Origin of the sequence: Alkalicoccobacillus plakortidis (genome assembly GCF_023703085.1) — a bacterium.
Classification (GTDB): Bacteria; Bacillota; Bacilli; order Bacillales; family Bacillaceae_D; genus Alkalicoccobacillus; species Alkalicoccobacillus plakortidis.
The window spans coordinates 1-55,634 of the sequence record NZ_JAMQJY010000005.1 but is presented as its reverse complement, the minus strand read 5'-3'; the positions used below and the strand labels follow the sequence as shown (position 1 = coordinate 55,634).

Genomic DNA, 55,634 nt, shown 5'->3' with positions numbered 1-55,634 from the left:
TTATCTTATTGCCCTTGGCTCTTTACAAACCTAGAAAGAAGGTCAGTAATGAATGATCGCAGATGAACTAAGTAGCATACCGCTTTTTTTAAGGATCTTGATTGCACTCATTCTGATTTGCCAGGGCTCATGGATGTTTTGGGATGCACGGAAGAGGGGACACAATGCTTGGTTATGGGGCTTCTTAGGCCTTATTCAATTTCCGACGTATCTCATTATTTATCTTATATTTGCAAGGAAAATATTTAAAAGAAAGGTCTCAGGATCAAATTCCTGAGACCTTTTTTTATTTTTTCTAGAGTGAACGATCAGGCGAACGTAATCGTATTAAGGGTAAATAAATTATTTGGAGGAGAAAAATGAATGAACTGTTTAATGCAATCCCATGGTCAGTGATTGCGCCAATTCTTATCTTGCAATGTATTCTTATGATTATCGCATTAGTTTCTTGTATTAGAGAAGAAAAAACGAACGGACCAAAATGGGTATGGATTCTTATTATTCTCTTTATCAACTTAATAGGACCCGTGCTTTATTTTGTTGTTGGAAGGAGAAATGATTAATGGAATTACTCCTGGCAAACGATTTAGTGAAAAGATTTGGACAGACGAATGCAGTCAAAGGAATTAATTTTCATATTGAAGAAGGCAGGTGCGTGTCATTACTTGGACCAAATGGCGCAGGAAAAACAACGACATTAAAAATGCTATCCGGATTGTTGGAACCGACTTCAGGCAGTATTGAGTTTAAAGGGGAGAAAGCAAAGGATTTAAGGGAGTTTATTGGGTATTTACCTCAATATCCTGCTTTCTATCATTGGATGAGTGGAGAGGAGTTTCTTGTTTTTTCAGGGCAATTAGCAAAGCTGGACGCAAGCAAGCAGAAAAAAGAAGTGATGAATTACTTGAACGAGTGGGCCTAACGGATGCGAAGAAAAGAAAAATAGGTGGTTATTCTGGCGGAATGAAGCAGCGCCTTGGATTGGCACAAGCACTAATCCATCGTCCGAAACTACTTATTTTAGATGAGCCTGTTTCAGCACTCGATCCACTTGGGAGACGGGAAGTGCTGGACATGATGAGAGAGATTAAAGAGGAAACAACCATTCTCTTCTCAACTCATGTCCTTCACGATGCAGAAGAAATAAGTGACGACATTCTTATCATGCATGCCGGGGAAATTGCGATATCAGGTAGCATGGGAAGTGTAATGGATGCGTATCGACAACCTATATTACAAATCGAATTTGAATCACAGGCTACCGAATGGCTAAAGAGCATAGCAAGTTATAGCTTTGTAACCGAAGTAAACATACAAGGTAATAAAGCCAGCATCGTATTAAACGATATGGTAAATGGAAAGCAAACAGTATTAAAAGAGATAGTGGATAGAAACCTTCCGATTCGTGCGTTCAAAATGTCTCAAACAACATTAGAAGATTTATTTATGAAAGTGGTGAAGGCATGAGACAATGGGCAGTACTTTATCGAAAAGAAATGACGGAAATGGCGCGAAATTATAAAATGTTTTGGGTTCCAATTGTCTTTATCTTACTAGGTGTCATGCAGCCGGTTAGTTCGTATTATATGCCAGAGCTGTTGGATACCTTTGGTGGACTACCAGAAGGGACAATCCTTGAAATGCCTACTCCAAATGGGGCAGAAGTATTAATGCAGGTTCTATCTAACTATGGGATGCTTGGTGTCTTAATTCTTGTGTTGAGTGCAATGGGTGTCGTTTCCGCAGAAAGACAAAGTGGAGTCGCAGCTATGGTTATGATTAAACCAGTTCCATATTCCTCGTATATAGTATCAAAATGGGTTGGCTTACTTACAATGACACTCATTTCGTTGTTTATCGGATATGCAGCTTCTTGGTATTATACGAATTTACTCATTGAGACAGTTGCTTTTGAGCGCATTCTTCAAAGTGTAGTGATCTACAGCATCTGGTTAGTTTTTGTTGTGACAGTGACGCTCTTTTTTAGCACGATCATGAAAGGAAATGGCAGTGTCGCTTTTGTTACAATCTTTGTGGTCTTTGCCCTGTCGACGGTTACATCCATTCTAGGAAAGTATATGAAATGGAGCCCGGCTACGATGACTGAGCACACAGGACAGGTCTTGTCGTCAGGAGAATTAGATTCTAGTTTCTTGCTTGCTTTTATGACAACGATTGCGATGATCATTGTCGTTCTGATTGCATCCATACAAATCTTTAAGCAAAAAGAGCTATCGTAATCTTTAATCAATGTTTTAAAGACCTTCATCCTTATGGATCGAGGTCTTTTTCTACATTCCAAACTATTTTTCAATAAAAATATACCTATTATCATCATTAATTTATTGATAAACGATAAATCTGGTGATATTATCTAATAGATACTAAACAAATGAGGTGCTTTTTATGAAACGAGAGACGCTCTTTTTGAAAGTGGCTGTTTTTCTCATTGGTAGTCCGGTGCTGGCGCTTTGTCTTTTTTGGGTGCCAGGTATTGTGGGTGATCGATCGATACTCGATCCGGAGATTAGTCTATGGAGATATCCGGTTATGATTGGTCTGTATGTAACGGCCATTGCATTTTTTATGGCGTTGTTTCAGTCGTTAAAGCTTCTAAGCTTTATTGATAAGAGTGAGGCATTTTCGGAGTTATCAGTGAGAGCATTAAAAATCATTATGACGTGTGCCATCATCATAAGTGCTTTTTATGTGGCTGTGCTGCCGCTGCTATATGTCATGGCAGATTCAAGTGATGCGCCAGGTATCATTGTGATTGGCTTAGTGATTTTATTTGCATCAACAATCATCGCGGTATTTGCTGCTGTGCTTAAGAAGCTTTTAAAAAATGCCATTGAGATAAAATCAGAAAATGACTTAACGGTCTGAGGTGAACAACATGGCGATTATTATTCATATTGATGTAATGCTTGCGAAACGAAAAATGAGTGTAACGGAGCTTTCAGAGAAGGTTGGTATTACAATGGCTAATCTGTCGGTTTTGAAAAATGGCAAGGCAAAAGCAATTAGGTTCTCAACACTTGAATCGATTTGTAACGCGTTAGAATGCCAGCCTGGAGATATTTTAGAATACAAAAGGAATGAAGATTAAGGGGGACGGTTCATGAACGCAATTCTACAGAAAGTAGAGAGTCGCATGTTAGGTGGGATTCTGCAGCTTGTTCGATTTGGCTTTGAGCAGGCGATGTCGTGTTTGTTTCCGGTTGTTATTTTTGCCTCGTTGGCTCTTACGCAGGTGATCCCACTGCCGTTCCTGCCGAGATATGATTGGTTGCTTATCATCTGTATAGGCATGCAATGGTGGATGGTGCGGGTTGGTCTTGAAACTCGTGATGAATTAAAGGTTATCACCTTGTTTCACTTGATTGGTCTAGCTCTTGAAATATTCAAAGTTCATATGGGTTCGTGGGCCTATCCTGAGCAAGGTTTCTTTAAGATTCTTGGTGTGCCTTTGTACAGCGGATTTATGTACGCGAGTGTGGCGAGTTATCTATGTCAGGCGTGGAGAAGACTTGATATACATTTAATCAAATGGCCACCATTTCTACTGGTTGTGCCTGTTGCTGCGGCGATTTATCTTAACTTTTTCACGCATCACTTTTGGATTGATATTCGTTGGTGGTTATCCGCACTTGTCATCATCGTCTTCTGGAAATCGTGGGTGTCTTATAAGATTGGTGACACGCGCTACCGGATGCCGATCGCATTTTCGTTTATCCTGATTGGGTTTTTTATATGGGTTGCTGAGAACATCGCCACGTTTTTTGGGGCATGGCAGTATCCGAACCAAACGGATATGTGGAGTCTGGTGCATCTAGGTAAGGTGAGTTCATGGTTATTATTAGTCATTGTGAGCTTTTTAATCGTCGCCACTTTAAAACGGGTGAAAGACAAAGCAGTCTCAGTAGAAGCTTCCGATTAGGGAGCTTTTTGTGTTACTTACTGGAATGATTTCCACTGCATGTGAAGAACAATTCCATCAAATACTACTTGTATGAGAGGAGCTGTTAGAAGGTGGAGATTATTACAACACTCGCAGATAAGAGACGTGAGAAGCGCTGGAATTTTGAGCGGAAGCTTCTTCAGGAAATTTCGTTAAAGGATATTGAAAAACAGTTTCACGAAACGTTTGCACCTGTTATTCCAAAAGAACACGCAACAAGACCTTTTTTGGTGGATCCGAGTTTAGATATTGGCATCGATGCTTATTTGCTTGGAGCAAATTATAGCCGTTTCTTCCAATACGGGGAGAGTGAGCAGCAAGCAAAGTCACGAGCTGAGGATGAACTAACGGATCTATCCTTTGATATGTTTAATTTATTGACTTGCTGGGTGCTTCAGGGGGAGCGATATGGCGATGCATTAGGCATTGCAAGCGACGTCTATGTCGATACGTTATGGCAGCGTGGTTTTCAAGCTGGAACAAAGCGCTACCGGTTAAAATTACATTAATTCATTGAACTCATGCTCATATTCTGATCCTTGTCCCAATATACATCTATGGAACGGGAGAAGGAGGATGTGACATGCGTTTAAAATGGATGAAAGTAATTCTTGGATCGCTCTGTGCAGCGGCCCTCTTTTATATCATACAAGATCAGCTTCAAAGTGATCGTTCCATTGGTTGCATATGCCATTATCACAGCGTGTAATTGTCATTGATGCAGGACATGGGGGCATGGATGGAGGAGCAGTTTCTGCTACAGGCCTTCTAGAAAAAGAAGCAACACTAGCTATTTCTAAAAAAGTACGCGATTACTTACAGGAGGCAGGAGCCATTGTTCTGTTAACAAGGGAAGAGGACGCTGACTTAGCCGAAGAGGGGACAAAACGAATCCGTACTCGGAAAACGGAAGACCTAAAGCGCAGAGTAGAGATCGTAAACGAATCAGATGCTGATTTGTTTATTAGTATCCATATGAACGCCATCCCATCACCCAAGTGGCGAGGAGCGCAGACCTTTTATCATCTGACTAACCCTCAGAATCAAGTCGTCGCAAAACTGATACAGGACGAATTGGTTCGAAACCTAGAGAATACCAACCGGATCGCCAAACCAATTCAGCATGTCTATTTACTAAAAGAAGCTGATATTCCAGGAGCACTTGTAGAGGCTGGTTTTTTGTCAAATCCAGAGGAAGCTGAACTTCTTGGAACAGAGGAGTACCAAGAAAGTGTAGCAGCGTCTATTTACCAAGGTATTCTACGATATTACTCAGGTGAGGAAGCCCCTAAATAGCAAAGCCAAATTGGTTTAAGCCTGTTTGGCTTCTATGCTATACTTAGTTTAGAAGCAGACAGGTACTGAGGAGAGGGGATCAATCATGTTAACAGAAGCAGCAGTTGTGGAAGCGCTCACCCGCGTGAAAGATCGCGATTTAAATAAAAGCATTACTGAAACAGGTGGAGTTCGTGAAATTAATATAACGGACAATAATGTTAGTGTGAAGATTGCCTTGGCACGAACGGGTACATCTGATCAAATGGAGATCCAACAAGAAGTGGTCAACATCCTTAAAGGAGAAGGCGCTGCATCTGTTGGTTTACGTTTTACAGAACTAACGGAGGATGAGATTAAAGCTCATGGCGGATTTGGCGAAGAACCTTTTGATGGTCCGGCCATTCTTTCCCCAAATAGTAAAACAACCTTTATCTCTGTAGCCAGTGGAAAAGGTGGAGTAGGAAAATCAACAGTGTCTGTCAACTTAGCGGTGGCACTAACCCGTCTAGGAAAAAAAGTCGGGATTATAGATGCGGACATTTATGGCTTTAGTGTACCGGATATGATGGGCATTGAAGAAAGACCTGTTGTACATAATGAACGAATTTACCCAGTTGAACGCTTTGGCGTGAAAGTGATTTCTATGGGCTTCTTTGTCGAGGACAATGCCCCGGTTATCTGGCGTGGCCCGATGCTTGGTAAAATGATTAATCAGTTTTTCTCCGAAGTCGAATGGGGCGAATTAGACTATCTCATCATGGACTTACCACCAGGTACAGGAGATGTGGCACTTGATCTTCATACAATGATTCCACAATCTAAGGAAATCCTTGTCACAACACCACACGCAACAGCCGCATTTGTTGCAGCACGTGCAGGTACAATGGCGATCAAAACCAACCACCAGATTTTTGGTGTCATTGAAAACATGGCTTACTTTGAAAGTAAAACCACAGGTGAGCGCGAATACGTTTTTGGACAAGGTGGGGGAATGAGACTAGCGGAAGAATTAAAAACAGAGGTGCTAGGACATATTCCTTTAGGGCAGCCTGTCATTGATGAAGATGATTTTGCGCCATCAATCTATGGCCCGGAGCACCCAATTGGCATTATTTATACAGAAGTTGCAAAAAAGGTATTGGACAAGCCACTACGCTAATTCAAAAAGCAGCAAAATCGATGGCGATTTTGCTGCTTTGTTTTTATCCTTCTGAATCTTTGTTGTTGTCGTCTTCTTTTTTTGATTGATTGGATTCTTCTGAGACCTTTTTTAACATTTCATTTAGCTTTTCTTGAAAATAAGGACTTTCAAAGTTCTCCTTTAAAACCGTATCCAGTTGCTCGCGGTATTCCTTCGTTTTCATCATTTCTATAGCGGCCTTTTCCATCTCCGGATCCTTTAACACATCCATTAGCATGCCTTGATATTCAGGGTCCTTCATCAACGTCTTAAGCATCTTCTCGTTTTCTTGCTGCATACTCTCGGCAAACGTTTTGGCGAACTCGGGATCCTTTAAGATCTCCTGCCAGTAGGATTTTCCTTTATCGGATGTAAGTGTATCTTCAATCGTTTTCTTCACCATTTCTTGATCCATGACAAACTCTTCACGCATGTCTTCCTCAGTCATTAACTCATGAATCGCTTGTTTGCCTTCGTCTGTCTTTAACATATCCACCATCATTTTTTTGGTGCCATCGTAGCTTGTATTAGAATTGTCGCTGTCATTAGACGCACAACCAGAAAAAAACAGGATGATACCAAGTCCAAGCGCAATGCAGCCTTTGTTCATTACACATACCTCCCTTCAGGATCTGCTATGCTTAATTTGAGATGAAATCGAAAAGAATATGCATCACATGCACATTAGATGTGGAAACATGTCGAACTCGTTGGTACAATTAGGATAGTTAGCTACATATACAATGGGGGATATCGTGTGAATAGCCGTAAAGTGGTTTTTTTATTTTGGAGTACCTTGCTTGTTGGAAGTATTACTGGGGGAATTGTAGGAAGCATTCTAAACTCTGATCGTTTGCTAGGTGGAGGATTTGCTAACTTTTTCTGGGGAGCCGTTTGGGCCATTGGAATTAGTGCAGCCTTTAGCTTAATTTCACAAATGGGATTTTTCGCGTACCTAACCCTACATCGTTTTGGACTTGGCATTTTTAAATCGGTTCGTTTATGGAACCGGATTCAAATGGTTGTTATTGCTTTTGTTGTGTTTGATTTATTTTATCTGCGTTATGCAGCTTTTGCTGAAGCTGGCGAGAGTATCTGGTCGTATATGGTCACTCCAGTGCTTTTATTAATATATGGACTAGTCATTGCAGCCATCAAAGCAAAAGACACCAATCGACAAGCGTTTATACAAGCACTGTTTTTTATTGTTGTTGTGACAACGATTGAATGGGTGCCGGCGCTAACAGCTAACGATCCAAAATGGCTTTGGATCTACTTCACGCCTTTATTAGCAGCAAATACCTGGCAGTTGTTAATCTTGCACCGATTAACAGGTAGCGGGAAGCAAGAGGCGAAAAAATAGTAAGTATACGTCCTGGCGTGTGGGACTGTATCGAATAAAAAAAGAAAAAGTCGTATGGGACATTTAGGTGGCCCATACGACTTTTTTATTATTTGACCTCACTACTTTCAGGTTCTGCTCCCGTCATAAGACTCTCAATAGACGAGAACGTAAATCCATTGTCACGTAAACCTTTGATAATGTCAGGTAATGCCTTGTCTGTTTGTTTAACTGTATCGGAAGCATGAAAAAGAATAACATCACCTGCAGTCGTTTGCTCTAAAACATTTTTGATAATCTGATCGGTACCAGGGTTCTGATAGTCTTTGGAATCAACACTCCAATGGATGATACTTAGGCCTTGTTTTTCGGCGATACCAAGGACCTCTTGATTAAAAGCTCCATTAGGTGGGCGCAGAAGCACTGGTTTTTCTTCAGCGAATTCAGTGAGAACCTGTTGCCCTCGTTGGATATCCTGGCTCACTTTGGTTTGGTCCCAAGTATCATAGCTCTTATACTGATAGCCGTGGTTACCAATTGTGTAGCCGCGATCGTGAATGCTAGTAGCTAATTCAGGATACCTTTCTGCCCATGACGCGGAGAGAAAGAAGGTAGCTTCTTCTACATCTGCATTTTCAAGAATATCAAGTATGGGGGTTAAGCGTTCTTCACCCAGCTAACATTAAACGTTAAAGCAACATGTTTTTCATCTGTTTCTGAACGATAAAAAGCCTGTGGACCACTATCGGTTGTAAAAACATTAACAGAGTTTCTCTCTAAATAGAGCCAAGCGAGCTGCAAAAAAGGCAGCGACCATAATAATGGATAATGCTTTCCAGTTACGTGCATTAATAACCCAGATTCCCTTCACCACCCTCGCCCCTTCTTGTTGTTTCTACTCAACTTATGCAGAGCAGGACAAGATATGAATAAAAAGAGCAAAAATAGAAAAGACTTAATGCTATTGTGTGAAGATATGTTGATGGGTGAGGTGCTGACTATGTTTGGAGTTATGTTGCATGCAAAAGAAGCTCAAGAAATCGAATATTTATTAAAGAGAGAAATGGAAGAAATCCTACTTGATCTATCAGATCCTCGTATAGATGATATCGTAAAGCGTGTGATGCGTGAGAAATACCATGTTATTTATGGTTTATACAAGCGCTTTGTTTCTCCAAAAGACCGCATTAAATATGCATTAGCCATAGCAGAACGAAAATAAATGTCGTTTTTCGCATTTTTTTATAAATAAATGATTGACGTCTTTTGACGGGACGTGTTATATTCTTTAATACCGCCACAGAGACAGATTGTTGGCAAAAACATTTTTTGAAAAAGTTGTTGACTTTCAAAGTGAGTTGCGGTAAAGTATTAAAGGTCGCCACAAGCGATCACGAGTTCTTTGAAAACTGAACAAAAGCCAAGCGTACGAAGAGATACATGATATCTCATTAGTAACAAAAAAGTCGCAGGTAACACTGCGCAATTGGAAAGTTGATGGAGACATCAACGCCAGCAGTTGAGCAATCAACTCACCACTTTTATGGAGAGTTTGATCCTGGCTCAGGACGAACGCTTGGCGGCGTGCCTAATACATGCAAGTCGAGCGGACGTTTTTGAAGCTTGCTTCAAAAACGTTAGCGGCGGACGGGTGAGTAACACGTGGGCAACCTGCCTTATCGACTGGGATAACTCCGGGAAACCGGGGCTAATACCGGATAACATCTAGCACCTCCTGGTGCAAGATTAAAAGAGGGCCTTCGGGCTCTCACGGTGAGATGGGCCCGCGGCGCATTAGCTAGTTGGAGAGGTAATGGCTCCCCAAGGCGACGATGCGTAGCCGACCTGAGAGGGTGATCGGCCACACTGGGACTGAGACACGGCCCAGACTCCTACGGGAGGCAGCAGTAGGGAATCTTCCGCAATGGACGAAAGTCTGACGGAGCAACGCCGCGTGAGTGATGAAGGGTTTCGGCTCGTAAAGCTCTGTTATGAGGGAAGAACACGTACCGTTCGAATAGGGCGGTACCTTGACGGTACCTCATCAGAAAGCCACGGCTAACTACGTGCCAGCAGCCGCGGTAATACGTAGGTGGCAAGCGTTGTCCGGAATTATTGGGCGTAAAGCGCGCGCAGGCGGCCTTTTAAGTCTGATGTGAAATCTTGCGGCTCAACCGCAAGCGGTCATTGGAAACTGGGAGGCTTGAGTACAGAAGAGGAGAGTGGAATTCCACGTGTAGCGGTGAAATGCGTAGATATGTGGAGGAACACCAGTGGCGAAGGCGACTCTCTGGTCTGTAACTGACGCTGAGGCGCGAAAGCGTGGGGAGCAAACAGGATTAGATACCCTGGTAGTCCACGCCGTAAACGATGAGTGCTAGGTGTTAGGGGTTTCGATGCCCGTAGTGCCGAAGTTAACACATTAAGCACTCCGCCTGGGGAGTACGGCCGCAAGGCTGAAACTCAAAGGAATTGACGGGGGCCCGCACAAGCAGTGGAGCATGTGGTTTAATTCGAAGCAACGCGAAGAACCTTACCAGGTCTTGACATCCTTTGACCACTCTGGAGACAGAGCTTCCCCTTCGGGGGCAAAGTGACAGGTGGTGCATGGTTGTCGTCAGCTCGTGTCGTGAGATGTTGGGTTAAGTCCCGCAACGAGCGCAACCCTTGACCTTAGTTGCCAGCATTTAGTTGGGCACTCTAAGGTGACTGCCGGTGACAAACCGGAGGAAGGTGGGGATGACGTCAAATCATCATGCCCCTTATGACCTGGGCTACACACGTGCTACAATGGATGGTACAAAGGGTTGCGAAGCCGCGAGGTGAAGCCAATCCCATAAAGCCATTCTCAGTTCGGATTGTAGGCTGCAACTCGCCTGCATGAAGCTGGAATTGCTAGTAATCGCGGATCAGCATGCCGCGGTGAATACGTTCCCGGGCCTTGTACACACCGCCCGTCACACCACGAGAGTTTGTAACACCCGAAGTCGGTGAGGTAACCTTTTGGAGCCAGCCGCCGAAGGTGGGACAGATGATTGGGGTGAAGTCGTAACAAGGTAGCCGTATCGGAAGGTGCGGCTGGATCACCTCCTTTCTAGGGAGTAATACTTCTAGTCGATCACACAGGTTCGCCTGATGTGAATACGCTTTGGCTTTTGTTCGGTTTTGAATGAACTTCGTTCATTCTTTATAGACCGTTAGGAATGCAAGGATCCACGCTAAGTTCGCCACGTCCTGTGGCAACGCCTGGTACCCACATCCTGTCGGTATGGTTCTTTGAAAACTAAATCGTGCAATGCAAAACACACACACAACGCAATCATCTCTATAGATGTGAGCGAGTCTTTATATACACCATACTTGATGAATGGCATCGTCAGATGACCTGAAATCAAATTGGTTAAGTTAGAAAGGGCGCACGGTGAATGCCTTGGCACTAGGAGCCGAAGAAGGACGCGACGAACGGCGAAACGCCTCGGGGAGCTGTAAGTGAGCTTTGATCCGAGGATATCCGAATGGGGGAACCCACCATTTTTAATCGAATGGTACCCGTATCTGAATACATAGGATACGAGGAGGCAGACCCGGGGAACTGAAACATCTAAGTACCCGGAGGAAGAGAAAGAAAAATCGATTTCCTGAGTAGCGGCGAGCGAAACGGAAAGAGCCCAAACCTGAAGGCTTGCCTTCAGGGGTTGTAGGACATTCCATTGGAGTCATAAAGAAACGGAGTAGGTGAAGCATCTGGAAAGATGCGTCAAAGAGGGTAACAACCCCGTAGCCGAAACTTCGTTTCCTCCGGAGTGTATCCTGAGTACGGCGGGACACGTGAAACCCCGTCGGAATCCGGGAGGACCATCTCCCAAGGCTAAATACTACCTAGTGACCGATAGTGAACCAGTACCGTGAGGGAAAGGTGAAAAGCACCCCGGAAGGGGAGTGAAAGAGATCCTGAAACCGTGTGCCTACAACTAGTCAGAGCCCATTAACGGGTGATGGCGTGCCTTTTGTAGAATGAACCGGCGAGTTACGATGTCGTGCAAGGTTAAGCTGATGAGGCGGAGCCGTAGCGAAAGCGAGTCTGAATAGGGCGATTTGAGTACGCCGTCGTAGACCCGAAACCGAGTGATCTACCCATGTCCAGGGTGAAGTTCAGGTAACACTGAATGGAGGCCCGAACCCACGCATGTTGAAAAATGCGGGGATGAGGTGTGGGTAGGGGTGAAATGCCAATCGAACTCGGAAATAGCTGGTTCTCCCCGAAATAGCTTTAGGGCTAGCCTCGAGGGAAGAGTCTTGGAGGTAGAGCACTGATTGGACGAGGGGTCCCCACAGGATTACCGAATTCAGTCAAACTCCGAATGCCAAGTACTTATCCTCGGGAGTCAGACTGCGAGTGCTAAGATCCGTAGTCAAGAGGGAAACAGCCCAGACCATCAGCTAAGGTCCCAAAGTATACGTTAAGTGGCAAAGGATGTGGAGTTGCCCAGACAACCAGGATGTTGGCTTAGAAGCAGCCACCATTTAAAGAGTGCGTAATAGCTCACTGGTCGAGTGACTCTGCGCCGAAAATGTAACGGGGCTAAACGTATCACCGAAGCTATGGATGAACACCTTAGGTGTTCGTGGTAGGGGAGCGTTCCAAGGACAGCGAAGCTAGATCGTGAGGACTAGTGGAGTGCTTGGAAGTGAGAATGCCGGTATGAGTAGCGAAAAGAGGGGTGAGAATCCCCTCCGTCGAAAGCCCAAGGTTTCCTGAGGAAGGCTCGTCCGCTCAGGGTCAGTCGGGACCTAAGCCGAGGCTGAAAAGCGTAGGCGATGGACAACAGGTTGATATTCCTGTACCACCTCTCCACCGTTTGAGTAATGGGGGGACGCAGAAAGGTAGGGTGAGCGCGCTGATGGATATGCGCGTCTAAGCTGTTAGGCTGGAAAGTAGGCAAATCCGCTTTCCGTTCGGCTGAGCAGTGATAGCGAGGGAAATTTAGTACCGAAGTCCCTGATCCTCCGCTGCCTAGAAAAGCCTCTAGCGAGGTGGAAGGTGCCCGTACCGCAAACCGACACAGGTAGGCGAGAAGAGAATTCTAAGACGCGCGGGAGAACTCTCGTTAAGGAACTCGGCAAAATGACCCCGTAACTTCGGGAGAAGGGGTGCTCTATTAGGGTGCAAGCCCGAGAGAGCCGCAGTGAAAAGATCCAAGCGACTGTTTAGCAAAAACACAGGTCTCTGCGAAGCCGCAAGGCGAAGTATAGGGGCTGACACCTGCCCGGTGCTGGAAGGTTAAGAGGAGGGGTTATCCTTCGGGAGAAGCTCTGAATTGAAGCCCCAGTAAACGGCGGCCGTAACTATAACGGTCCTAAGGTAGCGAAATTCCTTGTCGGGTAAGTTCCGACCCGCACGAATGGTGTAACGATTTGGATACTGTCTCAACGAGAGACCCGGTGAAATTATAGTACCTGTGAAGATGCAGGTTACCCGCGACAGGACGGAAAGACCCCATGGAGCTTTACTGTAGCCTGATAGTGGATGTTGGTATCGTTTGTACAGGATAGGTAGGAGCCTTTGAAACCGGAGCGCCAGCTTCGGTGGAGGCATTGGTGGGATACTACCCTGACGGTGCTGACATTCTAACCTCGACCCGTGATCCGGGTCAGGGACATTGTCAGGTGGGCAGTTTGACTGGGGCGGTCGCCTCCTAAACAGTAACGGAGGCGCCCAAAGGTTCCCTCAGAATGGTTGGAAATCATTCGAAGAGTGCAAAGGCATAAGGGAGCTTGACTGCGAGACCTACAAGTCGAGCAGGGACGAAAGTCGGGCTTAGTGATCCGGCGGTGCCGAATGGAAGGGCCGTCGCTCAACGGATAAAAGCTACCCTGGGGATAACAGGCTTATCTCCCCCAAGAGTCCATATCGACGGGGAGGTTTGGCACCTCGATGTCGGCTCGTCGCATCCTGGGGCTGAAGTAGGTCCCAAGGGTTGGGCTGTTCGCCCATTAAAGCGGCACGCGAGCTGGGTTCAGAACGTCGTGAGACAGTTCGGTCCCTATCCGTCGCGGGCGCAGGAAATTTGAGAGGAGCTGTCCTTAGTACGAGAGGACCGGGATGGACACACCGCTGGTGTACCAGTTGTTCCGCCAGGAGCATCGCTGGGTAGCTACGTGTGGACGGGATAAGTGCTGAAAGCATCTAAGCATGAAGCCCCCCTCAAGATGAGATTTCCCATGGCGTAAGCCAGTAAGACCCCTTAGAGATGATGAGGTTGATAGGTCTGGAGTGGAAGCGTGGCAACACGTGGAGCGGACAGATACTAATCGGTCGAGGACTTATCCAACATGGTGAAAGACAGTGTGAGTAGCATAGAAACAGGAAGAAGAAGTCACTTCGGTGAATTCCTCCTCCTGTGGGCACGATTTGGTTTTGAGAGAATCTTTCTCTCAAGATGGACAACAAGCATCAAGTGATTCGAGGACACAAGGATTGGAGCGAAGGAGCGTATCTTTATACGTGACGGAGTGACAAGACGAAGTGGACGAAGAAGCGCGCCGATGATTGGCCGTCCAGGCATAGTCCGGTAGCAATAGCGAAGAGGTCACACCCGTTCCCATGCCGAACACGGCCGTTAAGCTCTTCTGCGTCAATGGTAGTTGGGGGCTTCCCCCTGCGAGAGTAGAACGTTGCCGGGCTTTTTTTTGTTTATACATATATTATTCCACAGTAGCTCAGTGGTAGAGCAATCGGCTGTTAACCGATCGGTCGTAGGTTCGAGTCCTACCTGTGGAGCCATTGCTTCCATAGCTCAGCAGGTAGAGCACCACCATGGTAAGGTGGGGGTCAGCGGTTCGAATCCGCTTGGAAGCTTTTATAGAAGTACTGATGTAGAAGGGTTTCTCCAATATTGGGGAAACTTTTTTTAATTAATATCAGTGACTTCTAACTTTTACTATAATAAAGAGTCTTTTTATTTTTGATTTAATATTACTTTCAAGTCCTATTAAAATCCCTCTTCTCTAAACTGAAGGCGGTGCATGCTTTAATTGTTCATTCTGTATAACTTTAACCATTGCAGTTATCATTCCTAGATGTGTACTTTCATGCGCAATTAAAACATGAACAAGGTCACCGATAACATTCGCTTGAAGTAAGTTGTCTGCAACAGGTTGTGTTAACTTACCGTCATAATGATCACATATCTCTATCAACTGACTTTTTAATTCATTTAAAATTAGTTCAATTTCTGGAGGTTGCTCCAACCAGTTTAACGGACTTGTGCCTGTCGCAAAAAAATCCTTATAATGATGTGGGATTCTTGAATCGCCGCCGGAATATTCGAATATTAATTCGTCCGTTAGCGTTAGCAAATGTCCAACCTGCCAATATAGATGGTTATTGAATCCTTTCGGGATATGTTTCATTTTATCTTTCGAAACGTCTTCTAAAACATTCAGTATTTGTTTTCTAATATCTGCAAACAAATTCAATACATAAGTAGTGGATATCTTAATCACCTATCGCTTCTAAGATTTCTATCTTACCTCCATATTGCAATTCTGGCCAACTATCAGTCAACGACTTTGCTTCTTCCAAAGAATCTGCTTCGATAATAGAAATGCCGAATATATCTCCAGAGTAATCTTTGATGGAATCTTGCGAAATAATTTTACTTCCACTTCCAGCAAAACGTACCTTCTCGTAACCCTTTTCCGTTAGATTGTCTAGCCATCTCCATAGTTCATCAACGTTTTGATCAAGCCTATCGTTTGGAACCTCGCCGCCTCTATAGATAAACAAAAATTTCAATCATATTCCCTCCTTATTTTTCAGTTGCATTTTGAAACTTAATTTATTATAATAATATTTAGATAATTAAGTCAAGGGGGATCTATGAATAATTTTAAACTGAGCAGAAGGTCGAATTGTCCTATTTCATTTTCTTTAGATTTGATAGGTGACTCGTGGTCACTCCTTATCATCAGAGACATTATATTTGCAGGAAAAAAAACTTTTGGGGAATTCCTTGCCTCAGATGAAGGCATTGCCAGAAACATACTATCGAATCGTTTGTCCCGTTTAGAGACAATAGGCTTGATTACTAAAAACCCGCATCCCGATGACAGGAGAAAAGACCTGTACGAATTAACGGAAGCGGGGTTGGATTTATTACCTGTCCTTTTTGAATTATCCTGCTTGGGAGCGAAGCACGAATCTGAAACTGCAGATACCCTAAATTGGTTGAATGATGTTCAGATGAACAAAGAAAGTTTGATTCAATTAATTCAGCAAACGGTTAAAAATGGAGGGTCTGTATTTACTGGTTCAGAGAGTGTAATGAATCAATTGGAGCGGAGAAAGTAACCTATCTAGCATTTATTGATTCGCGAATTTGAAGATAATATAACTTCTAGTAAGCTCGGAGGTCATTAATGAATGTTGTAATTTTTCTTGGTTCATTATTAGGATTACAATTAATTAGTGCTTTTATTTATATCGGAATCTTACTCGTCATTGCATGGGTCATTGGAAATATTTTAAATCGAGATGAAGATAAGTGGAGTAGATTTTTTGAGTTCCGAAAAGGCGCTTGTTTATATATCTTTATCATTTCACCGTATGTATTTGCCATGATTGCTTTGTTTTTTATTTGTATGGTATGGTTTGAATTCATCCGTTTTCCGAATGTCTTCATGAGTTCAATTATTGTTGTGGTACTCTGTTCTTTATTTGCAGTTTATCCTTTCACAAAATTAAAGGGTAAAATTATTGCTAAGGTTTAGAGATCTCTAAGTGAATGCTACTAAATAACGGGAGGTTTTACTATCGAATTATTTATAGATATTTTATTTACTTTAATGCCACTCATCATAGTCTCTGTGATTGTAGTCTTTGTGATTAAAAGGCTTGAATTTAAATACAAGCGAGGCACTCTAGGAAAGAAAAACTCGAAAAGCGCTCAACAATTATTAGATAGTTTAATACCACTGGGGATGCTAGTAGGTTCTAGTAGTGGTGTCTTTATCAGCCTGTTTTTTCAAATATCTCTCCTATCTGCAATGACTGTAGGACCTGGATTAGGTATGCTGTTGGGATACATTGCTTATGAAATCTATAGTAAGACGGAAGAAGTTTCTTCATAACCACATAAAAAAGCCTCCAGTAACTGACTTGGAGGCTTTTTGTTTGCTGCATTATTATAGTTTGTTTGCTGCATTATTATAGTTTGTTTGTTGAGGTTTTTAGTGCTTGTTTAGTTGGGTCTAGATATATGTCTAAGAACGTATCGTCTTCAAACTTGATTACAACAGCATGATCTGTGATTTCTACATCTGAAACAACTTTTCCTTTCAACTTCTCTGGTGTTGCGTTAAAAGTATGATTTTCCATATTTCTATCCTCCTTCTAGTTAAGCGATTTTCCTCATTACGAGTTCTACCGGTCCTCTATTAGATTTTACCCTCCATAAGACTGAAAAGACAACACTTCCCACGAAGAAGAGGCATGCATATAAAAATGTGAAGGAAAGGGATTGTTCTTCAAATCCATTAAATAGAATGACTCTGTTCATGGCAATTAGAATACCGATTCCAATGACTACGTGACTGACGTAATGAGTTAAGGTTAATTGACCTGTGTAGATAATGGAGCGAACAAGCATGTTTTTAGAGAGTTTCTCTGTTACGTACATTGAAAAAATAATGATCATCAGTGATGATGCTGTATTTGAGAGTAGATAGAATAGATTTGGAGGGAGAGGGCCAGTTTCAAATAAAAACTGTGTATCAACGACGTTTGTAAAAGAATACATAAGAATCTTAGATAGGAGTTCGGTTACGATAAGTGACAGCATACTTACGATGACGATCGTTTTTCTTATCGTGCTATCGACTAAGTTTAAGCGGCCTATCAACAACCCTATGAACAAAAAGCAGATCCATGGAAAGACAGGGTGATACCCATTAAACAACAAATTTCTCAAAAATCCAGTTACAGTCCAAAAATCAAGATACTCTAAAAATGGTTTAGTTGGACTCCAACCATTCAAGTAATTGAAGACAACTTGATAGAATTGAGCTACTAGAGAAAAGATGACGATTAACCATGTAATGAGTTTTGCGGATGAGAGGATTAATAATGTAGCAACAGCCATATAAACCCCGTAATAGTGTAAAATGTCTCCAAGCCCATCCTAGGCTATATAAAAGCATACCCAGAATAAATAAGAAGATGGACCTTTTAAACAAAGAAACCTTTACGGTTCGGATAACCTTTTTATCATCGGTTAATCGAGCTTTTTTAGTCATTAATGAAATGCCTATTCCTGCTAAAATGACAAAGGTTGCCGCAGCTCGCCCTTCGAATAAATTGGTGAACCAAACGAATATTGGGGAGCCATTTCCCTTTGCTCCTGTAACCACCACAAAGTTCATCAGTAACATACCGAACATAGCTAAGGCTCGTGCGAAATCTAAGCCTTCAATTCGGTTTTTATTGATATTATTGCTCATGATGTTCAACCCCACTGAGAACACTGTCTACAGCTTCTATCCAGATTTTTTTATAGTCTAATTTCATATCGGTTAAGATGAAATTCGTAATGTTATCAAAGACTAGAGCAAGCAATTGAGACTTAATTAAGATATTTTCGTCTTTGATCGCATTAATTTTTACAGCATAAGTTAATAGATCATAAAAGGTGTTTAAGAAATCTTGTTGGATTTTTAAAAGGCGTTCCGAATAATAAGTGTCACGAGAGGCAAGTAACATATACTGATTAAACAAATGATTAAAGTGGACGTCTTTTTCTTGATGACTAATGGCCGCTTCACCTAATTGATATAGGTTTTGCTTAAAGTTTGTAGTTGTAATGGTCTCTAATTCAACAGAAGTGAGGGATTGAATTTCCTGAACGATTTTGTCAAATAGATACTTAATTAATTCATCTTTGGACTTAAAGTAATAATAGATAGCTGGCTTAGATATCCCTATTTCTGAAGCGATACTGGACAAACTTGTTTGATCAAATCCTTTTTCAGAGAACATCACATAAGCCGTTTGGACAATTTCGTTGTACGTTTTTTCTTTATTTCGCATGATAACCAACCTCTCTTTTTTTATTTACTTACCGGTAAGTAAATTATATGCTTTTTAAATTTAAATGCAACCCTAAATTTAAAAAGGGTAGTGAGCGCATAGCAGGAATTGAATTCAAAAAAGGTTTGCAAATAGATTGCAAACCTTGAGTGGATGTAGGTATGAGATTCTCTAATGATCGAATTATACATTCTTCTTTCGTGTTGCCTTAATAATGTAAATGGCGCCTATAACGATTCCAATCACTAAACCCAATAAAACGAGGCTTGGTAACAGGTGCTAATGCCATATGTGTTCCTCCGATCATTCTCTTTTTAGAATATTATACCATGGAAATGGTGAGGGTATGTGTAAAATATAGTAAGTGTACTGTCGCTAATTTATTTTAACAATGGCTAACATCAAGAATATTACATAGATATTGAGCCTTACTAAGAACAATAGGCATAAAAGCAAGGCAGGAAGAGAACTTAGCAAGAAGCGAGAGGTGTTATAAAGAGAAATCGTTACATAATCAAAAGAGATTCGATTTAGACCAAGATTCAATGCCGGTTACTAAGACCTTTACTTGTTTTAGTAAGAGGGTGGGAAATCTTAGCAAGATCGTGAAGTGTGATTTCCCTTATGCACCGTTCGCTACAGCCTGGACAGTGATACAAAGAAAGTAAAATCCAAAAAACATGCAGGCATGAGTAACATGAATCCTACACGTCTTTTTAAAATCATTAATTGTATCCTAAAAACGTATCTTTGTGGATCTGTGCTTTTCTAATACCTTTTCCTTTTATGTGATTGGTTACGGACTCGACAAATGGTTTTGAGCCAGCGATGTAGTATTGGCCATTATTAATATGTAATGCACTAAATTGGTCAATTAGTGGGTAGAGGTTTGATTTTTCGGTTATGAACTCTACACTGACTGACAATCGTGTGCTGAGGTCAGTCAGCTCTTCTTTATAAATGGTTTCTTCTGGCTTAGAGATGTAAAGCAGCTTGATTTCTCTGTTATTCAAACCCTCGTTTTCTATCTGTTTTAAGATAGCACGATAGGGGGTAATACCGACTCCACCTGCGATTAATAGTGCTGGGTTAGAATCTTTCAAATAAAAAGAGCCCACAGGACCACTCATGTTTATCTTCATGCCTGTCTCTAGTTCGCTTAAACTTTGTTTAAAGGCACTTAATTCCCCTGTTAGTTTAGTAGTGATGCTTAGCTCATCTTCCGCTGGTGAAGTGGCAATAGTGAATGGACGTGTACCGTTTTTAATTTTTTGATGTGTAATTGTGAATAAGCCATGTTGACCGGCTTGCCAATCTAAGTCCTTTGGCTTATCGAAATAAAAAGTAAAAATGTCATCTGATTCCTCTATTTTTCTTTTGTATGTTAGTTCACTTTTTTTAAAGATCGAGAATACATCTTTTAATAATCCCATGTATCTACCTTAACCCCTCTCATTTTCTACTACATCTTTTAATGACTCAACCATATTTGTCCAACCATATTTTGCTCCGTTGAATTCATGGTTTTCTTCCTTGAAGCCAGTGTGTTCTAAGTGCAGGTGAGTGATTTCATCCTCTTGTCTAAGTGTCCAGGTAACAATCGTGTCAATTGGACCACCTATCCACGTATAAGATAGTTTATTAGGTTTATCAACAACCAGCACTTCACTCTCTACGGTTAATCCAATTTTTTTATTGTGGAATTGGCATTTATATCCTACGATAGGTCTGAAATTATTCTCCATTACCCATTTTGCCAAGGTTTCTGAATGGGTTAAGGCATCCCAAACCTTGTTAATAGGACTTTTAAATTGAAAATCAAGTGAGATGGTTGGCATGTTCTATTCCTCCAATAGGTCTCTAAGTATATTTGTTCGTTCAGTCCAAAATTGTTCGTAATAGGTGATCCAATTTTTGATTTCTAGTAAAGGTTCAGGATTAAATTGATACCTTGTTTCTCTTCCTATGCGGCGTTTGGTCACTAGGTTTGCGTCATCTAAAATTTTGAGGTGTTTCGAGACGGCTGTTCGTCCCATTTCAAAGTGATTCGTTAATTCGTACAGTGGTAGTTCATTTGAATGAGCCAATAAGTGGACAATTTTTCGTCGCGTAGGATCCGCAATTGCCACGTACACATCACGTTCCTGGAGTGCAGTCATTCGGCCTTCTCCTTAATTATCATATTTGACACCATTTAGTGTCATAATTATAAGACACTAAATGGTGTCGCGTCAAATGGAATTAATTAGTGTTAGATAAGTAAAAGCTAAGATTGATGTTAGTGCGTATATGTAAAGACAGAACAAAAATTCTTTACTAATCATTCTAGAACTGTTATCATTCATTTTAGAACGATCATTCTCGAATAGAATAGTTTGAAAGGAGGATTATAATTCATCATTCGATGATAATGATTCCTTCGTTAAATAAAGGAGGGGTTGCATGGCAAGAAATAAAGAGTTTGATGAACAAGAAGTGTTGAATAAAGCAATGGAAGTATTCTGGAAGCAAGGGTATGAGAAAACATCTCTACAGGATCTGGTTGACCATATGGATATCCATCGTAGAAGTATCTATGACACTTTTGGTGATAAGCGTGCTCTTTTTATGAAAGCTTTAATGCATTATGAGGAAACAATCACAACAAGAATACAGAAAAAAATAGAATCAACAATTATGGTTAAACAAGCGATAAGAGATGTCTTTGAGGTTGTGATTCACTCAGATGATCAGTATCCAAAAGGTTGTTTGACCGTGAATGCAGCAGTGGAGTTATCATTACTTGATCAAGAAGTATCAAAAAGGGTTACGGAAATGTTTGAGAAGACAGAAATACTTTTTTATGATCTATTAATATACGGACAAGAAACAGGAGAAATATCTAAAAGCCTTGATGCTAAAGGGTTATCTCACTTTATCCATAACTCATTAGTAGGATTACGAGTATTAGCAAAGACTATGGAAGATCAGAAAAAAATGGAATCAATTGTGGATTTAACATTATCTACTTTAGAATAAATAAGCTTATAGGAGAGATTATAATGAAGTATACCGTCATAACAGGAGCAAGATCAGGAATAGGGTACGAGTCAGCTTTAGCATTTGCAGCAAAAGGAAAAAATCTAATCATTGTCGCTAGAAGAGAAAATAAGTTAGAAGAGCTTAAAGCAACAATTCAAACGATTAATCCGGAATTAGATGTAGTGATTCAAACGGCTGATTTGTCACAGAGTGAACAAGCGCATACCCTTTATCAACATTTAAAAGAATATGATATTGAGACGTGGATCAATAATGCTTGGACTTGGAGAATCTTCATCTTCTGTTTTAAATCAGGATCTAGATAATGTCGATACAATGCTGCAAGTAAACATTCAATCATTAACAATTCTATCAACATTGTATGCACGAGACTACGCAAATGTAGAAGGTACTCAATTAATTAATGTGTCTTCAGCACTAGGATATATGATTGCTCTTGGCAGTGTTGCGTATTCAGCATCTAAGTATTATGTGAGTGCTTTTACTGAAGGGCTTGCAACAGAACTTGAACAATCTGGAGCAAAGTTAAAGGCGAAAATTTTAGCACCAACGATAACAGAGACGGAATTTATGAGTCCTGGTAATGAAGAAAAAGTAGATTATAGTTTGATAACACCTAAATTTCATACAGCAAAACAAATGGCTTGGTTTCATGGTGAATCTTTATGACAGCAACGAAGTAGTAGGAATTGTAGACGAGAAGTATGAATTTCAGTTAAGAAAGCAAATCTATCCATCGTTTGGATTTTAATTTTTGTTTATTTTAGAATGAACGTTCTAAAAATTTCCTAGAAAGGGGGGACACAATGAAACAGAGTCAATCTATTCTAGCTAATGAACTACACCTTTCAAATGGCACAACCATTAAGAATCGTTTCTTTAAATCAGCAATGAGTGAAGCATTGGCTTCAAAAAATCATAATACGTCAAAGTCCTTAATTCACTTATATGAAACGTGGGCTAAGGGCGGGGCCGGTCTTGTTATGACAGGAAATGTAATGATTGATCGGAAAGCATTGGGAGAACCCGGGAACGTGGTTGTGGAGGATGAACGTGATTTAGACATGCTCAAAAAGTGGGCAGAAGCGGGCACCAAAGGAGGAACACATCTTTGGATGCAGCTTAATCATCCAGGTGGGCAGTCACCTAAAACCTTATCAAAGGAACCTGTAGCTCCAAGTGCTGTTTCACTTTCAGGTGATCTAGGAACCTTCTTTAACCAACCACGCGCTCTTCTAGATAATGAAATTGAAGAGCTGATTACTCGTTTTGGAGAGGCTGCAAGGGTTGCTAAAAAAGCTGGATTTACTGGAGTACAAATTCATGCAGCACATGGATATCTAATTAGTCAGTTCTTGTCTCCACACTATAATCAGCGAACAGATAAGTGGGGTGGAAACCTAGAAAATCGCATGAGGTTTCTACTTGAAACGTATAAAGAAATACGAAAGCAAGTCGGAGATGTATATCCAATTGGTATCAAGTTAAATTCAGCTGATTTTCAACGTGGTGGTTTCACGGAAGAGGAATCGATAGAGGTTCTTAAGAGAATGTCCGAAATCGGCATCGATCTGATTGAGATATCGGGAGGCAACTATGAGAATCCCAAGATGCTAGTAGCCGAAGTCAAAGAATCAACAAAGAAACGAGAAGCTTATTTTATAGAATTTGCGAGTAAGGCAAAAGAATTAATCCCTACGCCACTTGTTGTAACCGGAGGGTTTCGCACAGAAGTTGGCATGACAGAAGCGATAGAAAGTGGAGCTGTCGATATGATTGGTATTGCAAAACCACTTGCACTTCTACCTGATTTACCAAATAGGATCTTTCAAGGTACGTATGAAACGATTCAGACTAAACCGATTCGCACGGGAATTAAAATGGTAGATAAAACCGCTTCTATGATAGAACTAGGCTGTATGAACAACAGCTGGCGAGAATGGGCAAGTTGAAATCGCCCAACCCAAACCACAATGTTTGGTTGTCTTTATTTCAAAATGTGATAGCAAATGGTCGAGGTGTCTTCTTAAAAAGAAGAGGATAAATGTATAAGAAAAAGGAGAATAACGATGAAAAAAGTATATGAAGAAACTAAAATAGGGAACATTTTATTAAAAAACAGACTAGCTATGGCACCAATGACTAGAAGTAGAGCGCAGGTTGATGGTACACCTGGAGAGTTAGCAGCAGAGTATTATGGACAACGTTCTTCATTTGGCTTAATCATAACAGAAGGAACCCAACCCTCAGATGATGGCCAAGGATATTTAAATACACCGGGAATTTATACACAAGCTCATATCGATGGCTTGGAAAAAGGTAACGAGCCGAGTTCATAACGAGGGTGGCCGCATTTTCATTCAACTAATGCATGCGGGACGTGTTTCTCATCCTGATAACACACCACATCACCGCCAACCCGTAGCTCCATCGGCTATTGCGCCTGGAGCAGAGATGTTTACGGCTGAGGGTATGAAAGATATACCAACACCTAGAGAATTAAGTAAGGAAGAAATTCAAGAAGTCGTAAAGGAGTTTCGTTCTGCAGCGGCTGCAGCAATTAAAGCTGGTGCTGATGGAGTGGAGATTCATGGAGCAAATGGATACTTAATTCAACAATTTTTAAGTGAAAATGCTAATCATAGAAAGGATGAATATGGAGGTACGGTCGAGAATCGTGCTAGATTTGCAATTGAAGTAACTAAGGCTGTTATTGAGGAAATTGGCGCAGAAAAAACGGGTATTAGGTTTTCGCCTGAAGGCACACTGAATGGAATAGTGGAAGGTGACTCAGGCAATGAAGTCTATCGTTATTTAATTGGAGAATTAAGTAATCTTAGTATGGCTTATCTTCATCTTATGCATTTTGGAAATGAACCATTATTAAAAGAAATTCGTCAATTGTGGACTCAACCACTCATCGTAAATAGAATGGGCCGTCCACTTGATCAACTTTCGGTTGACTTAGATAATGGCATGGCTGATATTGCATCAGTGGGAGTTTGGGCACTTGCTAATCCTGATTTTATTGAAAGATTAGAGGAGAATGGGCCTTTTAATGAACCTGATCCAACCACGTTATACACTGGAGGGGCAAAAGGCTACACCGATTATCCATTCAAGAATGAATAAAAACTAAACGTATTTGACCGTCAAACGATTGATTAGTTTGGCGGTTTTTTGTTCGAAACAGATGTACTTAAAAACTTCATTCCCTTGATATGATACAATAATAAGTAATAATGTGAATAGGAGGGAGATGCGATATGTCAGTAGTGGATGTAACACTCTTTGAATTCAGGTGGAGTGATTTTATTTTTGAACTATCTGCAATCCTCTTTTTACTAGTAGCCTTACTAACTGTTTTTAAAGTGATAAAAACAAAAGTAGCATAACAAGTATTGGCTAAATATTTACCTTATAATGTAATGCTAATTCATCTCCAGGTAATCCCCGTATGCCCCAGTTGTGTTTTGGTGTCTCAAAGATCGTGATTTCAATGTCTTGAGGAGATATTTTCAGTTTGTTATCTATCCGTGCAATAAGCAGATTTATTAACCTTTTTTTGGCTTCTACACTTCTACCCTCAAAGATACTAATTTCAATGATGGTATAGGCCATTGTTCGATTGCTTTCGAAATAAAAATTTTCTTGTTCCATCGGGAAAAAACGGTGGAATTTTTTATTATGGGGGTATTCGAATGCATCAATTAAACAAGAATGAATAACATCGGAGAGCGTTTCTTTTATGGGGGTTAATCGTTCTTTTATACCATAGATTTTAATTTGTCCCAAGTAACGTCAGTCCTTTCTAAATTATGCGTATTTGATAGTATACTAGTTCTATAGTGTATACGTCATCCCTCTTTTTCATTGAACTATCTGCACGCCTCTTTTTACTGGTAGCCCTACTAGTTGTTTTTAAAGTGATTTAGACAAGAGCCATAAAATAAGTTTTAATCGTCTTCTTAAGGCTAAATATCTACCCTAATATGTAATGCTAATTCATCTCCAGGTAATCCTCTTATTCCACCAGGAAAAACGGTGGATTTTTTTTATGTACTTATTCGCTTATATCAAACAAAAATACACTAGATCGTACAATCCTTTAGTTAAACCTAATTTATTTCTCTTGATAGGATATAAATCTTATGAAAGTTGGAAATGAGTCAAAGTATAGAACCATCTTCGTTCTGTTTTTAAATGAATTAATTATGAGTTAGATCGCAGAAACACATTTTCCCAATGTGATTGGTTTGTTTTGTGAAATGTAGTCTTTTATAATATATACCATTAAAAAAACATGAACATATCAATGGTTACAGTTACGTTAAAAACATTACGAAAGTTGTGCTCGGCGAGATTATTCTTATAATTTAAAAAGTTTCATGTGAAGTACCTATTTTTTGATCTTATTCGACTTGTTATTCTGTTTTTGGACAAACCTCTATATTTTACAATGAGGATTTTAAACAGAAGGGGGCAAAAGATTAGATAGGTAACCTTGGAACAAAAAAAGGAATAATAAGGAGGATCTCAATGAGAAACAGAAAATTTGATTATAAAAAGAAGATGAATAATCAACGTCGAATGACAGCGAAGAAGACAGCAGCTATTATTACAGCTTCAACAATTGTTCTATCATCAGCCAATATGGCTTTACCAACGGTGAATGTACTGAATCCATTAACAAATCCTTCAGTAGCCTTAGCGTCAGAGGTTAGTACACAATCAATTGCCAACATTTCAATCTTACAGAATGCTACCTTACGTTCAAATACGGGAGAACAACAAGAAAAGAATGAAGCCGGGAATTATGACATCGATTTAACTCTTGAAGGTAATGGAGTTGCTGAAGTGGGATTGTTAGATGACAAAGTTGTTGTCTTCACATTACCAGAAGAATTGCAAGGAACAGTGATTGGGCAGCCGACTGTGACAGTCCAGGCTCAGCTAACCGCTATTACCCCAGGTGATGTTCCTGGTATCTCAACATTGGTTAATACTGTGGGCGGAGCTATTAATACATTAACAAATATACCTAACATTAATAATATAATCGATTTAGATCCACTCAACACCGCGTTCGAATCGATTCAAAATGCTCAAGAGCTCGGTTCATATGAAGTTACTGTAGATGGGGTTGTTTCAGAAGATGGAAGTACCGTTACAGTTGATTTCAGTGAAGGCTTGGGCGAATACGTACGAGATGCTTACACAAGTTTATTTGATCCATTAAGAGAGGCGGTTAATGAGTTAGAATACAGTGGAATAGTGCCTGGAGTCAGTACAGCCATTGAAGCGTTGAAAAATGTGGCGAACCCATTGTTTGATCTACTTGATAATATAGCTGATGGTAGTAGTGATGTTTTAACTGATGCATTAGATGCGAATTTGTTAGGGAATACCGAATTTAATTTACAAACTGAAATAAGTGATCCTCTGGTTCCAGAAGCAACAATTAATGCAGCCGCGATAAATGAACCGATCATTGATGCAGATATCTTCAATTTAATTCGCGAAGGTGGAGCAGAAACGACACTCATTTTTGATGATGAGAGTGACGCGGATGCGGATGCGGACGCCGATGCGGATGCGGACGCCGATGCGGATGCTGATGCGGACGCCGATGCGGATGCGGACGCCGATGCGGATGCTGATGCGGATGCCGACGCTGATGCCGACGCCGATGCTGATGCGGATGCTGACGCTGACGCGGATGCTGACGCCGATGCGGACGCTGACGCGGATGCGGATGCGGATGCGGACGCCGATGCGGACGCTGATGCCGACGCCGACGCCGATGCGGATGCCGATGCTGATGCTGACGCCGATGCGGATGCTGATGCGGATGCCGACGCCGATGCTGATGCTGATGCTGATGCTGATGCTGATGCCGATGCTGATGCGGATGCGGATGCGGACGCCGATGCCGATGCGGATGCGGATGCCGATGCGGATGCGGATGCTGACGCTGACGCCGATGCGGATGCCGACGCCGACGCTGATGCTGATGCTGATGCCGATGCGGATGCTGACGCCGATGCGGATGCCGACGCCGATGCCGATGCGGATGCTGACGCCGATGCGGATGCTGACGCCGATGCCGATGCTGATGCGGATGCCGATGCGGATGCGGATGCTGACGCTGACGCCGATGCTGATGCCGACGCCGACGCTGATGCTGATGCTGATGCCGATGCGGATGCTGACGCCGATGCGGATGCCGACGCCGATGCCGATGCGGATGCTGACGCCGATGCTGATGCTGACGCCGATGCGGATGCTGATGCTGATGCGGATGCGGATGCTGACGCTGACGCCGATGCGGATGCCGACGCCGACGCCGATGCTGATGCCGACGCCGACGCCGATGCTGATGCTGACGCCGATGCTGATGCTGATGCGGATGCGGATGCTGACGCCGATGCCGATGCCGATGCCGATGCCGATGCGGATGCTGATGCGGATGCTGACGCCGATGCGGATGGCGATGGAGATTCGCCAGATGAAGGGGTTTTTCCTGATTCTCCTGTAAGTACTGTTGTATATGAAGATGAATTAATTCTAACTGGTGAAGGCTTAGTAGGATCAACAGTATTTGTATTAGTTAATGGAGAAATTATTGGATCAAGTGAAGTAACTAGTATAAGAATTTTTGATGAAATAATCATTGATAATAATGGTGTCTTTACAATCGAATTGGAAGAATCACTTCCTGCGGGGACAATCATTGAGTTTTATCAAATAGATGAAAATGATCAACAAAGTGAATCATCATTTGTTAGAGTTCTCCCTGTTGAAGAAGGAGATGCTGACGCCGATGCCGATGCGGATGCCGATGCGGATGCCGACGCTGATGCCGACGCTGATGCTGACGCCGATGCCGATGCGGACGCCGATGCTGACGCCGATGCCGATGCCGACGCTGATGCTGACGCCGATGCCGATGCTGATGCTGATGCGGATGCCGACGCTGATGCGGATGCGGATGCGGATGCCGATGCGGACGCCGATGCTGATGCGGATGCCGACGCTGATGCGGATGCCGATGCTGACGCCGATGCCGATGCCGATGCGGATGCCGACTCCGATGCTGACAAAGAAGGGGAAAAGCTTCCTAAAACTGCTACACATGTTTGGGCATACGGGGCAGCTGGATTATTCGCAATGTTAAGCGGATTCGCAGCAAGATTATTTGGTAGAAGAAAAGAATAATAAATATATGGGGGGAGTTAATCTCCCTCCTTCATTTTTAAACCAAAAAGGAGGAAAAATAAATGAGATCTGCTCAAATGGTAAAACCAAGTACCAATATTGAAGAAAAACTAGACAAGTTTTATTTAACATTTGAACAACTTTCTTATTTTCAAACAGTAAATAAATCCAAGAAAGTGATCTTGTTTCTTTCAATGGGCTGTCAAAATGAAAGAGCAGATGTCTTAAATGTCTATCAACCCTCTTTTAAAGAAGCTTGGAAACAAGCTAAAAAGAATGCTATGAAACATGCTGATAAGTCAAATAGGAACTATGAGTGGATCAAAATTGATGTTGTTGAAAAGGAAGAGATACTTACAATTGAAGAATTTATTCAACTAATATCAAGCACAAAAAAGAACTACTTTCGTAAAGGAGTTTCGTTTGATGAACACTATCAATTTTCATTTTTAGAACAAGAATTAAATGGAAATGCCATTATTCAAGTGGATTCTCAGAAGAAAAGAGGATTCATACAACAAAGAAATATGCAGCATTATATAAAAAAACATAGACCATTTTTATCCAAAGTAACTTTTCTAAACAGAGTGAAAGAGGTTAGGATATTCAACACTCGTTCCTTTTTTTATGATGAGAAGGGTAAGCTAGTTACTCTAAAACAAACAGATCTGGATAACGGGCGAAGAAACGAAGAACTCGATCAAAAGCAAGTCAAGGAACTAATTACTAAGAGTTCTACCTTTTTAGCTGATCAAGTGCAACATAACGGTAAGTTCATCTATGGGTATTTTTCTTGTTTTGATAAGGAGATACATTTCTATAACATACTTAGACACGCAAGCACGCTTTACGCTATGGCTGAAGCTTATGAGCTATTTCCGAATGAGGATCTAAAAAAAGCAATCCAAAGAGGATTATCATATTTAAAAGATAAAGGCAGCCGGACCTATTATAAAAATGGTCAAGAGTTGGCTTACTTAATAGATGGAGAAACACCTGAAAAAGAAGAGATCAAACTTGGTGCAAATGCAGCAGCTATCTTAGCATTAACAAAATATCAAGAGGTTTTCGATGACAAAACGTATTTACCGTTTGCCATGATGCTTGGAGATGGAATACTGCAAATGCAAGATCATACGGGAAGGTTTGATCATGTACTATACACCCATTCACTTGAGTTAAAAGAACGTTTTCGTATTGTTTATTATGACGGGGAAGCTGCATTTGCTCTCATGCGACTTTATGCAGTCAATTCGGATGAGAAATGGATCACATCTGTGGAAAAAGCATTTTCCTATTTTATTGAAAAAAACCATTGGCGCCACCATGATCATTGGTTGAGTTATTGTACAAATGAACTGACAAAATATCGGCCAAAGCGTGAATATTTTATTTTTGGATTAAAAAATGTGAGTAATAAACTCTCATTTATCTATCAGCGTCATACAACATACCCAACCTTCCTGGAGCTTACGTTGGCGGGCTGGAATATGACAAAACGTATGGAGGTAAAGGGTTTTAGCGACTTACTTACTGATGGTATCCAAGAAAGGATAGAGCAAACCATTCATAAACGAGCAGATTATCAACGGAACGGTTTCTTTTATCCCGAAACTGCCATGTATTTTAAAAACCCGAAACGTATACTAGGTAGCTTTTTTATTCGACATCACTCCTTTCGATCCCGCATAGATGATTCAGAGCATTACTTATCTGGCTACTGTGCATATTACAAGTTTTTGACAGGGGTGGAGTCTTAGAAATGAAGGTGATGAACGATGAAATGGGCTAGTAATATCTTAATCATTATTGGAGTTATCCTTTTGTCATGGTTTGGCTATGAAACCTATCAAAATAATTCCTTGCAAAATGATGCTATGGCACAAGCCTTACAACTTATTGAAAGGGATAAGCCAACTACAACGAAAAGCAGAAATGGAGATATTCAAACAAGTTCGCATGATTCATTGGATTCCTCTACCTCTGAGCAAACAATAGATTCATATGAATCTTTTACTGTTCAGGAAGAAGAGGCATTTGCAATACTAGATATTGATGCACTGGATAGGAGTGTGCCAGTTGTGGAAGGGACAAGTCCAGATGATCTAGCTAAAGGAGTTGGACATTTACCACAATCTTCATTGCCAGGAGGAGAAAACCAGATTCTGCTTTCAGGTCATAGGGATACAGTCTTTCGAGACTTCGGGCAGTTAGAAATAGGAGATACATTTACTCTACACATGCCCTATGGTTCCTTTAGATATGAAATGCGGCATACAGATATAGTGTCAGAGGATGATCGAACTGTTATTAGAGAGATGGATGAAGAAATCTTGGTTATTACAACTTGCTATCCGTTTGAATATATTAATAATGCTCCAGAACGTTATGTCATTTATGCATATCCAATTGGATGATTTAGTAGGAAACTGAGACTATTTAAGTGGGGGTTTGATAAATGAGGCTAACCAATTACACAGAATATGCACTAAGAACACTTATGTATATAAACGCTGCACCTAAAGATAAGTTGGTTACAGTTGAAGAAGTTTCAACCTTTTATGAAATGCCTATAAATCACTTGAAAAAAATTTTTTGGAATCTTAATGAACTTGGCTATTTACATTCTATTAGAGGTAGAAATGGTGGGTATAAACTCAACGTAGAGCCAACTAGCATTCGACTAGGCAGTTTAATTAAAGAATTAGAAAACCTTGAATTAATCTCCCTTGTTGAAGTAAAAGTTAATGCGCAATTTCATAACCCCTGCTCATTAACAGAGTACGTAGAAGAAGCATTGTCAGCCTTTTTAGAATCAATGAATCAATATACACTTCATGATCTTGTAAATAGTAATCTTAAACTACTGGAAATATCGAAGGGATAGTTGAGAGTTATTCTATTAAGCTTTCTCCTTAAGGAGAGGCTTTTTATTTTTTGGATTCCTTGTTGTGTTAGCCTCATCCTCAACTTATTCTGTCGATTCTACTCCCAAGCGACATCAGTCCTTTGGGAATGACCAAACTCATCCCCTGGTCAAAGCAGTAGTCGAAATGCATGACCAGATGACAGAAACTCATAAAGACCTGCCACTGGCGTGATAATCATGAAAAAAACGAACTGGACAGTTTAAATGTCTCAGTTCGTTTATGAAAAGTTAAAATGCACCAGTCCAGCCAGCATCAGCAGCAAGTACTGTTCCATTTACAAAGCTTGATTGCTCTGAAGCAAGAAATAGCGCAACCTTTGCGATTTCTTCAGCTGTTCCTACACGTGGCATCACAGATGTCGTCTTTTTAATGCGTTCCAAACCGAACGAATTAGGCTGTTTTAGGCTTGATGTAATGTTTGTTGCCACACCACCTGGAGCAATGGCGTTACAACGAATGCCTTCATTCGCATACATGTATCCAGTATTTTTGGTTAGACCCACTACAGCGTGTTTAGATGCTCCATAAGCAGCTCCGGCATGCGCTCCACTGATACCGCCAGTAGATGCAACATTTACAATAATACCCTGTTTCTTCTCTAAGAAAATGGGAATGGATTTACGCATTGTATACATAACACTTTTGGTATTAATATCAAAAAGTAAATCCCATTTCTCATCTGTTATATCACCGACTGGTTCAAAAGCATCCATAATACCAGCATTGTTCACTAGAATGTCTAGAGTTCCATAGGTCTCTACAGCTAAATCAATCATTGATTCTGCTTCTTCACGTTTCGCAAGATCCACTCGTATGGCGGTTGCTTGTCCACCTGACTCTTTAATTGTATGAACCGTTTCCTCAACACCTGCTTGATTGATATCAGCGGCAACAACCTTGGCCCCTTCTTTCGCGTACAATTCGGCGATAGCCCTTCCCATTCCTGATGCGGCTCCTGTTACGATGGCTACTTTATTCTCTAATTGCATACTAAGGACCTCCAATTAAATTCAATTTAAAATGAAACAGGTAGAGATTCTAATCCCTGTGAGGAAAGTGAGAATTGCCAATTCACTTCTTCAGGAGGAATACTAAGGCGTAAGTTAGGTAATCTATTGAGTAGTGTTGTAAAAGCGATGTCTCCCTCTACACGAGCAAGGGGCGCGCCAAGACACATATGCATACCAAAACCAAATGCCAGGTGGCGGTGAACATCGCGAGTAATATCTAATTCATCTGAATTAGAAAATTTCTCTTCATCACGATTTGCCGACTTAACCATCACAAGAAGCATATCTCCTTTTTTGATCGATTGACCAGCTAATTCTAGATCTTCTTTAGCAAATCGGGGTCCAACACTAGTAGAGGGGCCATTAAAACGTAATAATTCCTCTACGGCTGTAGGAACTAGATGCAAATTTGCTTTTAGTTGGTCTAATTGCTCTGGGTGATCAAATAACATCATACTACCTGTGGCAATTAGATTAGACGTAGTCTCGTGGCCGGCAAATATAAGCAATGTGATCATAGAAATTAATTCACTCTCATCTAGACGTTCGCCTTCTTCTTCAATCGCAATGAGTTGGCTAATTAAGTCATCTTTAGGATTTGTTCGTTTTTTAGCAACAAGTTCCTTGGTATATTCGCCAAACTCCTTTAAATGTATTTGAACAGTAGGATCTTGTTTTCCCCAAGCCTAAACCTTTAGCAATAGCAGAGGACCAAATCTGGAGGTTCGCTCGATCCTCTGGGGGAACACCAAGCATCTCGGATATAACATTTATTGGTAAAGGATACGCGTAATCCTTCACAAGGTCCATTTCACCATTAGATTGAACTTGATTAATGAGTTCATCTGCAATTTCCTGAATGCGAGGACGTAAGCCTTCCATATATTTAGGGGTAAAAGCTTTAGATACTAACAGCCTTAATCGTTTGTGATCGATACCATCAATAAAGAGCATCGATTTTCCAGTGAAAAAGGTATCAGGAGAAGCATCGGAATCTTCTACTATTTTTCCTCTGAAGTCACTTCCATGTTCAATTGATGATGGATCGACTGTAAATAATTTCGGGTTCTTTAAGACTTGAGTGGCAACATCCATTTTCGTTACCATCCATGAATTCTTATCTGAATCTCCCATTGGATTTGGTATCGAGATAACCGGACCCATTTCTCTAAGTTGTGCAAACAAAGAAAAAGGATTCTCGCTACTTTGTCCGCTTAGAAAGCCTAAGACTTTTTCTTGTACTTCTTCTGTACTGCTCACTTTCCTTCACCCTCTCTGTTTGGAGAACTAGGTCATTTTTCAGAAGACCAGTGTCGAATAGATGTGATAGAGTTATCTTAAGCTACTTTGCACGTTCAAATGTTCCAATGATAAACGGAAAGTATAGAAAAATTATAGTGTCACAGAGTGACAAATGTCAACGGAGGAAAGATGTAAAAATGAATGAAGATCATGATATAAGTAATCGCAGTCTAAGAGAGACTAAGAAGCGTAAGGCTCAAACTGATATTGAAGAAGCTGCACTTCGGCTATTTTTAGAAAAAGGGTATGAACAAACATCTATTAAAGACATTACAGATGAAGTCATGATGTCCTCCCGAACCTTTTTTCGATATTTCACGTCTAAAGAAGAAGTACTCACAGGTTTTACCCAAACAACACAAAAAGAAAGAATGGAACAAATGGATTCAAACGCTTCTGTTCAACAAGCACTCCGATCCATCTTTTCTCTTCTTTCGCAGAAGTATGAGCAACAAAGACAGAATCTTTTAACTCGCTATCATATCTCAAAACAAACGGAATCTATCTCATCCTTATTTCTGTACAAACTATTAGAACCAGAGCCATTAATATGTGAGGAACTATGCTCTCACATTAAAGGTGCCAATCGAGATCGCGTCCGCTTTTTAGTTGCCATACATATGGCAGCATTTCGTGTTTCAGTAGAAATCTGGTTAGAGGATACTGAAAATAAGTCTCGCTTGAAAGATATCTTGTTTAACCATTTAGATCAGTTTAAAGACATGTAGAACTGAAGTCTTAAATGATACAATCGTATAAAAAGCGGAAATAAGGAGGTAACACACAATGGAAGTATTCTCAGATTTTTTAGCGGGTATTGATAACCCAGAACATAGAGCCAGAACAGAAGAGGTTTTAGCATGGGTATCAGAGACCTATCCAAATCTAGTGCCAAAGATTGCATGGAATCAGCCGATGTTTACCGACCATGACACATTTATTATTGGTTTTAGCGTGGCCAAACAGCACTTGGCTGTAGCACCTGAAAAAGTTGTCATTGATCGTTTCTCTACCGACATTGTGGCGGCAGGTTATGAGCACACTGCGCAGTTAATACGAATGAAGTGGAAAAAACCGACCGACTTCTTATTACTAGCGAAGTTGATCGACTTTAACATTCAGGACAAGGCTGAATATACAGCGTTCTGGCGGAAATAGAATAAATACGAAGTTCCAAACAGGCGAAACAGACAATTTTAGTTGTCCGTTCCGTCTGTTTTTGTTGTGGAAGTGCTTTGGAAGGGGCGTTCTTCTTGGTGTGAGGAGGGTGGTCTTGGTAAAGAGAGCGTTCCACTTGGAGAGAGGAGATGGAGCTTGATGAAGAGAGCGTTCTTCTTGGAGAGAGGAGGTCGGTCTTGGTAAAGAGAGCGTTGCTCTTGGAGAGAGGAGGTGGAGCTTGTTAAAGAGAGCGCTCTTCTTAGAGAGAGAAGGTGGAGCTTGGAGAGGAGAGCGTTGCTCTTGGAGAGAGGAGGTCGGTCTTGGTAAAGAGATCGTCCCTCTTGGAGAGAGGAGATGGAGCTTGTTAAAGAGAGCGTTGCTCTTGGAGAGAGAAGGTGGAGCTTGCTAAAGAGTGAGTTCCTCTTAGAGTAGTTAGGTCGGTCTTGCTTGATATTGAATTGCTCTTGATGAATCACGCTCCTCTCTTGATGGCTACTCCTACCTCTTGTTAGAACCCCCATCCACCTTGGTACTTTCAATATTTTTCTTGCTAAATAGCTTATAACTTACAATTTCTTAGAATTATTTAAAATTCGTGCCACTTTTAGATGGATTGATCCGTCTATATAGGTGGAGGGGGAGTGAAGGCTTGGATGATAAGGAATTAATACATAGAATACTCGAGGGCGATGAGCTCGCTTTAGAGGCATTACATAAACGATATGCGCGTCAAATCTATCATTATATTTATACGGAAACGAAGAATTATAATGATGCTGAAGAGATTCTCCAGGAAGTATTTTATAAAGTGTCAACGAAACTATATCAATTTAAACAACGATCTTCGTTTAAAACATGGATCTATGTCATTGCACGAAATGCGATTATTGACTACTACAGGAAACAGGAGAATCAACTAAAAACGATTCCACTGCAAGAGGAATTAATAGAACATAATGGAGGATTTGAACGGGGTGAGATCCTCACAGACCTTCAACATTCAATAGAGAGATTACCTTTGAAGTATCGAAGGATCTTACATCTACGTTATATTGAAGGTTTTTCACTGATTGATACAGCGAGAATTATAGGAGTTTCGGTGATGTCAGTGAAATCTACCCAAAAACGAGCAAAAAAGATGTTGAAGATGCAGCTTGATGAGGGGGTAGCCTGGAATGGATAATCATTCAAACGATAAGAAATACATAATATTACCTCATAGTGCCTATACAAAAAGCCTTAACTCTTTTAAGCAAGGTATGCATGATATGGAGAAACCAAAGCCCAAAAATAAAATGACGTATGTAGCTGGAATTGGTGCTGCGGTATTGATGGGTTTGTTAGCTTTTACATTTATTCCAAGCCATAGATAATGAAAATCAAGACAACCCAAGCCGAGGAACCAGTTGAACAGAAAGAATCGGAAAGAGAAGAGATCGTAGAACATAAGATTGATCTCACTCAAATAAAAGAAGATGAGGATGTACTTTCTCAAGTTTTGGTTAGAGAACCGTTCGATTTAGGTTCAGGAGGTGAAAGTGAATCCATCCATGATGGGGAATTTTCAGTTATGGCTCTATCTGATTGGTACGTTACAAGTTATAATTCTGAGTTTGAACAGGGTAGTAAGGCAACCATTGAAGGACCTAATGGGCTTCATCAAACCATTCTTTTGTTTGATAAAGAAGCACCAGCAGATGAAATAGAGCGAGCCAAAACAGAACTTCTTTCAAATTATCGTTATACCGAGGCGACACAGGTTCCAATTGAACAACTCGCAAGCTATAAAGAGAAATATCCTGTTACTGACGGATCATTTATGGAAAATTTTAAAGATCGATTTGCAATTGAACTAGATGAAGATACAACATTTTTCACCATGAAAAATGACCGAAAAGGACGTTTGTACGATTATGTAGAGGCGACCCTTTTTGATAAGAAGCTCATTTTATTTTCAGATGTACCGGTAAGTCAACCAAAAAAACTTTCCGCTACTTATTACACCTTAAGTTCAATTATTCCAGAAAGTGATTATGAAATCTCGTTAGGAGCTTATGATAAAAAGCATGGAAGACCTATTACTCGAACCATGGTTATGGGAGGATTCCAATGGGAGTTTGTAGAATTCCAGCTGTATGAACATGAGCTTGGATTCACTAGTTATATTAGAGAGGGAGCTACACTTGAAAAAATAGAGCGAACAGGTTTTACAGAGTGGAGGTTTTCAGATGAAAGTACCAAAGAAAACCGCTATTACTCATTTGGTAAACTTGACCCGAACATTTCATTAGAAGATGCGAAGTTAACCTTGATAGATGGGTATGGTTTCGATCGGGAATTCATAGATGGAACAGGCCAAATCTCATTCCATCATTATGAACCATCTATTAATATTACAAGGTCTTTTGAATTAGTTCAGAAACAAGGAGAATGGTATTACATTTTCTCTGAAGATGATCATAGTGAGGGATTCATTGGGCCAGGATTATTCAACCTCGCCAGCAAATTCCAACAGGAAATCATATTTGATTAAGGAGAAATAAGGGACGTTCTACTCTACAAAAGAACGTCCCCTTCTCTATGCTTTATTAAGTTTCTATCTCCTTGCACGCCCAAGCATCAACCTCAACTTTAAATGAAGGAGCAGCTAAAGCTACAACATAAATCAACGTTGTACAAGGCAGATGTTCACCAAGAAAATCCTTCGTGACCTTCCTTCTTTTATCTGTATCAAATTCTCCTACTAAATAAAAGACCAGCTTCGTAATGTCCTTAATATCCATATCTGCTTCTTCAAGGTTTTGTTTAATATTGTCTAATGCTAATTCTAACTGTTCAATTGGATCTTCAGGTATGTCATTGTGAACATCCATGCCTAATTGTCCAGATAAAGTTAACCACCTGTTGGGACCTGTTACTTCTATTTGATGAACGTAGGGGGCGACAGGTTCGTGTATTGCTTTAGGGTTTCTAGAAATTTTCATCTGCGTACTCCTTAATTGGATTTTATGTTTTTGCAGGATTTATACGGAGAATACTGAATACTATATACATGAGCATTCACATTCTAAGATAAGAGGAGAATGTCTAAATGGTAGAACGTATTTTAAATGATAACCGTGAAGAGTACGAAGATTTTTTATTGCTTATTACTTTTTGTTCACTTTTGACCTTTAAGAAAATCAAGAAATTAGAACGTTATAAAGCTAAAATAAAAGAACGGCTGTATATTCTATAAGACCTAAAAGGAGACTCACATGTTAAAAGATCCATGGTTTACAGTTCAAGAGATTGATCGCACAACGTATGCAATTAGCGAGTATGGTCATTGGGAGAAGGTTCACTCGTTTCTCTTAATTGGAGAGACTAAGGCTATTTTAATTGATACGGGTTTAGGCATTGATGATATATCGAGGGTCACTTCACAGCTGACCGCTCTTCCTATAGACGTTGTAACGACACATGTTCACGCCGATCATATTGGTAGTCATAATAAGTTTGATCACCTCTATGTACATGATGCGGATAAGGATTGGCTAGTGAATGGCATACAGGGACTGCCGATTGAGCAAATCAGAAAGGATATGGGGCGAGATATAACGATCCCAACACCGGACTCGTTTGATCCCGCTACCTACAAGCCTTTTCAAGGAGAGCCCACTGGTTTATTAGATGATGGAGATGTTGTTGATTTTGGCAATCGTGCGTTAATGGTTCTTCATACCCCGGGGCACTCTCCTGGCCATCTTGCTTTTTTTGATCAGGAGAGAGGGGAGATTTGTTGTATGATGATACACCGGTTTATGCCCATTATCCCTCAACAAATCCTGCAGATCTAGCGAACTCTCTCGAAAAGGTGGCCTCACTAGAAGGTGTCAGTATGGTATATGGCGCTCATAATACAGTAGGACTTCCACCAACTATATTAGAAGAAGTCAAAAAAGCCGTTATGTATTTAAGAGAGCAGAACCTGTTAACGTTTGGAACCGGTATTCACCGCTTTAATGGATTTAGTGTGCAGTTCTAAATTTTAAAACGGATTCTCTCCATTAATAAACGGAGCAACAAGAATATAGATTGAACCTATTGATAAGATCCAAAAGATCTTGGAAGTTAATCGATTTTTATAGAAAGTACGAAGCTTACTTATAATTAGTCCTGAAAGCAACGAATAAAGCACAAATAAAACGTAAGATAAACCAAACCAATTCACCCAAATGTTACCCATAAAAGAAATATCAAACGCTGCATAAAAGGGTCCCATAAAATTGTACGTGAGGATAAATCCAAGGATTAGAAAAAACAATAATTCAAGCGAGAAAACGACATCTTTTTTTGATTGAGTCATGAAGACGCATCCTTTGTCTTGCCATACTCAATGACAAATTCAAATCCAGTGGGATGTTCCTTAAAGAAACTCTTAAATTCTTTGAAAATGAGTTTTAAACCAGTGCCCTCATCAGGTAGTGGAGGAGAGATCACATACGTTGTACTCATGTGATCACCTGAACCGCCGCCTCGCCATTGACAGTCATAGGTTTGTTCACCACCTTCGATAAAAAGCTCTAAAATATGATCGTCATGTAATTCGTGATGATGCAACATCTCCACTGGTATTTGTTTATCTGTATTGAGATATAAGACACTCGCATTTTTGTATTGCCGCAGCATCGTTATAGAATAAAAGACGTCCTTCTCTTCATGTGCTTTTAGAATAGGAATGTTTTTAATAAAACCTTTTGGCTCGACAACCGGTTTGTGTTGATCTTCAAATATCATTGTAGAGAATAAACTATTCAGGAAATCCTCATAGAAATGGTACGTCTTCGCCCAAGAAGAAATCAGTTTATGAGGTGGGAAGCCAGGATTGTTATTTGAGCGTTGTTTTCGCTCATCGACTAGCTGACAAATCTGTTCATCTATGTCCTCAATCGATTCATCATAGTGATCTGTAGGTGGTTCAAACGATACATGGTGCATGATATCTCCTCCAAGCTTATATATACTTTAAATTTCTAGGTTCTGACTAAATATTCCTGCAAATGTAAGGGAGAAAAAGATGAACGTAACATTTACCTATGTTTTCACCAGTGCTCCAGATGTGATTTCTTATCGAAAACGAAAAGACGTTCCAAGCCATTTTAAATGCCGAAGCAACATTTTCTATATGGATTAATGAAGACCTTTATGTAGAAATAGAAGGATTTGTGATACTGGAATTTTATAAAAGCTTACTTGAATGGTTGCGGATAAACAGAAAGTATAAACGTATTCAAGAATTTCGTTACTATACGATCGAACACGACGAAAGAGAAGGCGCGATTATTTCATTGCTTCCATTTGGTGATAAAGCCAGACTTACATCCATCTGGACGAAGCAAGAGCTTTATAACGTCTTTGAATTAGATTATATTGTAGAACAGCTCACATTATTAGAGACAGATTTAAAAAGAGAGATTGAGCGGTATTTTGATATAAATGTACGGCACTTTATAAACCATATTCCGTATCGATTACTGAATATAGAGGAGGCATAAATGACAAGAAACCTTGCTAAATTGATGGTTTTCTTTGTAGTCTTTTTTGTCTTATTTAAAGGTACACAGTATTTCTACAATGCTTTTATTCCTATTTCATTTATGTCCAATATGGTTTCTCTCATTATTATCATACCTATACTTATTTTCAGCGCCTTTTTAGTTTCATCATTGATTGTAGATTAGTAAAAAGAATGGAGAGTCTCATTTGTGACCCAATATGTATATATCGCCTCACCCATGAAATTGCCGGTTGGTTCATTTGGGGATAAGCCAATCTCTGCTGATAAGCCGAACGTATACGAGAGTGAACTTGACTTTACCTCTCTTTATTTTGAAAATAACTACGATGACGAACGGAAGACAAGGTTCTCGTATAGTCCGCATTTTTCATTCAAACATCAGGTCTCGGTCGCTTCTAATTATATTCCTCTAGCTCACGAGCTGCATCGAAAACGTCATAAGAGCACCATACCCTTCGAAGATAAGTGCATGAAACTTTTGTACTCTTACTTAGAAGAAGCAATTCACGCTAGCGGTAGGATTGAATATTTTACAAGTCTTAATGGACAGGAGCATCTGCCATTATCTAATAGGAAAAGCGTACACTGGAATGAAATCAAAGATCCGTATGATTTGGTGCTGAATGATCTTGAGCTTTGGGAAATGACTATTTATTAAAAAGACGAATTAACTAATTGAATGGGAACGGATGCAGAGAAAGGAAAAAATTAAGGCTTGGCTGCCCAGATTTCAATCTCGATTTTTATCTCAGGTAAGCCAAGTGCGGTTAGATAACCAATCGTCATAGCTGGATAGTCAGTACTAAATAAGTCATTCCATTCAGCGTAGAAATGATCCCATTCGATTTGCTCTGTTGCCCAGACATTGACCTTAATAATATGTTCAGCAGAAAGTGCTTCTGAATGCAGCACAGATTTAATATTTGAGAAGGTATTAGTAACTTGAATGTTTAAATGTTGTGGAATATTCCCCTGTGAGTCCACCCCGATTTGTCCTGAGCAAACATAGAGTTCTGAGTTTCTTGGAATCTTCGTAATGTGTGTGTAATTTCCTACGGTGCTGGTACACTTTTAGGATTTTTCCTTGTTATGCTTCTGTTTTCCATTATTGAACCTCTTCATGTAGATGTTTTTTAGATTTATCATTGCTTGCAGATGCATGCCTTCATGAAAGATGGTGCGGATTAGTACCTGCTCAATCGTTTGCATGCCCATCTCTGTTGGGGGGGAGATTTCTTCTAATCGATGACTATAGGTTTCGCGAATTCGTTTAGGTTGCTCTGTTAATAAGGATCTAAGTTCCACTAAGGATGGCGTACTCTCTTGAAAATCAGCAGGAGATGTACCAAATCCAAACCAAGAGTGAAAAATTTCAGGAACTTCTGTTTTCTCTTTAATTAGAGTTTCAATCCATAAGTACTGATCTAAGTAGATATGACCAAGATTCCAGCGGATATTGTTATTGAAGCCGACAGGTATAATCTCAGCAGTTTCTTCTGTCACATCCTCAAGGAAGTGAATGACTTCTTGTCTATAAGTCTGCAATTGAGTAAAGAGGTTTTTATGACGTAAGTGCATAGAATCAGCTCATTTCATTGTAAACATTGTACCTTAAAGATTCGACAAAAAGATGCTTTATTCCTCCTCTGAGAGTGGGGACCAGGAAGAAAGAGGCCCGGACCAAGAGAGGTGCGGTGATAGGAAGAAGAAAGAGGCGGGGACCAAGAGAGGTGCGGTGATAGGAAGAAGAAAGAGGCGGGGACCAAGAGAGGTGGGTCAAGTCCTAATTTATGTGTAAAATATCTCGTCACTATTTTCAAGTCTTGATCTTAATGAATAATTTGTTTTCATTATCAGTTTAGGGTAGAGGAGCCGTCGGCTCCTCTATTTCATTTTACGTTTCAGGCAAATACTTTCTCTTACACAACTTCAATTCGTCGTAATCCTTCAGAACCGCTCCAATCAAACGGAACGCAGATTGTTGATTAGGGAAAATACGTATGACTCCTTCTCTACGGCGAACCTCTGAATTCAACCGCTCTAGGTTGTTTGTGCTCCGCAGTAACGGATGATATGATTTCTGCTCACTCATATATTGAATGGCATCTTCAAGTCCTTCTTCAAGTTTATTTAACGCGTTCTCATACTTCTTCTGTCCTTCGTAATTGGATGCGATTTCTTGATAAAGGGCTCGTGCTTCTTTTTGAGTTTGGCGAGTAAAGATATCTTTAACCAATGAGCGAAACGTTTCCGTTTCTTTTTTTGGAAGGGCACTAAAAATATTTCGTTTAAAATGAACGGTGCACCGCTGCCAACTTGAGCCTGTAAATGCTTCGTGGATCGCTGCTTTTAAGCCTTTGTGGGCATCTGATATCACGAGTTTTGGAGACAAAAGCCCACGCGATTGAAGACTTTCGAAGAAAGATTCCCATCCAGCTTTCGTTTCATCATGTGTAATATGAAAACCAATGATTTCTCTTTTGTGATCTTCATTCACGCCCACAGCGATGTAGACTGCTTTGGACACGACTTTTTGGTACTCGCGTACCTTAATATAAAGCGCATCAGTATAGATATAAGGATATTCTTTTCCAACTAAAGATCGACTCGACCACTCTTTGACGAAAGGATCTAACCTTTCTGTTAGACTTGATACAAAGGATTTAGACACATTTTCTCCGCACAGTTTCACGACCGCTTGAGTCACTTTGCGTGTTGAAACCCCTTGGACAACCATTTCAACCATCGTTGCTATAAGTGCTTGATCTGTTCGTTGATAGCGCTCAAAAAGAGACGGAGAGAACTTTCCATTACGCGAACGAGGCACCTTAAGAGTGATCTTCCCAATTGAAAGCATATAATCTCTCTTATAGTACCCATTACGATAATCAACCCGATCTTCAGTGCGTTCATAAGAGCTGGATTTCAGATACTCATCGCGCTCCTGTTCCATCATTTGATTGAGAATCAGAATAATCGAAGATTTAATCGTCGCATTTAAATTTGAGCCTATTAATTCCTCTTTAATTACATCCATATCTACGTTAAAATTAAATTGGGTCATGTCCCATTCCTCCTGTTGATGATTTTCTTGGCGAAAATAGTGTATCACGAGGGATGGGCCATTGGCCTTTTTTTATTTTTACTTTTACACAATTATATGGACTCTACTGAGAGGTGCGGTGATAGGAAGAAGAAAGAGGCGGGGACCAAGAGAGGTGCGGTGGAAGCAAGAATAAAGAGGCCCGGACCAAGAGAGGAGTGGAGATAGGAAGAAGAAAGAGACCCGGACCAAGAGAGGTGTGGTGATAGGAAGAAGAAAGAGACTCGGATCAAGAGAGGAGTGGAGATAGTAAGAATAAAGAGGCCCGGACCAAGAGAGGTGCGGTGATAGGAAGAAGAAAGGATTCCGGACCAAGAGAGGAGTGGTGATAGCAAGAAGAAAAGGTCTGTACCAAGCTCCATTCACTGATAGCAAGAAGCCCTTCCGCTCCTAAAAGCGTTTAGGTGTACAGAAGATTTGCTACGTTTCGGTGTTTTTATTGTCAATTTAGGTGAAGAGGGATATCCGCACCTTTCATATTTATCTTTAATGAAAAGCAGGACATCGCCAACATGAGAGAGAAGTGTTGAATTAAAGGGAGGGAATTAAATCATGTCAAATCCATCTAATCGAGTAGATACGGCATCACGTATTATTCATGCATTACCAGAAGAGGTTTACTCAGCATTTATAAATCCAGAGAGGTTGATCATCTGGCTCCCACCTGAAGGTATGACGGGTTCAATAGATACGTTTGATGCAAAAGAAGGAGGGATATACAGGATGACTCTTACGTATCATGATCTTGATGGAACAACCACAAGCAAAACATCAGATAACACGGACGTAGTTCATGCAGAATTCTTAACGCTTATCCCCAATAAGAAAATTGTTCAAGCTATAATCTTTGATTCTGAAGACCCAACGTTTGCGGGGAAAATGATTCAGACCTGGTTATTTGAACCCTTCTTGGAAGGAACAAAAGTTAAAATCATATGTGAAAACGTACCTGAAGGAGTTAGGAAAGAGGATCATGACGTGGGATTAAGATCAACATTAGAGAATTTAGCGGGATTTATGGAAGGGAAAACCGTTTAAAACGGACTCTCTCCCAAAGTTACAGGATGTGTTAAAATATTAGCAAATATAGACGAAAGTCTTAGCCTATACAATCCCTCTAATGAGAAGATTAAATATAAATATCAATTGAAAAGAACGTTCTATCACCAAGCATTTCAACCACTTTAGCAAGAGCCATGTCAGCCTTCGTAACGCCTCTCATCACAAATACCCAAGCAACACCTCAATATTCCGCCCAGGCGCAGTTCCTTTTGTTAGCACGTAAGAAAAGTATCGTTTCACTGAAAGGTCTTCGAAATCGATGACTTGCAAAGATTTTTGCTTGGAGTTCTTCATGCATCGTTGTTTCTGAGAGTAAGGCGAGACCGAGGTTGTTTTTGACGCTTTCTTTAATGCCATGTGTAGAGCTAAAAACAATGGTTGAGCCAAGACGGATGTGATTTGTTTTAATTAAATGGTCAAAGGAATGTCTTGTGCCGGAACCCGGTTCGCGGATCACCCATGTTTGATCATGTAGATCGTCTATCGACTGGATTTGGGAAGCGTTAATTTTGCCAGAACGGACGACGCGTAATCTGTCTTCTTTAAAAGGGGTAAGGATCACTTCCTTAGAAGACGTTTGGCCCTCTACGAAACCGATATCTGCTTCAAATGAACGAACTGCATCGATTACGGATTGAGTATTGCCCATTGTGATGCTAATTTCAATAAGTGGATGGTCCGCGCGTAAGTTGGCTATGATTTGTGGGAGGATGTATTCTCCGATGGTAAAGCTTGTGCCAATACGGATGAGTCCTGCTGCCTGTTTCTTTTTTTGGTAAAGGGTCTCTTGTGTATGCTGATACAAAGCTTTGATCTGTAAGGCTTGTTCGTAAAAGAATGCTCCTTCAGCTGTTAGACTAAGCTGTTTGGTTGTTCGTTTGAAAAAAGTTGCAGAGAATTCTTTTTCAAGGTTACGGATATGTACGCTGACAGTGGGCTGTGAGAGGGATCTCTTAACAGCTGTTTTGGTGAAATTCTTTTCCTGTACTAATGTAATAAACGTTTCAAGTTCGTCCATGTGCATTGTACTCACCCTTATTTATTTGTTTTATTAATCATTATCATTATATATATTTATTTCACAAATAAAAAGAGGGGGAGTATGCTTGAGCTAGACAGCAGGAGGAGTTTGTATGCAAAGAGTGAGCTTTTCGATTGGACTAGGATTAACTTTATGTATTGCTGGCATTGCTTTTTATTTGGCGAAGCTGCCATTCTTGAATATAGTGGGTCAGCTTGTGATCGCGATTATATTGGGTATTGTTTGGAGAGCTACAGCAGGTATGAAACCAAATTATATGCCAGGAGTTGAGTTTTCGAGCACAAGGTTACTCAGAATAGGTATTGTTTTACTAGGCTTACGTTTAAATTTATTAGATATCTACCAAGCTGGATTACCAGTCTTTTTTTATGCATTTATTCTTTTAGTCAGTACTATTGGTATCGTATATGGATTATGCCGCGCATTACGCGTGGACAAAACCGTCAGTATCTTAACAGCATGTGGAACGGCCATATGTGGAGCCGCAGCGATATTGGCAGTGGCTCCAATTCTAAAAGCCAAAGAGCAATCAATAACCATTGCGGTAGCCGTAATAGCGGTACTTGGGACCACATTTACAATTTTGTACACAGTAATCTTCTCATGGTTACCTCTCTCAGACTTTAGCTATGGGATCCTCTCAGGTGGCACACTTCATGAGGTTGCCCATGTTGTTGCAGCTTCTTCAGTCGGTGGGGAGCAAGCGGAGGATATGGCAATTATCGTGAAGCTTACTCGAGTTGCGCTCCTTGTACCAGTTGCACTTGCCCTCACTCTTATGATGCAAAAGGGTAATCATTCATCTGTAAAACATCAGCTGCCGATTCCGTGGTTTCTCTTTGGCTTTATTGGCATGAGCCTATTAAATACTCTAGGTATTGTACCGGCAGTTATTGTGGATCATTGTATAACACTTTCTTATTTACTACTTGCAATGGCCATGGCGGGATTAGGATTAAAGATGGATGTGCGTATCTTGAAAAAACAGGGAGGACGGGTGTTTGTTGCGGCTCTCATAGGATCTGTATGCCTTGTGTTAGCGGGTTATGGACTGCTTGTTTGGTTCCCAATCATGCCTTAATGCAGAGCGGTGTAGCTTTACCAAGAAGAAGTTGGGATTTATCAAGAGAGAGACAGGGACATCAAGAAGCAGCGTGAACTTACCAAGAGAGAGGCAGGCACATCAAGAAGCAGCTCCTTACCAAGAGAGAGGCAGGGACATCAAGAAGAAGCAGCTCCTTACCAAGAGAGGAGCCACAACATCAAGAAGAAGCAGCTCCTTACCAAGAGAGGAGCCACAACATCAAGAAGAAGCAGCTCCTTACCAAGGGAGGAGCCGCAACACCAAGAAGACCCAAGCTCCTTACCAAGAGAGGAGCCGCAACACAAGAAGACCCAAGCTCCTTACCAAGAGAGGAGCCGCAACACCAAGAAGACCCAAGCTCCTTACCAAAAGAGGAGCACGCACACCAAGAAAAACTCGATCCAGGCAAGGACGTAGTCTCGTTTAGCAAGACCCCACCTCCAATCCCACACCCCAAAAAAACAGGTGGCACGGCATCATTCCGCCCATGCCACCCGTTCCGCCATTCTTCTTATACAGGCTCACTTCGTTTAACTGATATGAGGTAGCTACCGAACTGTTTTTTAAAGTGAAACGGTGTTTTCTTCTTTTGGGACAAAAGAAGAGCTTCTTGTCGGGCTTGGTGGCGCAATTCCTTAAGTCGAGAGTGTACGTGATCGATTTCGTTTATTCGCATGTTAGATCCTCCTTTAGAGAGTGAGCTCCCCAATGTTACCTAGACCTTTGTTTTTTTGTTTTGAGACATCAATCACTTCTCCGTTTTTAGTGTGTAGTAACTTTTGAACGGCTGCCCTTTGAGTGCTGTTGGCAGTGTAGATGGTCCCGAAGAGATGAATAGCTTGGATGTTTTCGTAAAGTTTCTCTGGTTGAAGAGTTTCTGAAAATGTCAGGTTGGATTGCACAATTAATGTGGTGTTTGAATCCAAGACATCTGCGTCTTCTTGCTGCCATTCTTCATTATCAATAAATCGAAATGCATCCGTATATGTGACGACTTCTGTTTCAAATTGATGTAAACGCTCATAGACCAAATCTTCAAGGTCCTCATGGCAAACAATATATGAGGTGGAGTGAATGGAAGCAAAAGCTGCCTCAAAAGTATCGCGAGAGATCGACTCTGTGAATAAGATTGGCTTGGTAGTGAAGATTGATCCGCCTTTAAATCGTTTAATTGAACGTTCATTTAAATGTAGGGTTTTTGTAATCTCCTGATAACCGTTTGGAATAATGTCAGTCTTCCTAATTATGGTTGATTTTTCGTGGAAGGCTTTTTCCTGATTTTCAAAGAGTACAGCTTTACCAGTCAGGGTAATGTCCGCAATTTTCCGAGAAAAAAGATCAATATCAAGCTCTGCATCCAGTAGTAATTTTCCAGAGATTAAAAGGGTTGTGTGATCGTTTAATCCTTCTAGATATCCATTGGTCAGCTTCACCTTACCAGTCTCAAAACGAGGTAATTGGTGGTCGTAGGTTCGAATCGTACCATTAGTATTTTTAAGTATTATACCAATCGATCCCTTTAGTTTTGTCGTTGTGAAAATAGCTCCATTTATAAGGAATTGACAATGTGTGTTTGTTAAATGCTCTACTGTAACATTTGGATCAACGATAACCACTCCATTCGCAATGATGGTAGTAGGTTTTTCGAATGCGTTTAGATATTCTGCGTCTAATGTGAAAGACCCACTAACAGTATGAATATCATGTTCAATTTCTAACGTTTGACCAATGTTACCGGTGTTTAATAATGAAAGTAACGGAGCTGTTTCTTTGGAATAAAGGATAAGCGCCACATTTTCGATATGCTCAATTTCACCGATGCTTTCCTTTGTTGCGTTAACAATGTTTAACGTACTGACATTCCCAATCTTTTTCCCCATGATCATTCCTCCTCCAAATGTTGGCGTAGCCTTTTAATAGCTTGAGCTAAATGATACCGAATCGTTGGTGCTGTGAGACCAGTTTGCTCGGCGATTTCCTTGTTGGATAAACCAATCCAATAGCGTTTGAAGACAATGTCACTTTGAAGCGACAGCTTTCCGAGTAAATCGACCATTTCAATCGACGTAAGCCCAACTGGAGAGAAAATAGGTTCGTGCGAATCCTCCCATTCTTGCTCACGTTGATGTTTACGGCGGTCATCAATTAACGTGTTTTTCATGACTCGATAAAACCAGGCTTTTTGTTTATGATGTGGCCACGTTTGAATATCCTTTTGGCTAAGCGATTTTTCTAACGCGTGCCCAATCAGATCGTCTGCCTCCTGATGATGCCTCGCAATGGAACGAGCAAAGCGCTTCAGGTCGGTTTCTAAGCTTACATACAATTCCTGCATGAGCATCATTCCGTTCCGACGTTGTTTTTCTTAGTGTACCCGATTCATTTAGATAACGGTTGAGGGAGGAGAAGTGTTGGTGTGATTATAAATTTGTTTGTTGAGATGACGAAAATGATTTTGAAATTTTTTTGATCATGTTCTAAGTATGGCTGAAGTGCATAGAAAAGGTGTTCTGGGCGAAGTGTAAAATAAAATATATCAGGATTCGACAAATTTTATATGAATGCGTTTACAAAGAAATAAAATAGTGATAGACTAACGTTCGAGTAATAAATATTACTTTTTATTAAATAAAGTAATAAAAAGTACAATGGAGGGATGATCATCGTGGGTACTGCTGTATGGGCTTTGATAGCCTTTATATTAATCGTCTTAATATGGGCCATTTTCACCAAACGAAATATTGGTGAAGCAATGATTTTAGGTTTTATCATTACGCTTATTTTCTCAGGAAGTCGAGCTTTTGATTTATTTTTACCGAGTTTAATGAGAGGGCTTACACACTCGGTTGTTTTTGCTTCTCTGGCTTTTATATTTATGGCGCAATTAATTAACTACACTGGTCTTATAGGTAGAATTATTCAAATCTTAAATTCACTCATAGGTCGCTTACCTGGAGGAGCAGCATACGTGAATACCTTTGGTTCGGCACTATTTGCTCTAGTGGCTGGTTCAGGTTCGGGGATTGCTGCAACGACAGGATCCATTACGATTCCGTGGATGGAACGTTCGGGGTGGAAAAAGGAACATGCGGCTTCTATCGTAGCAGGTAACTCAGGATTTGGAAGTATTATTCCACCGAATTCAACGATGTTTATCATGCTAGGGTTTGCACCTGTTGCAGCTAGTGTTGGTGAAAGTGATCTCTTTTTAGCTCTTTATATAGCTGGTTTATATGCTTTAATTCACCGTCTAGTTGTTGTTTATATCATGACTAAAAAATACAACATACAACCTGTTCATCCTGATTTAATTCAACCATTAGCAAAATCATTTAGTGAAGGTTGGTCATCTCTTATAATTTTTATGGGGATTATCATTCCTTTAATTATTAATTTCGGCCCACTTGCTAAATGGTTCTCGGCTCAAGAGAGTCTGGGTGCTCCGGTAATGGATTCTATATCCTTCATCGTTTGGGTACCGGTGTTTATGATCCTCTTTACTTTACTAGTTGGTCGTAACCATTTGCCTAAAGGGAAAAAAGAATGGACGACTTTCTTTGAAAAGACGGCACCTTCTTATTATGTGATTGGACCCGTTTTGATTTTTACCTTTGCGACAAGTGCTGTATTAAATGAAATTGGTTTAACTGAACAATTACAAACGCTTATGACTTCATTTGCATTACCGAAATGGTTAATGGTGGCGATTGTAGGCATTGTTATTACATTGGTTGCTACGCCGTTAGCGACATCAGCAACTATTGCAACAATCGGTCTTGCTTCATTTGGTGCATTAACTGCTGTAGGTGTTGATCCACTGTTGGCGGTTGTGACAATTATGATGTTTGGGGCGACAGAGGGAAGTACACCGACTTCGGGACCTATTTACGTAGCGACTGGAATGGCCAAGGTTGGGGCTGAAAAAACATATGTCCCGTTACTTCTTTTCTATACAATTCCATTGATGATTATTAGCTGGTTAATAGGTATGGGGATTATTCCAATTCCGATTTAGGAGGATATTATGAGAAAAATCATTTTTAGCATTTTCGTTGCGTCTGTATTTCTATTCACAGTCTTAGGAACTGTTTTGGTATTTGGTCAAATGCTCGGTTTATTTACCTTCCAAGCAAGTTGGGTAATAGGATTAGATGAACATTTAGCTAAGATCGTGTACTTTATGACATCTATCGCTGCTTTTAGTGGTTATTTATTATCGTATTACAAAAAGCCAGTGTTGAAAGAAGAGGGGAACTAATATGACAAATATTGAACTAAAACAAACGCCAGAGACGTTACCAGATGAGTGGATTAGTAGAGCAAAGAAATTAAGTACGACATTAATAAGTGATGTGATGGATACTCCGGTCGAAATGAATTACTCGATCAAGCCATGCAATATTAATAGTGTACTGATTGGGTCGGCTGTGACAATTGATGTGAATGATGGAGATAACTTAGCTGTGCACCATGCCATTTATTCGTCAAAACCTGGACATGTATTAGTTGTTTCCGCAAATGCTCATAAAAAAAGAGCCATAATAGGAGAACTAATGGTGACTGCTGCAGAAGCCTTACACTTAAATGGATTTATTATTGACGGATTGATTCGTGATTACCACACACTGGCACATTCGACCTTTCCGGTATTTAGCCAAGGTGCAATACCAGGAGGACCTACAAAAAATGGCCCAGGTGTTATAAACTCATCTATCTTCTGTGGAGATCGTGAGGTAGAACCAGGTGATTTTATTATGGGTGATGCTGATGGCGTAATCGTTTTACCTAGACATAAAGTAGAAGAAGCACTTACACGTGCTGAGAAGAAAGCAGAATACGAGCAAAGTAGGCTTGAGGATATAGCGAAAGGTAACTTTAGACCAAAATGGTTGAATTGATAGTCAAATTCTAAAGGGTATTCATCTCAGTACAAGTCGATTCAGATAAGCTTCTTACCATAAGGATAATAGACACTCTATTCTAAGTTCGTTATGATTCTTTTAGATGATGAGACAATATGATCCTTTAGGAGTGGAATAGATTGAATAACCCTTTAGAAAAGTTAAAAGAGAGTGTAGGCTCCTTACCAAGATCACAAAAGCTAGTTGTTGATTTTATTATTAACCATTATGCCGAAGTAGGTTTTATGACTGTTGAGCAATTGGCTAATAAAGTTGGTACAAGCACCACTACTGTAATGAGACTGATGGTGAACATAGGATACTCTGGATACTCTGAATTTCAAAAAAGCTTGCACACGCTTCTAAGAGAGGAATCTGCACCGCAGATGAGACTTGAAGAGAATTTAAAGAATCATTCTCATAGCGAAGGGTGGATGAGGCATTACGAACTGCAAGTAGATCAAATTCATAAAGCAACTCAGTTTAATGCTGAATCAAACTTGGATGATGCGATTAACTTAATATGTTCAGCTTCTAGTATTTATTGTACAAGTGTACGAAGTGGCTTACCAGTTGCGCAATATTTAACTCATAATCTAAATCGGATGGTAGGAAAGACGAAACTAACAATGGCTGATTCAAGTGATTGGGTAGATGATGTCATTGCTTTTACTGAGCAGGATTTACTTATAGCCGTGAGTTATGCGCGATATGGTGAGCGTTTAATTGAATACGTCAACCAAGCTAAGAAAAAGGGAGCAAAAATAATAGCCCTAACTGATAAATTATCTTCTCCTATTGTTCCTTATGCGGACATTGTCATCACCTGTCCAGCTGAGAGCATGGCATCTCATAATTCGATTGTTTCCTCAATCTACATTGTGGATTATCTTATTAGTGCTCTTTCCATGGAGAGATCAGATAGTATTTCTCAGCGTCTTAAGCAGGTTGACAGTATTCTCAAGGATATGGATTATCATGTTCATAAAAAAAGAGAATAGTAGTTAAATCTAAAAGCTAAGGGTGTTTAAAAATGAAAATAGGGTTTCTAGGTTTTGGCGAAGCGGCATTTGAATTGTCAACTGGACTAAAAGAAGAAGGTCTCACATCGATCAAGGCATTCGATGTCATGGCTAATGATGATAAATTTGGACCACAAATTAAATCTCGAGCTCAAAGTGTGGGAATACAACTACAAGATAGCTTATCTGAATTGTTACCGGATATTGATGTGCTTTTTGTTGCCGTGCCAGCAAGTAAAGCATTAGAAGTAAGTGCTACTGTTTGCTCTCAATTAAATGGTTCATCTTTCTTGTATGTGGATGTTTCAGCCTCTAGCCCAAATGTGAAACAAGAGATCGAAAAGGGCTTAAGTGACGTGGATATTCCATTTGTAGATGTGGCTATGTTAGGTCCGTTACCCGTTTTTAAGCATAAGGTACCAATATCAGCAAGCGGCAATGGTACAGAAGAACTTATAAAAAAAATGGAACCATATCATATGAACATCACTTCTGTAGGAAATAAAGCAGGGGATGCCTCAGCTGTAAAGTTAATCAGAAGTGTATTTATGAAAGGGATAGTTGGACTCTACCTAGAAACCTTACAAGCCTCCGAGACATTTAATGTTTCTTCAGAGGTTCTATCATCCCTAGAAGACACAATGGATAGTCATTCATTTATGGACACTTTAAATCGTCTTATAACAGGCACCGCTGTTCATGCGGAAAGAAGAGCATTTGAACTAAATGGCTCAGTCGAAATGTTGCAAGAAGCAGGATTGAATGCAAATTTAACAAGCGCGGCAAAAGATAAATTACTTGAACTCGCAGAGATATCGGCAAAATATCAAGGCGAAGACAAACCTTTAACGTGGAAAGAAGTTATTTCCAGGTACGATCTATAACTTGTATATGATCCCCTTCAGGTAGAAAGCGAACAACATTCTATTTGGAGGGGATTTTTATGCTTAAAAAGGACGCATTCAATTATAATGAAACCAAGTAGTAGAGGAGTGAACTTTAGTGAGCGATATAGAACCAATTGAATTATATATTGGGCCTTCTATTGATTTAAGAACTATTTTTAGTGATGAATTCTGGTGGGAACCAAGGATTGGGTTTGATGGACGGATCTATTTCTTACGAGCATTAGATGAGGAAGCTTACATTGAGTTGGTACTTCCAGAGGAGCCTGTTCAAAAAAGTTGTGATTATCAAGTAGTCATTCTTGATGGTGAACAATATGAAGGTATCACGATTAAGGATCAAAAAAAGGCATATAGCTATGTTCAACCACTCCCGAATAATCATTTTCTACTAGTGAGCTCAAGATCCATTTACTATGGAAATGGAGAGTTTGATAAGAATGCGACTGTGGTTAAAAGAGAAGGGCATGAATGCAAAGTAGTGCAGGAATTTTTAATTGGCGATGGACTAAGTCACGTCTATTCAACTGAAAAAGGATCTATTTGGACAGGTTATTTTGATGAAGGGGTTTTTGGGAACTGGGGCTGGGCTGATCCAACTGTAAAAGACCCAAGACCTCCGGTGGGAGAGCCTGGTGTGATAAAGTGGAGCCAAACTGGAGAGCAACTTTTTGTCAATACACAGGCAGAAATAGCAGACTGTTATGCAATGAACGTTATTTCAGATAGTGAAGTGTGGTTCTATTATTATGATTCATTTAAGTTAGCGCATGTAAAGAATGGAGTTTTCAAAGAGTATGATCCTCAGTTTGAATCTGCGCATGATTTTATTGTGAATGAAAAGCATGTCTTATTGCGTGAGGATCATCTCTTTCAATTATATGAGATACAAGGAGATCACTTAAAAAAAATAGCTATGATTCATTTATTAGATGAAGATGAAGAGCAAATAGGTGAGGGAAACCCTTTCGTAGAGGTCAGAGGAGATCGTTTAGTATTTATATCTGGATACGATCTATACGATATCAGACTAGATGAGATTGTTGAGATGACTCATGAGATGCTGGAGGATGAATAATATGAACTTTCAAGAAAAGCTCGCTACCTATGCAGATCTCATTTTAAGAGTGGGGTTAACTATTCAGACTGGTGAGCGCATACAACTTAAATTTAGCTCTGAACAGTTAGAACTTGCTCGTTTGATTGTACGTCGTGCTTATCAGTTAGGTGCAGCACATATCGTATTAGATCTACAAGACGATGAGATCATCCGTGCACAATATGAGTATTTACATGAGTCGTACCTTGATACATATCCGACCATTCTCGCAAACCATAAGTTAGAGTTGTATAAAGAAGGCTATATGCAGTTGTCGTTACTTTCTCCTAATCCAAACTTGATGAATAACGTAGATTTGGATCGTGTTGGCAGGATCAACAAAGCCCGC

65 protein-coding genes, 2 tRNA genes, 3 rRNA genes and 4 pseudogenes (1 of these 74 running past the window's edge) are annotated in these 55,634 nt (G+C 40.5%); 50 read left to right on the top strand and 24 right to left on the bottom strand.

Annotation, left to right across the window (positions count from 1 at the left end; all coding sequences use genetic code 11):
* The 11 genes from NDM98_RS24775 to salA all read left to right on the top strand — a co-directional run.
* Nucleotides 1-56: the 3' end of a hypothetical protein gene (locus NDM98_RS24775; protein ID WP_373370434.1), read on the top strand. It extends 94 nt beyond the left edge of the window; only the last 56 of its 150 coding nucleotides appear in the window; its start codon lies off the left edge, out of view; it ends in the stop codon at nt 54-56.
* 303 nt (nt 57-359) lie between these two features.
* Complete coding sequence (locus tag NDM98_RS20890; RefSeq protein WP_251611460.1) at nt 360-563, top strand: PLD nuclease N-terminal domain-containing protein; 204 nt, start codon at nt 360-362, stop codon at nt 561-563.
* Nucleotides 563-922 (top strand): ATP-binding cassette domain-containing protein, encoded by a 360-nt coding sequence (locus tag NDM98_RS24345; protein ID WP_307728923.1) that lies wholly within the window; start codon nt 563-565, stop codon nt 920-922. The genes NDM98_RS20890 and NDM98_RS24345 overlap by 1 nt, the downstream gene beginning before the upstream one ends.
* Nucleotides 913-1,467, top strand: coding sequence for an ATP-binding protein DrrA1-3 family domain-containing protein (locus NDM98_RS20885; RefSeq protein ID WP_308807790.1), 555 nt, complete (start codon nt 913-915; stop codon nt 1,465-1,467). Before NDM98_RS24345 ends, NDM98_RS20885 begins: the two co-directional genes overlap by 10 nt.
* Nucleotides 1,464-2,240, top strand: coding sequence for an ABC transporter permease (locus NDM98_RS20880; RefSeq protein WP_251611459.1), 777 nt, complete (start codon nt 1,464-1,466; stop codon nt 2,238-2,240). The genes NDM98_RS20885 and NDM98_RS20880 overlap by 4 nt, the downstream gene beginning before the upstream one ends.
* A gap of 166 nt (nt 2,241-2,406) precedes the next feature.
* Nucleotides 2,407-2,886 (top strand): DUF2975 domain-containing protein, encoded by a 480-nt coding sequence (locus NDM98_RS20875; RefSeq protein ID WP_251611458.1) that lies wholly within the window; start codon nt 2,407-2,409, stop codon nt 2,884-2,886.
* A gap of 10 nt (nt 2,887-2,896) precedes the next feature.
* Nucleotides 2,897-3,109 (top strand): helix-turn-helix domain-containing protein, encoded by a 213-nt coding sequence (locus NDM98_RS20870; RefSeq protein ID WP_251611457.1) that lies wholly within the window; start codon nt 2,897-2,899, stop codon nt 3,107-3,109.
* A 12-nt stretch (nt 3,110-3,121) separates the two neighbouring features.
* Nucleotides 3,122-3,940, top strand: a complete 819-nt coding sequence (locus tag NDM98_RS20865) for a DUF817 domain-containing protein (RefSeq protein ID WP_251611456.1) — start codon at nt 3,122-3,124, stop codon at nt 3,938-3,940.
* A gap of 92 nt (nt 3,941-4,032) precedes the next feature.
* Entirely contained in the window at nt 4,033-4,470 is a 438-nt protein-coding gene (locus tag NDM98_RS20860) for a DUF2521 family protein (protein ID WP_251611455.1), read from the top strand.
* A gap of 178 nt (nt 4,471-4,648) precedes the next feature.
* Nucleotides 4,649-5,257: an N-acetylmuramoyl-L-alanine amidase CwlD gene (gene cwlD, locus NDM98_RS20855; protein ID WP_307728920.1), complete on the top strand. Its 609-nt coding sequence runs from the start codon at nt 4,649-4,651 to the stop codon at nt 5,255-5,257.
* Nucleotides 5,258-5,342: 85 nt separating this feature from the next.
* Nucleotides 5,343-6,398 carry an iron-sulfur carrier protein/transcriptional regulator SalA gene (salA, locus tag NDM98_RS20850; protein ID WP_251611454.1) on the top strand — a complete coding sequence of 352 codons (1,056 nt, stop codon included), beginning with the start codon at nt 5,343-5,345 and terminating at the stop codon, nt 6,396-6,398.
* Between the two features lie 43 nt (nt 6,399-6,441).
* On the opposite strand, the gene gerD is transcribed toward salA, so the two are convergent.
* Entirely contained in the window at nt 6,442-7,029 is a 588-nt protein-coding gene (gerD, locus tag NDM98_RS20845) for a spore germination lipoprotein GerD (RefSeq protein ID WP_251611453.1), read from the bottom strand.
* 147 nt (nt 7,030-7,176) lie between these two features.
* Here gerD and NDM98_RS20840 point away from each other — a divergent pair, with 147 nt between their 5' ends.
* A complete protein-coding gene (locus NDM98_RS20840) occupies nt 7,177-7,782 on the top strand; it encodes a KinB-signaling pathway activation protein (protein ID WP_251611452.1) in 606 nt (201 codons plus the stop codon).
* Between the two features lie 88 nt (nt 7,783-7,870).
* Here NDM98_RS20840 and NDM98_RS20835 read toward each other — a convergent pair whose 3' ends face one another.
* The gene (locus tag NDM98_RS20835; protein ID WP_308807793.1) at nt 7,871-8,413 is read right to left on the bottom strand and encodes a polysaccharide deacetylase family protein; all 543 of its coding nucleotides are present in this window, start codon (nt 8,411-8,413) and stop codon (nt 7,871-7,873) included.
* A gap of 273 nt (nt 8,414-8,686) precedes the next feature.
* Here NDM98_RS20835 and NDM98_RS20830 point away from each other — a divergent pair, with 273 nt between their 5' ends.
* The 6 genes from NDM98_RS20830 (at nt 8,687) to NDM98_RS20805 (ending at nt 14,620) form a co-directional block, all read left to right on the top strand.
* On the top strand, nt 8,687-8,983 hold the full coding sequence (locus NDM98_RS20830; RefSeq protein WP_307728919.1) for a hypothetical protein: 297 nt from the start codon (nt 8,687-8,689) through the stop codon (nt 8,981-8,983).
* Nucleotides 8,984-9,301: 318 nt separating this feature from the next.
* Nucleotides 9,302-10,855: ribosomal RNA gene (locus NDM98_RS20825) — 16S ribosomal RNA — on the top strand.
* Nucleotides 10,856-11,159: 304 nt separating this feature from the next.
* Nucleotides 11,160-14,093: ribosomal RNA gene (locus tag NDM98_RS20820) — 23S ribosomal RNA — on the top strand.
* 236 nt (nt 14,094-14,329) lie between these two features.
* A 5S ribosomal RNA gene (gene rrf, locus NDM98_RS20815) occupies nt 14,330-14,445 on the top strand.
* Together the 16S, 23S and 5S rRNA genes with 2 tRNA genes alongside form the textbook arrangement of a ribosomal RNA operon.
* 25 nt (nt 14,446-14,470) lie before the next feature.
* Nucleotides 14,471-14,545 (top strand) — tRNA-Asn (locus tag NDM98_RS20810).
* 2 nt (nt 14,546-14,547) lie between these two features.
* Nucleotides 14,548-14,620 (top strand) — tRNA-Thr (locus NDM98_RS20805).
* A gap of 149 nt (nt 14,621-14,769) precedes the next feature.
* On the opposite strand, the gene NDM98_RS20800 is transcribed toward NDM98_RS20805, so the two are convergent.
* The gene (locus NDM98_RS20800; RefSeq protein WP_308807787.1) at nt 14,770-15,267 is read right to left on the bottom strand and encodes a DinB family protein; all 498 of its coding nucleotides are present in this window, start codon (nt 15,265-15,267) and stop codon (nt 14,770-14,772) included.
* Entirely contained in the window at nt 15,260-15,559 is a 300-nt protein-coding gene (locus tag NDM98_RS20795; RefSeq protein ID WP_251611450.1) for a YciI family protein, read from the bottom strand. The genes NDM98_RS20800 and NDM98_RS20795 overlap by 8 nt, the downstream gene beginning before the upstream one ends.
* A gap of 84 nt (nt 15,560-15,643) precedes the next feature.
* Here NDM98_RS20795 and NDM98_RS20790 point away from each other — a divergent pair, with 84 nt between their 5' ends.
* The 3 genes from NDM98_RS20790 (at nt 15,644) to NDM98_RS20780 (ending at nt 16,893) form a co-directional block, all read left to right on the top strand.
* Nucleotides 15,644-16,114: a winged helix-turn-helix transcriptional regulator gene (locus tag NDM98_RS20790; RefSeq protein ID WP_251611449.1), complete on the top strand. Its 471-nt coding sequence runs from the start codon at nt 15,644-15,646 to the stop codon at nt 16,112-16,114.
* A 68-nt stretch (nt 16,115-16,182) separates the two neighbouring features.
* On the top strand, nt 16,183-16,533 hold the full coding sequence (locus NDM98_RS20785) for a hypothetical protein (protein WP_251611448.1): 351 nt from the start codon (nt 16,183-16,185) through the stop codon (nt 16,531-16,533).
* 75 nt (nt 16,534-16,608) lie between these two features.
* Nucleotides 16,609-16,893, top strand: coding sequence for a hypothetical protein (locus NDM98_RS20780; RefSeq protein ID WP_251611447.1), 285 nt, complete (start codon nt 16,609-16,611; stop codon nt 16,891-16,893).
* A gap of 76 nt (nt 16,894-16,969) precedes the next feature.
* Here the strand turns inward: NDM98_RS20780 and NDM98_RS20775 are convergent, their stop codons facing one another.
* The 6 genes and pseudogenes from NDM98_RS20775 to NDM98_RS20750 all read right to left on the bottom strand — a co-directional run bounded on the left by NDM98_RS20775 (nt 16,970) and on the right by NDM98_RS20750 (nt 21,006).
* Complete coding sequence (locus NDM98_RS20775) at nt 16,970-17,140, bottom strand: hypothetical protein (RefSeq protein WP_251611446.1); 171 nt, start codon at nt 17,138-17,140, stop codon at nt 16,970-16,972.
* 19 nt (nt 17,141-17,159) lie between these two features.
* Nucleotides 17,160-18,261 (bottom strand): annotated as a pseudogene (locus NDM98_RS20770) (DUF418 domain-containing protein).
* Complete coding sequence (locus NDM98_RS20765) at nt 18,251-18,847, bottom strand: TetR/AcrR family transcriptional regulator (RefSeq protein WP_251611445.1); 597 nt, start codon at nt 18,845-18,847, stop codon at nt 18,251-18,253. Before NDM98_RS20765 ends, NDM98_RS20770 begins: the two are co-directional and overlap by 11 nt.
* 725 nt (nt 18,848-19,572) lie before the next feature.
* A complete protein-coding gene (locus NDM98_RS20760) occupies nt 19,573-20,280 on the bottom strand; it encodes an FAD-dependent oxidoreductase (protein ID WP_251611444.1) in 708 nt (235 codons plus the stop codon).
* 9 nt (nt 20,281-20,289) lie between these two features.
* Nucleotides 20,290-20,685, bottom strand: coding sequence for an SRPBCC family protein (locus tag NDM98_RS20755; RefSeq protein ID WP_251611443.1), 396 nt, complete (start codon nt 20,683-20,685; stop codon nt 20,290-20,292).
* Between the two features lie 3 nt (nt 20,686-20,688).
* Nucleotides 20,689-21,006, bottom strand: a complete 318-nt coding sequence (locus NDM98_RS20750) for an ArsR/SmtB family transcription factor (protein WP_251611442.1) — start codon at nt 21,004-21,006, stop codon at nt 20,689-20,691.
* Between the two features lie 283 nt (nt 21,007-21,289).
* Between NDM98_RS20750 and NDM98_RS20745 the strand changes: the two genes are divergently transcribed.
* From NDM98_RS20745 to NDM98_RS23675, 6 genes and pseudogenes are all read left to right on the top strand, one after another.
* Nucleotides 21,290-21,865, top strand: coding sequence for a TetR/AcrR family transcriptional regulator (locus NDM98_RS20745; RefSeq protein ID WP_251611441.1), 576 nt, complete (start codon nt 21,290-21,292; stop codon nt 21,863-21,865).
* A gap of 23 nt (nt 21,866-21,888) precedes the next feature.
* A pseudogene (locus NDM98_RS20740) lies at nt 21,889-22,640 on the top strand (SDR family NAD(P)-dependent oxidoreductase).
* Nucleotides 22,641-22,695: 55 nt separating this feature from the next.
* Nucleotides 22,696-23,841: an NADH:flavin oxidoreductase/NADH oxidase family protein gene (locus NDM98_RS20735; protein ID WP_307728918.1), complete on the top strand. Its 1,146-nt coding sequence runs from the start codon at nt 22,696-22,698 to the stop codon at nt 23,839-23,841.
* Nucleotides 23,842-23,958: 117 nt separating this feature from the next.
* Nucleotides 23,959-24,228 (top strand): oxidoreductase, encoded by a 270-nt coding sequence (locus NDM98_RS24340; protein WP_307728916.1) that lies wholly within the window; start codon nt 23,959-23,961, stop codon nt 24,226-24,228.
* Nucleotides 24,194-25,021, top strand: a complete 828-nt coding sequence (locus NDM98_RS20730) for an oxidoreductase (RefSeq protein ID WP_307728915.1) — start codon at nt 24,194-24,196, stop codon at nt 25,019-25,021. Before NDM98_RS24340 ends, NDM98_RS20730 begins: the two co-directional genes overlap by 35 nt.
* A gap of 134 nt (nt 25,022-25,155) precedes the next feature.
* Nucleotides 25,156-25,284: a hypothetical protein gene (locus tag NDM98_RS23675; RefSeq protein ID WP_285804104.1), complete on the top strand. Its 129-nt coding sequence runs from the start codon at nt 25,156-25,158 to the stop codon at nt 25,282-25,284.
* A 10-nt stretch (nt 25,285-25,294) separates the two neighbouring features.
* On the opposite strand, the gene NDM98_RS20725 is transcribed toward NDM98_RS23675, so the two are convergent.
* On the bottom strand, nt 25,295-25,684 hold the full coding sequence (locus NDM98_RS20725; RefSeq protein WP_251611440.1) for a tautomerase family protein: 390 nt from the start codon (nt 25,682-25,684) through the stop codon (nt 25,295-25,297).
* Between the two features lie 744 nt (nt 25,685-26,428).
* Between NDM98_RS20725 and NDM98_RS20720 the strand changes: the two genes are divergently transcribed.
* From NDM98_RS20720 to NDM98_RS20705, 4 genes are all read left to right on the top strand, one after another.
* Complete coding sequence (locus NDM98_RS20720; RefSeq protein ID WP_251611439.1) at nt 26,429-29,107, top strand: adhesive domain-containing protein; 2,679 nt, start codon at nt 26,429-26,431, stop codon at nt 29,105-29,107.
* Nucleotides 29,108-29,169: 62 nt separating this feature from the next.
* Nucleotides 29,170-30,867: a glycoside hydrolase family protein gene (locus NDM98_RS20715; protein ID WP_251611438.1), complete on the top strand. Its 1,698-nt coding sequence runs from the start codon at nt 29,170-29,172 to the stop codon at nt 30,865-30,867.
* Nucleotides 30,868-30,885: 18 nt separating this feature from the next.
* Nucleotides 30,886-31,524, top strand: a complete 639-nt coding sequence (srtD, locus tag NDM98_RS20710; RefSeq protein WP_251611437.1) for a class D sortase, LPxTATN-specific — start codon at nt 30,886-30,888, stop codon at nt 31,522-31,524.
* A 41-nt stretch (nt 31,525-31,565) separates the two neighbouring features.
* Entirely contained in the window at nt 31,566-31,994 is a 429-nt protein-coding gene (locus tag NDM98_RS20705) for an RrF2 family transcriptional regulator (protein ID WP_251611436.1), read from the top strand.
* 270 nt (nt 31,995-32,264) lie between these two features.
* Here the strand turns inward: NDM98_RS20705 and NDM98_RS20700 are convergent, their stop codons facing one another.
* The 3 genes from NDM98_RS20700 to NDM98_RS20690 are packed head-to-tail and all read right to left on the bottom strand — an operon-like array spanning nt 32,265 to nt 34,307.
* The gene (locus tag NDM98_RS20700) at nt 32,265-33,026 is read right to left on the bottom strand and encodes an SDR family oxidoreductase (RefSeq protein WP_251611435.1); all 762 of its coding nucleotides are present in this window, start codon (nt 33,024-33,026) and stop codon (nt 32,265-32,267) included.
* Nucleotides 33,027-33,052: 26 nt separating this feature from the next.
* A complete protein-coding gene (locus tag NDM98_RS20695; RefSeq protein ID WP_373370435.1) occupies nt 33,053-33,703 on the bottom strand; it encodes a cytochrome P450 in 651 nt (216 codons plus the stop codon).
* A complete protein-coding gene (locus NDM98_RS20690; RefSeq protein WP_251611434.1) occupies nt 33,657-34,307 on the bottom strand; it encodes a cytochrome P450 family protein in 651 nt (216 codons plus the stop codon). Before NDM98_RS20690 ends, NDM98_RS20695 begins: the two co-directional genes overlap by 47 nt.
* A 179-nt stretch (nt 34,308-34,486) precedes the next feature.
* Between NDM98_RS20690 and NDM98_RS20685 the strand changes: the two genes are divergently transcribed.
* The 5 genes from NDM98_RS20685 (at nt 34,487) to NDM98_RS20665 (ending at nt 38,040) form a co-directional block, all read left to right on the top strand.
* Nucleotides 34,487-35,077 (top strand): TetR/AcrR family transcriptional regulator, encoded by a 591-nt coding sequence (locus NDM98_RS20685; protein ID WP_251611433.1) that lies wholly within the window; start codon nt 34,487-34,489, stop codon nt 35,075-35,077.
* 58 nt (nt 35,078-35,135) lie between these two features.
* On the top strand, nt 35,136-35,507 hold the full coding sequence (locus NDM98_RS20680; RefSeq protein ID WP_251611432.1) for an iron chaperone: 372 nt from the start codon (nt 35,136-35,138) through the stop codon (nt 35,505-35,507).
* Between the two features lie 649 nt (nt 35,508-36,156).
* Entirely contained in the window at nt 36,157-36,690 is a 534-nt protein-coding gene (locus NDM98_RS20675; protein WP_251611431.1) for an RNA polymerase sigma factor, read from the top strand.
* Nucleotides 36,683-36,880, top strand: a complete 198-nt coding sequence (locus NDM98_RS20670; RefSeq protein WP_251611430.1) for a hypothetical protein — start codon at nt 36,683-36,685, stop codon at nt 36,878-36,880. The genes NDM98_RS20675 and NDM98_RS20670 overlap by 8 nt, the downstream gene beginning before the upstream one ends.
* Nucleotides 36,880-38,040 carry a hypothetical protein gene (locus NDM98_RS20665; RefSeq protein WP_251611429.1) on the top strand — a complete coding sequence of 387 codons (1,161 nt, stop codon included), beginning with the start codon at nt 36,880-36,882 and terminating at the stop codon, nt 38,038-38,040. The genes NDM98_RS20670 and NDM98_RS20665 overlap by 1 nt, the downstream gene beginning before the upstream one ends.
* A 55-nt stretch (nt 38,041-38,095) precedes the next feature.
* On the opposite strand, the gene NDM98_RS20660 is transcribed toward NDM98_RS20665, so the two are convergent.
* Nucleotides 38,096-38,491: a RidA family protein gene (locus NDM98_RS20660; RefSeq protein ID WP_251611428.1), complete on the bottom strand. Its 396-nt coding sequence runs from the start codon at nt 38,489-38,491 to the stop codon at nt 38,096-38,098.
* Nucleotides 38,492-38,598: 107 nt separating this feature from the next.
* On the opposite strand from NDM98_RS20660, the gene NDM98_RS20655 reads away from it, so the two are divergent.
* Complete coding sequence (locus NDM98_RS20655; RefSeq protein WP_251611427.1) at nt 38,599-38,745, top strand: hypothetical protein; 147 nt, start codon at nt 38,599-38,601, stop codon at nt 38,743-38,745.
* A 19-nt stretch (nt 38,746-38,764) separates the two neighbouring features.
* Nucleotides 38,765-39,534: pseudogene (locus tag NDM98_RS20650) on the top strand (MBL fold metallo-hydrolase).
* Nucleotides 39,535-39,537: 3 nt separating this feature from the next.
* Here the strand turns inward: NDM98_RS20650 and NDM98_RS20645 are convergent.
* A complete protein-coding gene (locus NDM98_RS20645) occupies nt 39,538-39,855 on the bottom strand; it encodes a hypothetical protein (protein ID WP_251611426.1) in 318 nt (105 codons plus the stop codon).
* A complete protein-coding gene (locus NDM98_RS20640) occupies nt 39,852-40,487 on the bottom strand; it encodes a hypothetical protein (RefSeq protein ID WP_251611425.1) in 636 nt (211 codons plus the stop codon). The genes NDM98_RS20645 and NDM98_RS20640 overlap by 4 nt, the downstream gene beginning before the upstream one ends.
* A 131-nt stretch (nt 40,488-40,618) precedes the next feature.
* On the opposite strand from NDM98_RS20640, the gene NDM98_RS20635 reads away from it, so the two are divergent.
* The 3 genes from NDM98_RS20635 to NDM98_RS20625 are packed head-to-tail and all read left to right on the top strand — an operon-like array spanning nt 40,619 to nt 41,725.
* Nucleotides 40,619-41,044 (top strand): DUF7878 domain-containing protein, encoded by a 426-nt coding sequence (locus NDM98_RS20635; protein WP_444546315.1) that lies wholly within the window; start codon nt 40,619-40,621, stop codon nt 41,042-41,044.
* The gene (locus NDM98_RS20630; RefSeq protein ID WP_251611423.1) at nt 41,045-41,230 is read left to right on the top strand and encodes a hypothetical protein; all 186 of its coding nucleotides are present in this window, start codon (nt 41,045-41,047) and stop codon (nt 41,228-41,230) included.
* A 24-nt stretch (nt 41,231-41,254) separates the two neighbouring features.
* The gene (locus tag NDM98_RS20625; protein WP_251611422.1) at nt 41,255-41,725 is read left to right on the top strand and encodes a hypothetical protein; all 471 of its coding nucleotides are present in this window, start codon (nt 41,255-41,257) and stop codon (nt 41,723-41,725) included.
* A 50-nt stretch (nt 41,726-41,775) separates the two neighbouring features.
* On the opposite strand, the pseudogene NDM98_RS20620 reads toward NDM98_RS20625, so the two are convergent.
* The 3 genes and pseudogenes from NDM98_RS20620 to NDM98_RS20610 form a co-directional block, all read right to left on the bottom strand.
* Nucleotides 41,776-42,173, bottom strand: a pseudogene (locus NDM98_RS20620) (RidA family protein).
* Nucleotides 42,139-42,645, bottom strand: coding sequence for a DinB family protein (locus tag NDM98_RS20615; RefSeq protein ID WP_251611421.1), 507 nt, complete (start codon nt 42,643-42,645; stop codon nt 42,139-42,141). Before NDM98_RS20615 ends, NDM98_RS20620 begins: the two are co-directional and overlap by 35 nt.
* Before the next feature lie 316 nt (nt 42,646-42,961).
* Nucleotides 42,962-44,131, bottom strand: a complete 1,170-nt coding sequence (locus tag NDM98_RS20610; RefSeq protein WP_251611420.1) for an IS256 family transposase — start codon at nt 44,129-44,131, stop codon at nt 42,962-42,964.
* Nucleotides 44,132-44,722: 591 nt separating this feature from the next.
* On the opposite strand from NDM98_RS20610, the gene NDM98_RS20605 reads away from it, so the two are divergent.
* Nucleotides 44,723-45,208: an SRPBCC domain-containing protein gene (locus NDM98_RS20605; RefSeq protein WP_251611419.1), complete on the top strand. Its 486-nt coding sequence runs from the start codon at nt 44,723-44,725 to the stop codon at nt 45,206-45,208.
* 205 nt (nt 45,209-45,413) lie between these two features.
* Here the strand turns inward: NDM98_RS20605 and NDM98_RS20600 are convergent, their stop codons facing one another.
* Entirely contained in the window at nt 45,414-46,256 is an 843-nt protein-coding gene (locus NDM98_RS20600) for a LysR substrate-binding domain-containing protein (protein WP_251611418.1), read from the bottom strand.
* A 109-nt stretch (nt 46,257-46,365) separates the two neighbouring features.
* Between NDM98_RS20600 and NDM98_RS20595 the strand changes: the two genes are divergently transcribed.
* Complete coding sequence (locus NDM98_RS20595; protein WP_251611417.1) at nt 46,366-47,355, top strand: YeiH family protein; 990 nt, start codon at nt 46,366-46,368, stop codon at nt 47,353-47,355.
* A gap of 514 nt (nt 47,356-47,869) precedes the next feature.
* Here NDM98_RS20595 and NDM98_RS20590 read toward each other — a convergent pair.
* Genes NDM98_RS20590 through NDM98_RS20580 form a run of 3 tightly spaced genes read right to left on the bottom strand, consistent with a single transcriptional unit; the run spans nt 47,870 to nt 49,693 of the window.
* The gene (locus NDM98_RS20590) at nt 47,870-48,034 is read right to left on the bottom strand and encodes a hypothetical protein (protein WP_251611416.1); all 165 of its coding nucleotides are present in this window, start codon (nt 48,032-48,034) and stop codon (nt 47,870-47,872) included.
* Nucleotides 48,035-48,047: 13 nt separating this feature from the next.
* Nucleotides 48,048-49,238, bottom strand: a complete 1,191-nt coding sequence (locus NDM98_RS20585) for a hypothetical protein (RefSeq protein ID WP_251611415.1) — start codon at nt 49,236-49,238, stop codon at nt 48,048-48,050.
* Nucleotides 49,239-49,240: 2 nt separating this feature from the next.
* A complete protein-coding gene (locus NDM98_RS20580; protein ID WP_251611414.1) occupies nt 49,241-49,693 on the bottom strand; it encodes an RNA polymerase sigma factor in 453 nt (150 codons plus the stop codon).
* Between the two features lie 330 nt (nt 49,694-50,023).
* Between NDM98_RS20580 and NDM98_RS20575 the strand changes: the two genes are divergently transcribed.
* The 7 genes from NDM98_RS20575 to NDM98_RS20545 all read left to right on the top strand — a co-directional run.
* On the top strand, nt 50,024-51,373 hold the full coding sequence (locus NDM98_RS20575) for a TRAP transporter large permease subunit (protein ID WP_251611413.1): 1,350 nt from the start codon (nt 50,024-50,026) through the stop codon (nt 51,371-51,373).
* A gap of 9 nt (nt 51,374-51,382) precedes the next feature.
* On the top strand, nt 51,383-51,616 hold the full coding sequence (locus tag NDM98_RS20570; protein ID WP_251611412.1) for a hypothetical protein: 234 nt from the start codon (nt 51,383-51,385) through the stop codon (nt 51,614-51,616).
* 1 nt (nt 51,617) lies between these two features.
* Nucleotides 51,618-52,256, top strand: coding sequence for an RraA family protein (locus NDM98_RS20565; RefSeq protein ID WP_251611411.1), 639 nt, complete (start codon nt 51,618-51,620; stop codon nt 52,254-52,256).
* 143 nt (nt 52,257-52,399) lie between these two features.
* On the top strand, nt 52,400-53,260 hold the full coding sequence (locus NDM98_RS20560) for a MurR/RpiR family transcriptional regulator (protein WP_251611410.1): 861 nt from the start codon (nt 52,400-52,402) through the stop codon (nt 53,258-53,260).
* A gap of 32 nt (nt 53,261-53,292) precedes the next feature.
* Entirely contained in the window at nt 53,293-54,165 is an 873-nt protein-coding gene (locus NDM98_RS20555) for an NAD(P)-dependent oxidoreductase (RefSeq protein WP_251611409.1), read from the top strand.
* A gap of 118 nt (nt 54,166-54,283) precedes the next feature.
* Entirely contained in the window at nt 54,284-55,264 is a 981-nt protein-coding gene (locus NDM98_RS20550) for a YxiH-YxzG fusion protein (RefSeq protein ID WP_251611408.1), read from the top strand.
* A gap of 1 nt (nt 55,265) precedes the next feature.
* Nucleotides 55,266-55,634: aminopeptidase (locus tag NDM98_RS20545; protein ID WP_251611407.1), on the top strand; the 369-nt coding region annotated here is incomplete at its 3' end.

Excerpts from the sequence above, each read along its gene's own strand:
- NDM98_RS20890 (WP_251611460.1), top strand. The coding sequence starts at position 360 with ATGAATGAACTGTTTAATGCAATCCCATGGTCAGTGATTGCGCCAATT.
- NDM98_RS24345 (WP_307728923.1), top strand. The coding sequence starts at position 563 with ATGGAATTACTCCTGGCAAACGATTTAGTGAAAAGATTTGGACAGACG.
- NDM98_RS20880 (WP_251611459.1), top strand. The coding sequence starts at position 1,464 with ATGAGACAATGGGCAGTACTTTATCGAAAAGAAATGACGGAAATGGCG.
- NDM98_RS20875 (WP_251611458.1), top strand. The coding sequence starts at position 2,407 with ATGAAACGAGAGACGCTCTTTTTGAAAGTGGCTGTTTTTCTCATTGGT.
- NDM98_RS20870 (WP_251611457.1), top strand. The coding sequence starts at position 2,897 with ATGGCGATTATTATTCATATTGATGTAATGCTTGCGAAACGAAAAATG.
- NDM98_RS20865 (WP_251611456.1), top strand. The coding sequence starts at position 3,122 with ATGAACGCAATTCTACAGAAAGTAGAGAGTCGCATGTTAGGTGGGATT.
- cwlD (WP_307728920.1), top strand. The coding sequence starts at position 4,649 with ATGCCATTATCACAGCGTGTAATTGTCATTGATGCAGGACATGGGGGC.
- salA (WP_251611454.1), top strand. The coding sequence starts at position 5,343 with ATGTTAACAGAAGCAGCAGTTGTGGAAGCGCTCACCCGCGTGAAAGAT.
- gerD (WP_251611453.1), bottom strand. The coding sequence starts at position 7,029 with ATGAACAAAGGCTGCATTGCGCTTGGACTTGGTATCATCCTGTTTTTT.
- NDM98_RS20830 (WP_307728919.1), top strand. The coding sequence starts at position 8,687 with ATGAATAAAAAGAGCAAAAATAGAAAAGACTTAATGCTATTGTGTGAA.
- NDM98_RS20790 (WP_251611449.1), top strand. The coding sequence starts at position 15,644 with ATGAATAATTTTAAACTGAGCAGAAGGTCGAATTGTCCTATTTCATTT.
- NDM98_RS20785 (WP_251611448.1), top strand. The coding sequence starts at position 16,183 with ATGAATGTTGTAATTTTTCTTGGTTCATTATTAGGATTACAATTAATT.
- NDM98_RS20780 (WP_251611447.1), top strand. The coding sequence starts at position 16,609 with ATGCCACTCATCATAGTCTCTGTGATTGTAGTCTTTGTGATTAAAAGG.
- NDM98_RS20775 (WP_251611446.1), bottom strand. The coding sequence starts at position 17,140 with ATGGAAAATCATACTTTTAACGCAACACCAGAGAAGTTGAAAGGAAAA.
- NDM98_RS20765 (WP_251611445.1), bottom strand. The coding sequence starts at position 18,847 with ATGCGAAATAAAGAAAAAACGTACAACGAAATTGTCCAAACGGCTTAT.
- NDM98_RS20760 (WP_251611444.1), bottom strand. The coding sequence starts at position 20,280 with ATGGGATTATTAAAAGATGTATTCTCGATCTTTAAAAAAAGTGAACTA.
- NDM98_RS20755 (WP_251611443.1), bottom strand. The coding sequence starts at position 20,685 with ATGCCAACCATCTCACTTGATTTTCAATTTAAAAGTCCTATTAACAAG.
- NDM98_RS20750 (WP_251611442.1), bottom strand. The coding sequence starts at position 21,006 with ATGACTGCACTCCAGGAACGTGATGTGTACGTGGCAATTGCGGATCCT.
- NDM98_RS20745 (WP_251611441.1), top strand. The coding sequence starts at position 21,290 with ATGGCAAGAAATAAAGAGTTTGATGAACAAGAAGTGTTGAATAAAGCA.
- NDM98_RS20735 (WP_307728918.1), top strand. The coding sequence starts at position 22,696 with ATGAAACAGAGTCAATCTATTCTAGCTAATGAACTACACCTTTCAAAT.
- NDM98_RS24340 (WP_307728916.1), top strand. The coding sequence starts at position 23,959 with ATGAAAAAAGTATATGAAGAAACTAAAATAGGGAACATTTTATTAAAA.
- NDM98_RS20730 (WP_307728915.1), top strand. The coding sequence starts at position 24,194 with ATGGCTTGGAAAAAGGTAACGAGCCGAGTTCATAACGAGGGTGGCCGC.
- NDM98_RS23675 (WP_285804104.1), top strand. The coding sequence starts at position 25,156 with ATGTCAGTAGTGGATGTAACACTCTTTGAATTCAGGTGGAGTGATTTT.
- NDM98_RS20720 (WP_251611439.1), top strand. The coding sequence starts at position 26,429 with ATGAGAAACAGAAAATTTGATTATAAAAAGAAGATGAATAATCAACGT.
- NDM98_RS20715 (WP_251611438.1), top strand. The coding sequence starts at position 29,170 with ATGAGATCTGCTCAAATGGTAAAACCAAGTACCAATATTGAAGAAAAA.
- srtD (WP_251611437.1), top strand. The coding sequence starts at position 30,886 with ATGAAATGGGCTAGTAATATCTTAATCATTATTGGAGTTATCCTTTTG.
- NDM98_RS20705 (WP_251611436.1), top strand. The coding sequence starts at position 31,566 with ATGAGGCTAACCAATTACACAGAATATGCACTAAGAACACTTATGTAT.
- NDM98_RS20700 (WP_251611435.1), bottom strand. The coding sequence starts at position 33,026 with ATGCAATTAGAGAATAAAGTAGCCATCGTAACAGGAGCCGCATCAGGA.
- NDM98_RS20685 (WP_251611433.1), top strand. The coding sequence starts at position 34,487 with ATGAATGAAGATCATGATATAAGTAATCGCAGTCTAAGAGAGACTAAG.
- NDM98_RS20680 (WP_251611432.1), top strand. The coding sequence starts at position 35,136 with ATGGAAGTATTCTCAGATTTTTTAGCGGGTATTGATAACCCAGAACAT.
- NDM98_RS20670 (WP_251611430.1), top strand. The coding sequence starts at position 36,683 with ATGGATAATCATTCAAACGATAAGAAATACATAATATTACCTCATAGT.
- NDM98_RS20665 (WP_251611429.1), top strand. The coding sequence starts at position 36,880 with ATGAAAATCAAGACAACCCAAGCCGAGGAACCAGTTGAACAGAAAGAA.
- NDM98_RS20660 (WP_251611428.1), bottom strand. The coding sequence starts at position 38,491 with ATGAAAATTTCTAGAAACCCTAAAGCAATACACGAACCTGTCGCCCCC.
- NDM98_RS20655 (WP_251611427.1), top strand. The coding sequence starts at position 38,599 with ATGGTAGAACGTATTTTAAATGATAACCGTGAAGAGTACGAAGATTTT.
- NDM98_RS20645 (WP_251611426.1), bottom strand. The coding sequence starts at position 39,855 with ATGACTCAATCAAAAAAAGATGTCGTTTTCTCGCTTGAATTATTGTTT.
- NDM98_RS20640 (WP_251611425.1), bottom strand. The coding sequence starts at position 40,487 with ATGCACCATGTATCGTTTGAACCACCTACAGATCACTATGATGAATCG.
- NDM98_RS20630 (WP_251611423.1), top strand. The coding sequence starts at position 41,045 with ATGACAAGAAACCTTGCTAAATTGATGGTTTTCTTTGTAGTCTTTTTT.
- NDM98_RS20615 (WP_251611421.1), bottom strand. The coding sequence starts at position 42,645 with ATGCACTTACGTCATAAAAACCTCTTTACTCAATTGCAGACTTATAGA.
- NDM98_RS20610 (WP_251611420.1), bottom strand. The coding sequence starts at position 44,131 with ATGACCCAATTTAATTTTAACGTAGATATGGATGTAATTAAAGAGGAA.
- NDM98_RS20605 (WP_251611419.1), top strand. The coding sequence starts at position 44,723 with ATGTCAAATCCATCTAATCGAGTAGATACGGCATCACGTATTATTCAT.
- NDM98_RS20600 (WP_251611418.1), bottom strand. The coding sequence starts at position 46,256 with ATGCACATGGACGAACTTGAAACGTTTATTACATTAGTACAGGAAAAG.
- NDM98_RS20595 (WP_251611417.1), top strand. The coding sequence starts at position 46,366 with ATGCAAAGAGTGAGCTTTTCGATTGGACTAGGATTAACTTTATGTATT.
- NDM98_RS20590 (WP_251611416.1), bottom strand. The coding sequence starts at position 48,034 with ATGCGAATAAACGAAATCGATCACGTACACTCTCGACTTAAGGAATTG.
- NDM98_RS20585 (WP_251611415.1), bottom strand. The coding sequence starts at position 49,238 with ATGGGGAAAAAGATTGGGAATGTCAGTACGTTAAACATTGTTAACGCA.
- NDM98_RS20580 (WP_251611414.1), bottom strand. The coding sequence starts at position 49,693 with ATGCAGGAATTGTATGTAAGCTTAGAAACCGACCTGAAGCGCTTTGCT.
- NDM98_RS20570 (WP_251611412.1), top strand. The coding sequence starts at position 51,383 with ATGAGAAAAATCATTTTTAGCATTTTCGTTGCGTCTGTATTTCTATTC.
- NDM98_RS20565 (WP_251611411.1), top strand. The coding sequence starts at position 51,618 with ATGACAAATATTGAACTAAAACAAACGCCAGAGACGTTACCAGATGAG.
- NDM98_RS20555 (WP_251611409.1), top strand. The coding sequence starts at position 53,293 with ATGAAAATAGGGTTTCTAGGTTTTGGCGAAGCGGCATTTGAATTGTCA.